This window comes from Streptomyces sp. NPDC002088 (assembly GCF_040296605.1).
GTDB lineage: Bacteria > Actinomycetota > Actinomycetes > Streptomycetales > Streptomycetaceae > Streptomyces.
In genome coordinates this window covers 1-57,046 of the sequence record NZ_JBEOXO010000033.1, presented here as the reverse complement: position 1 = coordinate 57,046, position 57,046 = coordinate 1, and the positions used below count along the sequence as shown (strand labels likewise).

The following is a 57,046-nucleotide window of genomic DNA, read 5'->3' as shown; positions in this document are numbered from 1 at the left end:
GCAGCGGTCCGTCGGCCTGCATCCCGAGCAGCCACTGCTCCTGGAGCTCGGGCGTGCCGTGGTACGGGTCCAGCGCCGACTGGGCCATGATCAGCCGGCCCCCCAGGCCGCGCCGCGATCCGCCCTTGTCCTCGTCCTCCTCGCAGTAACAGTTGTCGACGATGTTCTCGGCCAGCAGCAGCTTGCCCGCGGCCGTGAGGCGTTCCAGGTCGGCCGCCTCCGGGTGCTGGAGTACCACGGCCCGCCCGAACTGGAATCCCGCGAAGTCCCCGTTCCAGGCCTCCGGGAACAGGTCGAGTCCGCGCGCCCACTCCTCCAGCCTGCGGTCGATCTCCGCGGCCTTCTCGGGGTCGGCGGGGGCGACGGGCCGGTACCTGAGGCCCGGGATCGCCCCGCCGCGCCGGGCGGTGAGGGTGCGGGCGAGGTTGGGCGGCCCTGGCAGCGGGAGCGAGGCGGCCGCGGTGGGGGGCGTGCTCATGTCGATCTCCACGCGGTCACTCGGCCGTCCGGCCGATCTGCACGTTCTCCAGGATCCCCACCGCGTCGGGGACGAGGATGGCCATCGAGTAGTAGGCGGTGACGAGGTAGCGGATGATCGCGGCGGTGTCGATGCCCATGAACCGCACGTTCAGCCCCGGCTGGAACTCCTCGGGGATACCGGTCTGGTACAGGCCGATGACCCCCTGGTCGGACTCGCCGGTGCGCAGCGCCACGATGCTGCTGGTGTGCTGCTGGGTGACCGGGAGCTTGTTGCAGGGGAAGATCGGGACGCCCCGCCAGGCCGGGATCTCGTGCCCCTCGACGGTCGCGGTGCCCGGCACCAGGCCGCGCCGGTTGCACTGCCGGAAGAAGGCCGCGATCGCCTTCGGATGGGCGAGGAACAGCTTGGTCCTGCGGCGCATGGACAGCAGCTCGTCCATGTCGTCCGGGGTCGGCGGCCCGGTGAAGGTGCTGATGCGCTGCCCGTAGTCGGCGTTGTGCAACAGCCCGAACTCCCGGTTGTTGACCAGCTCCCACTCCTGGCGCTCGCGGATCTCCTCGACGGTCAGGCGGAGTTGTTCCTCGGTCTGGTTCATCGGGTTGTTGTAGAGGTCGGCGACCCGGGTGTGGACCTTCAGTACGGTCTGGGTGAGCGACAACTCGTACTCGCGCGGGGCGAGGTCGTAGTCCACGAAGCCGCTGTTGAGCGTCGGCTCGCCGACGTGACCGGCCTGGAGGGGGACGTCGGCCTCGCCCTTGCGGTTCATGGGCAGTTTCTGCCGCTCGGCGTACGCCTCCAGGTGCGCGGCGAGGGAGGGCACCCGCCCGGTGAACTCCGTGACGACGTCCCAGGGCAGCGCCAGCAGCACCCCGGCCGTCTCCGCCCGCACCGAGCTCAGCCACAGCGGGTCGCGCTGACCGATGCCTTCGTCCCCCATCTGGTCGCCGCCGCTGACGACGCCGATGACCTCCTCCTCGCCGTACTTGCCGGCCGCGTAGCGGGTGAACCGGCCGTGGACGACCAGGTACGTCTCCGTGACGGGCTGCCCGGCCTCGAAGAGGACCTGGCCGGCCCGCACCTCCCGGACGCGGAAGCGCGTGGCGATCTCCTTGAGGACCCCGTTGTCGGAGTAGCCGCGCAGGGGCGGCAGTTCGGTCAGCGTCTCGGGAATGACCTTGATGTCGTCGGCGCCGTTCTGCTCGAACTGCACCCGACCCCGGCCGACGCGCAGCGTCAGCCGCCGGTTGACCCGGTAGGTGCCGCCCTTGACGTCCACCCACGGCAGCGCCCTCAGCAGCCAGCGCGAGCTGATCGCCTGCATCTGCGGAGCGGACTTCGTGGTCGTGGCGAGCTGGCGCGCCGCCCGGGTGCTGAGGCTGGTGAGCTGCCCGTCGACGGAGGATTCGGGTTGGGGTTCGGGTTCGTCGGTGGCGGGACCGGTGGCGCTTTCCGGTACGGACACATTCCCTCCCGGGAGGTGAACAGGGGTGAGCGGAACGGTCGGTGGTACGCGAGTTGATCGTGTGCGCAGGGACAAGCCAAACAGCCGTGACGGCGGCCGGGTACGGCGCGAAGGGGGCGGCTTCGTTACCCGGAGGTGTAAACCTTCCGAATGAGGCGAAAGGAGCGTCTTGTGCGCTTCTGTGCGCGGGAACGGGTGTGTGGGCGACGGGACTCAGGAGAGGTCGTTGACCAGCACGGCGGCCCCGTCGAAGCGACCCGCCCCGAGGTCCCCCAGCGCCTGCACCGCCTGCGACAGGGGATAGGTGTGCGTCGTCGCGCGTACGCCGTGGCGGGCGGCCAGCGCCAGGAACTCCCGGGCGTCCGCGCGCGTGTTGGAGGTGACGCTGCGCACCTCCTTCTCGTAGAACAGCTCGCTCTCGTAGCGCAGCGGCGGTACGTCGCTCAGATGGATCCCAGCGATCGACAGCACGCCGCCCCGGTCCAGGGCCCGCAGCGCGACCGGGACCAGGTCGCCGGCCGGGGCGAACAGGATGGCGCTGTCCAGCGGCTCCGGCGGCATGGCGTAGGCGTCCCGCGCGGAGGCGGCCCCCAGGTCCAGCGCCAGCCGCCGCGCGGCCGCGCCCCGGGTCAGCACGTGCACGGTGGCCCCCTCCGCCAGCGCGACCTGCGCGCACAGGTGGGCGCTGCCGCCGAAGCCGTAGAGCCCGAGCCGTCCGCCCGGCGGCAGCGCGGCGCGGCGCAGCGCGCGGTAGCCGATGATGCCCGCGCACAGCAGTGGTGCGAGCGCCACGTCGTCGACGTCGCCGGGCAGCCGGTGGGCGAACGCGGCCGGCACGGTCGTGTACTCCGCGTAACCGCCGTCGGCGTCCCAGCCGGTGTACCGCGAGGACGGGCACAGGTTCTCGGCCCCGCGCACGCAGTACGCGCAGGTGCCGTCGGTACGGCGCAGCCACGCCGCCCCCACCCGCTCGCCCATCACGAAGCCGCGCACCGCCGCCCCGAGGCCCGCCACCTCGCCGACCACCTCATGCCCGGGCGTCACCCCCGCCCGGTGCTCCGGCAGATCGCCCTCGGTGACGTGCAGGTCGGTCCGGCACACTCCGCAGACCCGCACCCGCACCAGCAGCTCGTCGTCCCCGGGCACCGGAACCGGCTTCTCCATGAGCCGGAGAGATCCCTCCGCGACCGGCCCCGGCGCGACCACCGACCACGCCCGCATCGTCCCGTCCGCCATACCGCGCCCCGTCCGCCGCAGAGCCGCCCGTGTCCGTCCGTGTCCCGCCTTCCAGTCTGTAACGGAGAGACGCATTCGGCGCGCGATGCGACCGACCCGTGACTAGCGTGAGGAACCGGACAACCCCCACCGATCCGAGAGGGCCGCAGTCATGGCCGTACAACCTGAGGGAACCCCTTGCTGGGCCGACGCGATGTTCAGTGACCTCGAGGGAGCCAAGACTTTCTACGGCGACGTCCTCGGCTGGACCTTCGGCGAGTCGTCGTCGGAGTACGGCAATTACACCCAGGCCTACGCGGACGACAAGGCGGTCGCCGCGGTGGTACCGCCCATGCCCGGCCAGGAAGGCCAGTCGCAGTGGTGCCTGTACTTCGCCTCGCCGGACGCGGCCGCCACCGCGGCGAAGATCCGGGAGAACGGCGGCGAGGTGCTGATGGAGCCGATGCAGGTCGGGGAGTTCGGCACGATGTGCCTGGCCCGCGAGCCCAGCGGCGCCGTCTTCGGCGTGTGGCAGGCCGGTGCCCACGAGGGGTTCGAGGCGACGGCCGTGCCCGGCGCCTACTGCTGGGCCGAGGTCTTCACCCGCGATCCCGAGAAGACGGACGCGTTCTTCCCCGCGGTCTTCCCGTACACGGCGAAGCAGATTCAGGACGAGGCGATCGACTTCCGCATGTTCAACCTCGGAGACCAGACCGTCGTCGGCCGGATGAAGATGACGGACGACTTCCCGCCCGAGGTGCCGTCGTACATCAACGTCTACTTCACCGTCGCCAACTGCGACGACGCGGTCGCGAAGGCGACCAAGCTCGGCGGCGTGCTGCGGTTCGGGCCGATGGACAGCCCGTTCGGCCGGTTCGCGGCGATCAGCGACCCGCAGGGCGCGAACTTCTCGGTGATCGACATCACCACGACGTCGGGGGACATGCCGAACATCAAGGACGTCCCCTGACCCGTGGCCGAGCGTCCCGGCCGACCGTGGCATGATCGTGCGCATGCGTGAACGTGTGGTGGCCGCGTGCGACGGGGCATCGAAGGGGAACCCGGGACCGGCGGGCTGGGCCTGGGTCGTCGCCGACGAGACGGAGACCCCCGCCCGCTGGGAAGCCGGGCCGCTGGGCAGGGCGACCAACAACGTCGCCGAACTCACCGCCCTGGAGCGCCTGTTGGCGGCGACCGACCCCGGTCTGCCGCTCGAGATCCGGATGGACTCGCAGTACGCGATGAAGGCGGTCACCACCTGGCTGCCCGGCTGGAAGCGCAACGGCTGGAAGACGTCCGCCGGCAAGCCCGTCGCCAACCAGGAGCTCGTCGTACGCATCGACGACCTGCTGGAGGGCCGCTCGGTCGAGTTCCGCTACGTGCCCGCCCATCAGGTGGACGGCGACCCGCTCAACGACTTCGCCGACCGCGCCGCCAGCCAGGCCGCGTCCGTCCAGGAGCCCGCGGGCAGCGACCTCGGTTCGCCGGCGCCGCCGCCCTCGCCCGACACCCCGTCGTCCGGTGCGCCGCGCCGCCGGTCCGCCCCGTCGTCCAAGGCGTCCGGTCCGCGCGGCGGCGGCTCCGCGCGGACGATCAAGGCGAAGTTCCCCGGCCGCTGCGTCTGTGGACGCCAGTACGCGGCCGGCGAACCCATCGCCAAGAACGACCAGGGCTGGGGCCACCCGGAGTGCCGTACGGCTGCCGCCGGCTGACCGGCGGGACGGGGTCGTATCACGGCGCCGCGCCGGCCCCCGTCTCCTGACCGGCGGACCGGCGGGCCCTGTGTTCTGCGGCTCTTGCAGACCTCGTCGAACGGCACAGGTGGTCGGGGCTGTCCGGTCGTAACAAGCCGCCACAGGTCGGACACGCTGTTGGGTGAATTCCGATTCACCGCTATGGTGAATTGCTATTCACCTCCTGGCTTTTTCGCGTCGGCTGCTGGAGTTCCCATGGCGTCGCCCTCCCCGATACCCGATCCGTCCGCCGTGACCGGCGGGCCCAGGCCCCGGCGGGAACGGTTCACCGTCTCGGTGCTGGCCTTCGGCGGAACCCTCATGGCAGTCATGCAGACCGTCGTCGTGCCGCTGCTGCCGGACCTGCCCCGGCTGACGGGCGCCTCGCCGGGTGCGGTCTCCTGGATGGTCACGGCGACACTCCTGTCGGGTGCCGTACTCACCCCGGTGCTCGGCCGGGCCGGCGACATGTACGGCAAACGACGGGTACTGCTCGCGGCCCTCGGCCTGATGACCGTCGGCTCCGTGACCTGTGCCCTGACCTCCGACATCCGCATCCTCATCGCCGCACGTGCCCTGCAGGGCGCCGCGTCCGCCGTCGTACCGCTGTCGATCAGCATCCTGCGGGACGAACTGCCCCCGGAACGCCGGGGTTCCGCGGTGGCGCTGATGAGCTCCACCGTCGGCATCGGCGCCGCCCTCGGGCTGCCGGCCGCGGCCCTGGTCGTGCAGTACGCCGACTGGCACGTCATGTTCTGGGTGACGGCCGCCCTGGGCGCGAGCGGCGTCGCGCTGATCTGGTGGGCGGTACCGGAGTCGCCGGTCCGTTCGCCCGGCCGGTTCGACGTCACCGGGGCGCTGGGGCTGGCCGCAGGCCTCATCTGCCTGCTGCTGGGCGTGTCCCAGGGCGGGCAGTGGGGATGGGGCAGCGCGCGGATCACGGGGATCTTCCTCGCCGCGGCCGTGGTCCTCGGCCTGTGGTGGCGGCAGCAACTGCGCGCCCGGCAACCCCTGGTCGACCTGCGGCTGGTGACCAGGCCGAAGGTCGGACTCTCCCATGTGGCCGCCCTGCTGACCGGGTTCGCCTTCTACGCCAACTCCCTGGTGACCGCGCAGCTGGTGCAGGCGCCCGAGGCCACCGGATACGGTCTCGGCCTCACCATCGTCCAGACCGGACTGTGCCTGCTGCCGGGCGGGATCACCATGCTGTTGTTCTCGTCGGTCTCGGCGCGTATCTCCGCGGCCCGCGGACCGCGCGTCACGCTGTCCGTCGGGGCCGCTGTCATCGCGGCCGGCTATGCGGTGCGCATCGCGGACAGCCACCACCTGTGGATGATCATCGTGGGGGCCACGGTCGTGGCGATCGGTACGACCCTCGCGTACTCCGCGCTGCCCTCCCTGATCCTGCACGCCGTGCCGGCCGAGCAGACCGCCTCCGCCAACGGCGTCAACGTCCTGATGCGCACCATCGGCCAGGCCGTCTCCAGCGCCGCCGTCGCCGCGGTGCTGGTCCACCACACCAGCCCGGTCGGCGGGGTTCCGGTGCCGACGCTGCACGGGTACCTGATGGCGTTCGTGATCGCCGGCGCGGTCGCCCTGGCGGCGAGCGCGGTCGCGCTGACCATCCCCGGCGACTCCTCGTCCGACGGAATCCGGCGCCCCCGCGGACGCACCCGGTCCGCGCGGGACAGCGCTATGAAGGGGGTATGAGTGCCGTGAGCACCAGTCCCTCCGGTCTGTCCGCCCCTGCCCGCCGGGACGCCGAGGCCACCAAGGCGGCCATCCTGCGCGCGGCCCGGCACCTGCTGGCCCGGCACGCCCACGCCGACATCACGCTCAAGGCGGTCGCCGAACGCGCCGGCGTGAGCCCGCCGCTGATCCTGAAGTACTTCGGCAACAAGGACGCCCTCTTCGCCCGTGTCATGTCCTTCGACACCGACACCGACGCCCTGCTGGACGCCCCCGTACCCGGACTCGGCCGCCACATGGTCCGCCACGTCCTGGAGAGCCAGGTCGAGCGCGGCGCCGACCCTGTACTGCGGATCGCCTTCGCGCCCCTGCAGGGCGAGCACGGCGACGTCCTGCGCGCCAACTTCCGCACCCAGGTCACGGACCGCCTGGCCGCCCGCCTCGACGGCCCCGACGCGGGCCTGCGCGCCGAATTCGCCCTCGCCGCCCTGCTCGGCCTCGGCGTGATGTTCGGCATCGCCCGGGGCGCCGAACTGCGGGCCACCGGGATCGATGCCATCGTCGACCGCTACGGCCCGACGGTACAGGTCCACCTCACGCCCTAAGGTCCGTCGGGGAACAGCCGGTCGTGCAGCGGACCGGTGAACACCCGGTGCGGGTCGAGTCGTTGGAGGGCGGTGGCCGCCTCGTCCCACGCGGCGCCGAAGGAGCCGGGCACACTCGTCCCCAGGACCTCCGGGTCGCTCCAGGCGGCCTCGGTCGTGTACCCCCAGCCCTTGGACCATTCGACCCGCGTGAGGGCGTGGCCGCCGTCGTAGGTCGTGAGCAGGAACCCCTCCAGCTCGCGGTAGAAGGCGTCCGCGTACGGCGTGCCCGGCAGGGTCAGGACGTCCAGCCAGACCGCCGTGTCCCACTCGGGGTGGTCGTCGTCGGGCCGCAGCGCGGACAGCAGTGGCGCACGGGCGCCCGGCAGTTCGGCGTCCGCGGGGTCGTCCAGGCCGGTGATCCGGATCTCGACCGAGCCGTTGGCCGGGAAACGGCCGAGGGCGGCGTACGCGGTGAGGCGCTCACGATAGAAGTCGGTGAACTCGGCGACGACCTGCTGCACTTGGGAGCGGCTGGTGAGGACGGCGTAGCCGTTGGCGTGCACCCGCAGCGTCGTCGGCTTGATGTAGAGCAGCGTGTTCTTCGACGGGCCCCAGATGTCGGCGGAGAGCGTCGTCGTGAGCCCGAGCGCGGCCGCGTCGAGCTGAGCGTTGCCGAGCACCGGCGCCAGGTACCAGGCCGCGTCCGAGAGGATCCGCCCGGCGAGGTCCGCCACGAGGGTCGGCAGGTTGTCGGAGAACGGGTAGTTGTACGGCGACGTCACATGGCGCGAGGTCAGCGGCCGGGTCGGGGCGACGCTCCACACCTTCAGCCAGGGGAACTCGGTGAAGGCGAACCAGATCGCCTCGACCCGCCCGGCGGATTCGAGGAAGCTCGCCAGGGTCCGCCCGTCCTCGCCGGGCGCCGCGAAGAGCTCGGCGGCCGGGATGTCCGTGCGGCTGACACACCGCAGGTTGGAGTTCGCGCCCACCCGCAGCACCACCTCGGTGACCAGGGAGCGCCCGAGATGGGTGAGGAGTGCGGCGCAGTCCGCCTCGTCGCGGGTGAAGGTCCGCGACACGTAGGCGCCGCTGTCCTCGTCCCACACCACGGCGGTCAGGGACAGCACCAGATTGCTGAGCGAGCCGTACGTGTGCCCGGGCAGCCGCTCCTCGCCCTGTGCCGGTACGGCGGTGCCGTGGGCGTCGATGGCCAGGGCGCCGCCCAGGGTGAGGTCACCGGGTGCGGGCGCGGCGGTCAGACCGAGACCGTGCTCCTCCAGGAAGGTGAGAAGGGCCTCCAGGGTGACACCCGTGCCCGCGCGCACGGTGGAGTCGGATTCGAGGGTCAGGCCGGTGAGGTGCGGGGCGGTGTCGACGAGGAGGACGGGCGCGTCGGACTGCGTCCCCTCGGCGATCGTCAGCGGGGACCAGCCGTGCGCGGCGCCTCGCGCCCGCGCCGTCCAGCCGTGCCCCCAGGCCCAGTTGACCACGTCGGTCACCTGATCGGGGCCGGTCGGCGCGCAGGCCCACAAGCCGACGGCGGTGATCTCGCCGTCCCAGTTCCGATACGCCGTCCGGTAAAGGTCGACGTCTGCCGGGAAGTCGGGCAGTTCCGCCGCGGCGACGGCCGGATCGGCCGCGACGAGGACGGGGACGGCGGCCAGGGCGGCCGCAGTGCGCAGGAACCCTCGACGGGTCCAGAACGGGTCCTCGGACCGGAAGTTGCTTACTGAACGATCAGTCACGCGCTCACGCTAGGGGCGGGTTGACAGAGATCGCTTTCCCGTAGAGTCGATTCACTCTTCCGAGTGAAAGATTCACAGGTAAGGGGCCGGAGGAACCCGTTCCGCGCCGGGGCGTGACGGATGACAGACTGACGGCATGGACGAGCGAGAATTCGGTAGGTCGGGCCAGCACGCATCCGTCGTCGGCCTCGGCACATGGCAGCTGGGCGCCGACTGGGGCGACGTGGACGACAAGGAAGCCCTCGCGGTGCTGGAGGCGGCGGCCGAGGCGGGGGTGACCTTCTTCGACACCGCGGACGTCTACGGCGACGGACGCAGCGAGCAGACCATCGCCGCGTTCCTGAGCGGCAGGCCGGACCTGCATGTGCTGGTCGCCACCAAGATGGGCCGCCGGGTCGACCAGATCCCCGAGAACTACGTCCTGGACAACTTCCGGGCCTGGAACGACCGTTCCCGGCGCAACCTCGGCGTCGACCGCATCGACCTGGTGCAGCTGCACTGTCCGCCGACGCCCGTCTACTCCTCCGACGAGGTGTTCGACGCCCTCGACACGCTGGTCGAGGAGGAGCGCATCGCCGCGTACGGCGTCAGCGTGGAGACCTGCGAGGAGGCGCTGACCGCGATCGCCCGGCCGAACGTGGCGAGCGTGCAGATCATCCTCAACCCGTTCCGTATGAAGCCGCTGCGCGAGGTGCTCCCGGCGGCCCGTGCGGCGGGCGTCGGCATCATCGCCCGCGTACCGCTCGCCTCCGGCCTGCTGTCCGGCAAGTACACCAAGGACACGGTCTTCCCCGAGAACGACCACCGCACCTACAACCGGCACGGCGAGTCCTTCGACCAGGGCGAGACCTTCTCCGGCGTCGACTTCGCGACGGGCGTCGAGGCCGCCGCCGAGTTCGCCGCCCTCGCCCCCGAGGGCTACACCCCGGCCCAGCTGGCGCTGCGCTGGATCGTCCGGCAGCCCGGCGTGACCACCGTGATCCCCGGCGCCCGCTCACCGGAACAGGCTCGTGCCAACGCGGCCGCCGCCAAGCTCCCCGAACTGCCGGAGACGACACTCACCGCGATCCGGGACCTCTACGACCACCGGATCAAGGAGCAGGTGGAAGGCCGCTGGTAGTCCCGCAGGCTGGTGGTCCTGCGGCTGCGGACAGCTGGGGCGGGGTGTGAAGGCCGACGCCGGCACGCCCCGCCTTTCCGCTGCCGCCGCTCAGATGCGCCCGCCGGTCAACCGGGTCACAGGGCCGTACGTCTGCCGCTGCGACCGCCGCCCCGCTCGACCGGAGCGCAAACGCACCGCGCCACAGGCGGGCACCTCACCGTCACCGCCGCGATCGAGGGTCGCCCACGGGGAACACGGTGTAGGACGGGAAAGGCTGCGGCTGACGCAGGGAGGCATCGTGACGGTCGGCGGAGGCGGGGCGGACAGGCGCACAGGGCGGAACGAGTCCGAGGAGGAGCGGGCGGACCGCATGTGGGGGGATCTGATCCAGGAGGTGCGGGTGGCCCAGACGGGCGTCCAGATCCTGTTCGGCTTCCTGCTCACCGTCGTGTTCACTCCGAAGTACGCCGAGCTGGAGCACGCGGACCAGGTCATCTACATCGTGACCGTCGTCCTGGGTGCCGCCGCGACCGGCGCCCTGGTCGGGCCGGTGTCCTTGCACCGCCTCGTCTCCGGTCGCCGGATCAAGCCCCAGATGGTGCGGTGGGCCTCCCGGCTGACGTTCGTCGGCCTGATCCTGCTGCTCGCCACCATGACCGCAGCGCTGTTGCTGATCCTGCGGGTGGCGACCCACGACGGCTTCGTGCCCTACCTGGTCGCGGCCGTCGTCCTGTGGTATCTGCTGTGCTGGTTCGCACTCCCGCTGTGGGCGCGGCACCGGCATACGTCCCGTTCGGACGCGGCGCGGTGAGCCGCACACACCGTCAGCGGCGCCGGCCGGCGGCTGTCGCGCAGCGGCGGGGTACGGCCGAGCTGCCGTACCGGCACGGCCCTGCATTCGTCATCCCCCCGCCAGGACCTGGGTAAGAGGGCCTTCCGAGGAGAACGGACGCAGAGCCCTCCAGTACCCGCGCCGTGCGCGGAATGCTCAGCCCTGCGGGTGATTCTCGCGAGACCCGCGCAGCGCGGCGATGCACGTGCCGATGGCCGTCTGGAGCTCTTCGAGCTGCTGGACCATGTCGTCCTCGTAGAACTCCTGGGCGTCGTCGAAGGTCAGCTCCTCGAAGACCTTCGTCGCCTTCTGGAGGCTGCTGTAGAACTTCGTCCGGCGTTCCTGGACGCGCAGTTCGGGGTCCGCCTCCACGGCCTCGACGACGAGGGACTTCATGGTGTCGTAGGCCTCGGTCGCCCACTCGACGGTGCCCTCGTCGTCCTCCAGCTCGTCGATGAGCGACAGGTGCCGTTCGGCCTCCTGGCGCAGCTGGACGGGCGCGTCGACGGTCTGCCCGGCCGGCGTCTTGATCTGCCCGGACTCGGCGATCTGGCGCACGTACCCGATGCGGTCGGCCGACCGGCTCTCGGAGGCCACCGCCTTCTTGAGGTCGTCGGTGCGTACGACGTCACGGGCCAGCTCGGTCTGGAGCTCCGGGTCCTCCCGGACGCGGTCGAGCAGCGCCTGCCGGGCCGCCCGGGCGGTGGAGGGGTCGGCGAGGATCGCGGCGCGCAGGGCGGTGGGGTTCTCGGCCACCTCCAGTGCCTTCGTCGGGCGGATGCCCTCGGCCTCGGCGGCCTCGGCGATGGCGGTGCCGCGCTCGGACGTGGCGCTGGAGCGGGAGACGTAGTAGCTCAGCCACACGTCGGCGTCCGGCAGCTCCACCTCCTGGCCCGGTGCCAGTGCCTCGAAGTGCGGGACGATGCCGTCGTCGGCGGCCCGGTCCCAGGCCTTGTAGTAGCGCATGACCCGTTCGGCCGAGCACCCCGCCAGTTCGGCGAACTCTTTCGCCGACACCTTGGGTGTCTCGTCCGCGCTCTGCCCGCCGGGCCGCACGCTCCGCGCCACCATCAGGCCGAAGGCCCAGCCGCCGGTCCGCGCATAGACGCCGAACTCGCGCGCGTCCCGCGCGACGAGGTCGGACAGGGGTGCGGGGGAGGTCTCGGGCGGGACGATCGCTAGGGTCACAGGTGACTCTCCTGGCATGGGAGCGTGGCTGGTCGGGCTGCACATGTGCAGACAGGCAAGCCTATATCGACCCATTGACGATACTTTCCCGCGCTCAGCCGAAGGAGTCGCGCAGCGCGGGCAGCAGCGTCTTCTCCGACCAGTCGAGGTAGGCCGGCTGCGACTCGCCCCCGATCTGCACCAGGGCGATCTCGGTGAACCCGGCCTCCGCGTACGGGCGTACGGCCTCGACGAAGTCCGCGGGGTCGTCGCCGCACGGGATCGAGGCGGCCACGTCGTCGGGCGTCACGAACCGGGTGGCCGACTCGAAGGAGTCCGGATGCGGCAGCTCGGCGTTGACTTTCCAGCCGCCGCCGAACCAGCGGAACTGCGTGTGTGCGCGCTTCAGGGCCGTGTTCCGGTCGGTGTCGTGGCAGACGGGCAGCTGCCCCACGCGGGGCTTGCCCTCGCCGCCGTGCCGGTCGAAGGCGTCCAGCAGCCTCTGCTTCGGCTCCGTGGCGATCACCAGGTCGGCGAGCCGGCCCGCGAGGGCGCAGGACTGCTCACCGGAGACCGCGATCCCGAGGGGCGGCGGCTGGTCGGGCAGGTCCCACAACCGGGCCGACTCCACGTCGTAGTGCGTGCCGCGATGGTTCACGTGGCCGCCCTTGAAGAGCGCGCGGATGATCTCCACCGCTTCCTCGAGCATCTCGTGCCGCACGTCGACCGACGGCCAGCCGCTGCCCACCACATGCTCGTTGAGGTTCTCGCCCGAGCCGAGACCCAGCCGGAACCGGCCCTGCGACAGCAACTGCATCGTCGCCGCCTTCTGCGCCACCACCGCCGGGTGGTAGCGGAAGGTCGGACAGGTCACGTACGTCATCAGTGGAATGCGCGAGGTCGCCTGCGCGGCGGCGCCCAGTACGCTCCACGCGTACGGTGAGTGACCCTGCGCCCGCAGCCACGGAAAGTAGTGGTCCGAGGTCACGGAGAAGTCGAAGCCCGCTTCCTCGGCCCGCACCAGGTGGTCCACCAGCTCACGGGGGCCGGCCTGCTCGGTCATCATCGTGTATCCGATGTGCACCATGTGCGCCGAGTCCCCGGCCGAGGTGGAAGGAAACGGGACCCCCTCCGGTGTGGGAAAACCCGTCGAACAGGGCCGGACACCGGGAGAGGATGCCGGTATGAGCGTTCGCCCGCTGCCCACGAGCACCCCCGCCGACCAGGGCGTCGACGCATCCGGCGTCCACGCCTTCCTCGACGCCCTGGAAGGCGCCCCGGACATCGAGCCGCACAGCCTGATGATCATGAGGCACGGCCGGCTGGTCGCCTCCGGCTGGTGGGCGCCGTACACCCCCGAGCGCCCCCATCTCCTCTACTCGCTCAGCAAGAGCTTCACCGCGACGGCCGCCGGGTTCGCCGTCGCCGAGGGGCTGATCGGTCTCGACGACCCGGTGATCTCGTACTTCCCGGAGTTCGAGGCGGACATCACGGATCCGCGCAGCCGCGCGATGCGCGTGCGACACGTGGCGTCCATGTCCAGCGGGCACGTCGCCGAGACCATCCACGAGTCCCTCGCCCTCGACTCCGCGGAGCCCGTACGGGGGTTCCTGCTGCTGCCACCGGACCGTGACCCGGGCACGGTCTTCGCCTACAACCAGCCCACCACGTACACGCTGGCCGCGATCCTCCAGCGGGTGACCGGACAGCCCCTCACCGAGTACCTGCGGCCCCGGCTGCTGGACCCGCTGGGCATCGGTGCCGCGTCGTGGCTGCGGGACCGGGCAGGCCGCGAACTCGGCTACAGCGGACTGCACGCCACCACCGACACCATCGCCCGGCTCGGCCAGCTGTATCTGTGCGGCGGCGTCTGGGAGGGCGAGCGGCTGCTGTCGCGGGAGTGGGTCGAGCTGGCCACGCGGGAGCACATCCCGACCGCGGGCGGCACGGCGGAGGCGGACCGACAGGACTGGGAGCAGGGCTACGGGTTCCAGTTCTGGCGGTCCCGGCACGGGTACCGCGGGGACGGGGCGTACGGCCAGTTCTGCCTGGTGCTGCCCGAGTACGACGCCGTGATCGCGACGACCGCGGCGACCGAGCAGATGCAGGCGCTGCTCAACCTGGTCTGGGAGCACCTGCTGCCCGCCTTCCGCCCCGCACCCCTGCCCGGCCGTGAGCAGGCGGACACGGCCCTGGCACAGCGGCTGGGGCGGCTCGCGCTGCCGCCGGCCGCGGGCAAGAACGCCCCGCCCGAGCGGGCCGAGGCCTGGTCCGGCACCGAGTTCACCCCGTCCGGCGGTGTGTGCGCCGCCCAGCCGGGTCTGACCCGCGTCGCCGTCACGGCGGGCGCCGGCGGCTGGACGCTGTCGCTCACCGAGGACGGCGAGCGACTCGAACTCGGGCTCGGATCGGGCGGGTGGAACGTCGCCGAGGAGCCGCTGCCCACCGCCGTCAGCGGCGGGTGGGCCGACGCGCGGACCTTGAAGGTGCACCTGGCGTTCCTGGAGACACCGCACCGCCTGGTCCTGACCTGCTCACTCGACGACCGCACGTTCACGGCACGCTGGCGCACGGAACCACTGCACGGCGGGCGGCTGTGCTCCTTGCGGGCGCCGCGTGGCCCGGCCTGACCCTGGCCAGGACGTCCGCGGGAAGCCGTCCACCGGCGGGCTCAGTCCGACCCGGGTCGGAACGTCCGCAGGAAGATGTCGAGTGCCTGCTCGTTCGCGGCCTTGTCCCAGTCGGCGGCGGGCGTCGTCCAGCGCAGCGAGAAACCGCGGTGCCCGCCGAGGAGGAAACCGCGGCCGAAGGTGCGCATCCGGGTACCGTCCACGTCGACGAGCCACTCCATGTCGGCGGCCTTGTAACCCTGGTACGTCGTGGCGCGGATCTCCCCGATCCGCTGGAACCCCGCATCCTGCTCCAGGCCGGGCTCGACGTCGTCCCGCCAGACGGCGACCGGATCCGGGCCGACGCGCTCGCTGTATGTCACCGCGAGCGTGCGCGGGTCGCCTTGCGCGCCGAAGGTGACGCGGTACGCCAGGTCGGACGCGCGCGAGGTGTGCAGCCGTTCCCAGCCGTCGGGGAGGGCGACGGAGAAGCCCTCCGGCGCGTCGTAGACGTGGTATCCGGCCGGCAGGGCGGTGGCGGACGCCGAGGAGGACGGCGTGGGCGTGGGCGTCGGCGTCGAAGTGGGTGTCGGTGTCGGCGTGCCCGAGGCTCTTTCGCCGCCGGCGCCGTCCGGCGCCGTGGCGGACGCGGACGCGGCGGGGTGAGGCCGGGCGTCGGCCGCGGAGCTGCCGGTGCCGGGCAGCCGGCCGGTCGCGGCGAGGACGGCGACCGCGACGGTGACGACGGCCAGGCCGGTCCCGGCGGCCATGGTCCGGCCGCTCCACCCCGGGCCGACGTGGCGGACGGTGGCGTACGCGCGGCGCAGCCGGGGCGTGGGCGCGGTCGGCAGGACCGTGTCGGGATCCACGGTGAGGACGCGGGTGAGGGCCTCGCGGACCAGCGGGCGGGTCAGCCGCTCACGGGAGTCCTTGCGCAGCAGCCCCTGCACGGCCTGGGCGAGCGGACCGGCGCGCAGCGGGGTGCGCAGCGGCAGCCGGTCCACACCCTTCAGGGTGGCCTCGGGCCGGTCCCGCTCCCGGAACGGCGGACGTCCCTCGACCATCGTGTAGAGGATCGCGCCCAGCGCCCACAGATCGGCCGCGGGACCGATGCGTTCGTCGCGTGCTTGTTCGGGTGAGGCGTACGACGGCGCCGTGACCCGGGGGGCGAGGGTCGCGCCCGCCAGCCCGAAGCCGGTGACCATGACCGGGCCGCGGTCACGTACGTACACCTGGCCCGGGCTGAGCTCGCCGTGCGTGATGCCCTCGCCGTGCGCGGCCTCCAGCACGTCGAGCAGCTCCAGCCCGATCCGGGCCGCCCGGACGTAGTTGAACGTGCCCTGCTGGGCGAGGAGTTCACCGAGCGGCGTGCCGTCGACCCACTCCGTGACGGTCCACAGGGCGCCCGCCTCCTCGACGGCGTCGACGACCGGCACGACCCGGCCGGGGCACACGCGCCCCAGTGTCTCCGACATGCGCAGGATACGACCGGTGGTCCGGCGCGCGTCCTCCTCGCCGGCGGCGCCGACGTCACCGGCGCCGCCCGGGAACTCGATCTGGGTGAGGAGGCACGGACGCTGGGCCTCCACGTCCTCGCCGTACCAGCAGACGCGGTTCGTTTCGCGGGAGACGACGTCGAGGAGCCGGTATCTCCCGGCCACCAGCTCGTGCGTGAAGACGTGCGCCTTGACCATGGTCATCCCTCGCTGCACCCCCGGGTTCTCACCTTTCCCATGGGTACGGCGGCCGCGACGGGGTCTGTTCAAATCCTCCCCGAATTCGGGGTCATCCCTGTCTTTCATTCAAAGAGCGGCGAGCGTACCTGCGATGAAAAGACGTCAGAACGGCGGTCGGCATCAGGGAGCGCCGCTCCCACCTCGGGCAGGACGCCCGCGCCCGCGCACCCGGAATTCATCCGCGAGCCACTCGTGGCTCGAATGCCGTTACGCCGACGTGGTGGTAACCAGCGGTAAACGAACTTGAATGTGATCTGCCCGGCGCGGGCTTATTCGGCGGCGCGCAATGAACGCGGCGCCGTCGAAGCCCCGTTCCGGCGCAGACCGAACCGCTCCGACCAGGACAACACCTCTGCGGTGCGGCCAGATGGCCGAGACAGCGTGGCTCGTTGCTTCTCAGGCGCCGAAGAGCTGGGTCCAGTACGTGCCCGCCGGGCCGCCGCCCGCGAAGCCGACCCCGATGTGGGTGAAGCCGGGCTTGAGGATGTTGGCGCGATGGCCTGGGCTGTTCATCCAGCCCTCGACCACTTCGGCGGGGGAGCGCTGCCCGCAGGCGATGTTCTCGCCGATCGAGCGCCGGGTGGAGCCAGCCGCGGCGGCCCGGTCCCAGGGCCGGCTGCCTTCGGGCGAGCTGTGGGAGTAGAAGGCACGCGCCACCATGTCCGCACTGTGGGCCCGCGCGGCGGTGTGGAGATGCGGATCGGCGGACAGGGGGCGCAGGCCGGTCCGGGCGCGCTCGGCGTTGGTGAGGGCGATGACCTCGGCCTCCGTGCGGGCCAGCCCGTCGGCGGTGAGCGGTGTCGTCCACAGTGCGGTCCAGTAGGTGTCGCCGCCGCCCGTGACGTACGCCAGGCCGGCGTGAGTGAACGCCGGGTCCTGGAGGGTGCGCCGGGGCTGGTCGGTGCGCAGGCAGTACGCGACGAACTCGGCGGGCGTGCGCGGACCGGATACCAGGTGCTCGCCGACGGTGAGATACGCGTAGCCGGCGGCGGTGACGCGCTGGTGGACGGAGACGCCGTCCCGGCCCTCGGTGCCGAGACGGCCCACCGCGGCCATGGCCGCCGCATGCTCGCGCGCCGCGGAGACCAGCCGGGCGTCGAGGGTGACGGGCGGGGAACCGGCCCCGGCGCGGGCGGTGTTGACCAGGCTCACGAAGCCGTCGGGGTCGGGGGCGGGAGCGTGGCCGCGCGGGTGGAGGGAGGCGACCTCACGGGCGGGCGCACGGCCGGGAACGGGACCCGGCCCGCGTACGGAGGCGGACCCGGCGGTGATCCCGAGGCCCGGCATGGGCCTCGGTGAGGGCACGGAAGCGGGCGCCGTGGGCACAGCGGTGGGCGCCCCGGCCGTGTCGTCGGTGACGTCCACGCCGAAGTCCCGGGCGAGGCCCGCCAGTCCGTCGGCGTACCCCTGTCCGACGGCGCGCAGCTTCCAGCCGGTGCCTCGCCGGTATATCTCCGCGAGCAGCAGAACCGCCTCCCGCTGTGGCCGTGGCGGGGCGAACCGGGCGAGCGTACGGCCGTGCGGATCGGTGACATGGAGTACGGGCACGGGCAGCCGGCCCAGGGGAGTGCCGGGGTCGGCGGGGCTGACGACCACCGTGACCCGGGTGGCCCCGGCGCGCAGTGCGGACGGGGCGACGGTCAGTGTGTCGCCGCTCAGGCGGGCCCCCGGGGCGGTCGGCTGGTTGTAGAAGACGAAGTCGCCGTCGCCCCGGACCCTGCCGCCGTCGTCGGTGATCAGCGCGGACACGTCGAACGGGCCGGGCACCCGGATGGTCAGGGCGCCGCCCGGGAGGGGCACATTGCCTCCGGGGACCAACTCGCTCATCGTGCCGCCCTGGTGTCGTGATGCCGGACCTGTCAGGGTCTCGTCCGGACAACGTGCACGAGGACGGGAGGGTTCCTCGGCACCGGGAGGCGGCTCAGTTCCTGGCGATCCCCGGAGCGACGTCCTCGTGGCGTTCGACGGACACATCGCGGCCGCCCGTGGAGGCAGTTCGCTCCCGCTTGCCGCAGAACGCGGACTCCAGCGTGCTCAGCATCGTGTTCAGCACATCGCCGTTGTTGGAGGTGGTGGCGAGTGCGGTGAGGCTGCGCCGGCCGTCCTTCGACGTGAACGCGAAGCTGTAGTAGCCCTGCACGGTGCCCGTGTGCCCGTACACGGACACCCCGCAGGACAGATCCCGCCGCCGCAGCCCGAGCCCGTACGCCTGCGTGTCGTTGACCGGAACCCACTGTTCCATCTCCGTCAGCCCCGTGGCCGAGGTCAGCCGGCCCCGCAGCAGCGCCGAGTAGAAGGTGTTGAGGTCGCGGGTGCTGGAGATGACCGCGCCCGCGCTCTGCGCCCAGGACACCGTCTGCTCGGTGGCGTCGACCAGCGGGGCGCCGTCCTCGTCGGGGGTGAGGTAGCCGTGGGCGTGGCGGCCGGGGATCAGGGTGCCGGGGTGGACGTAGAAGGTGTCGCGCAGGTTCAGCGGCGTGATGATCCGGTTCTGGTACTCGGTGCCCACGGAGTGTCCGGTCAGCTTCTCGATGAGGAGGCCGGCGACGACGAAGTTGGTGTTGGAGTAGGAGTAGGCGGCACCGGGTTCGTTGGTGGGCGGATGCTGTAGCGAACGGGCCACCAGCTGGCGGTAGGTGAAGACCTTGGTGCGGACCGCCTCGAAGCCCGCGACCGACTCCGCGAACATGTCGTTCGTGTAGTCGTACAGGCCGCTGCGGTGGCTCAGCACATGCCGCACCGTGATCCGGTCGTCGGGCAGCAGCCCCGGCAGATAGCGGTTGACCGGGGCGTCCAGGTTCAGCCTGCCCTCGTCGGCCAGTTGCAGCAGGACGACGGCGGAGAAGGTCTTGGTGATGCTGCCGACACGGAAGCGGTCGGTGTCGGCCAGGGCCCGTCCGGTGACGCGGTCTGCCACGCCCACGGCCGCGAGGCGGACCGTGCCGTGGTCATCGATCCGCGCCATCGCACCCGGCGCGCCCTGCCGCTGCGCTGTGCGCAGGACCCCGAGCAGTCCCGTGAGGTCGGGCTGCGGCAGCGCACCGGCCGTGACCGCGGCGGGGGTCGTCTCCCGGGGCACGGCGTTCGCCGGAGCCCCGAGGAGGGGCAACAGGACCGCCCCCAGTGCCGTACCCGTGCGGACCGTTGCTGTGACCATTGGGTTTCTCTCCTGTTCGTCGGTTGGTCGGTCGGTTGGTCGGTCGGTTGGTCGGTCGAGTGGGCGTCAATGCGAGATGTGTCACACCCGCGCCGGGGCAACCTTCTCGCGTCTCGTCATATCTACGCAGTCGACGCACAGTTGGTCATTCGCCGATCACTGAGCGGGGCGTATGTGCAAAGTAATGCCATGAAAAGCAGGTAAGAGGACCATTCAGGCTTTACATGGACATGACTGATCCATAAGGGTTTCACTCTGGGGCCCTCCCGGCCCTCATGGCGTTCAACGGCGCCATGCGTCAGGGCGGTTGGTCACTCAGCCGTCTGCGAACGAAGGAACCCTCCGTAGTGCGTAGACCCCATATACGCAGCCTGGCGGTGGCCGTCGCTGTGACGACGGCCGCCACGGGGCTCGCGGGCACTGCCTTCGCGGGCCCGGCCTCGGGGACGGCAGCGGGCGCTGCCTCGACCTCGGCCGCGTCCGTCGTGGGGGCGGCCACTGCCGCCGCCTTCGCCCACGCCTCCGCGACCGGCGTCACCCCGGGCGACGAACTGCACGCCCAGGACGTGCTGATCGACCCGGAAGGCGCGCGTCACGTCCGGTTTGCCCGGACCCATCGGGGCATGCCGGTCCTCGGCGGCGACCTGGTCGTCCACCTCACCCAGCGGCTGAAGTACGCGGGCGTCACCCGCGCCGCCGACCACACGGTCCGGCCCGCCGCCGGCAAGGCCAAGCTGACGGCACGGCAGGCCGAGACGAAGGCCGCCGCCGTCGCCAAGGGCGATGCGGGCACTGCCGAACTCGTGGTCGACGCCCGCGACGGCTCCTCGGCGCTCGCCTACCAGGTGCGTGTGAGCGACAGCGACACCACCGAGGGCGGCGGCTCCCGTACGGTCGTCATCGACGCCCTCACCGGCAAGGTGCGCAGCAACACGCCCGACAGCGACGAGTTCCTGTCGCCCCAGCTGCTCGACACCCTGAGCGAGCGCGGCGAGACGCTCAACCCGGCCGTCGGCACCGCACCGCAGACCGCCTCCCTCGCCGCTACCTCCGCCACCTCGGCGACCTCCGCGACCGGAGCCGCCGCCCGCTATCCGGCGACCGCCTTCGGCACCGGCACCTCCCTCTTCGTCGGCAAGGTCCCGCTGATCACCACCCGCACGGCGAGCACCACGTACGTGCTGAAGGACCCGTCCCGCTGGAACACCGAGACGCGGGACGCCAAGGGCCAGGAACTGGAGAACTTCGCGCAGGGCAAGCAGTTCACCACCACCAACAACAAGTGGGGCAACGGCGCCGTCTCCAGCCGCGCCAGCGCCGCCGTCGACGCCCAGTACGGCATCGCCAAGACCCTGGACTTCTACAAGAAGACCTTCGGCCGCAAGGGCATCGAGAACAACAGCAAGGGCGCCCGCGCCATGGTCCACTTCGGCGACCAGGTCGGCAACGCGTTCTGGGACCCGTACTGCGACTGCATGCTGTACGGCGACGGCGACGGGACGCTGTTCAAGAAGCCGCTCGTCGTCCTCGACGTCACCGGCCACGAACTCACCCACGGCGTCGTCGACGCGACCGCCGGCCTGGAGCCCACCCGCGTGGACGCGCAGGGCAATCAGTACGGCGAGCCAGGCTCCCTGAACGAGTCCCTTGCGGACATCTTCGGCTCCAACGTCGAGTTCAGCGCGAACAACCCGAACAACCCGCCGAACTACCTCGTGGGCGAGAAGCTGGGCCTCTCCCAGAAGTTCCTGCGTCGCCTCGACAAGCCCTCCCTCGACACGCTGGAGGGCACGATCGACTACTGGTCCGCGTCGACGTACGACACCGAGGTCCACGCCGGCTCCGGTGTCTCCTCGCACGCGTACTACCTCCTCGCCGAGGGCAGCGGCAAGAAGACGATCGGCACTGTCACCTACGACTCGCCGACCTACGACGGCCTTCCGGTGACGGGCATCGGCCGCACCAAGGCCACGGCGATCTTCTACCGCGCCCTGACCCGCTACATGGTCTCCACGACCGACTTCCACGACGCGCGCGTCGCGACGCTGAAGGCGGCGGAGGACCTCTACGGGGCGGACAGCACGGAGTACAAGGCGGTGGACCGCGCCTGGGCCGCCGTCAACGTCACCGCCGCCAACACGCCGGCCGCGCGCAACTGACGCGAGGCCGACCCGGACGGTCCGGGTGCCCCGCCGGCGGGCGGGGCACCCTCCGTGAGCGTGCGAGGTGTATCCGCGTGGCGGTTCACCCCCTCCCGGAGGGGCGTGCGGCTCAGCCGGAAGCGCTCGGGTCCGGTGCGATCAGCCCCTCCCGGTACGCGATCGCCACCGCCTCCGTACGGCTCGCGGCGCCCAGCTTGGCGAGGATGTTGGAGACATGGACGCTCGCCGTCTTGCCGGTGATGAACAGCTCCTCGCCGATCTGGCGGTTGCTGCGGCCGAGCGCGAGAAGGCGCAGCACGTCCTGCTCCCGCGCGGTCAGCGGTGGCACACGCTCCTCGCCGGGCGCGGTGTCCGTGAGCCGGCCCCGGCGGGTCAGCGCGTCGATCCGCTCCAGCAGCGGTACCGCTCCCAGCGCGACAGCCGTGGGACGGGCCGCGCGCAGCTGCCCCGCCGCTTCCCCGCGCCGCTCCACGGCCAGCAGGGCCTCGGCGTACCGCAGCCGGCACCGGGCCTGCTCGTAGGTGTCGCCGTACCCGAACGCGGCGACCACCTTCTCCCAGGCCGCCGGGTCCGGTCCCGACTCCACCGAAGCCCACTCCGCCTCGGCGCGGGCCAGCCACGCCTGCCCCTCCGGACCCTGCGGACGGCCCTCCTCGTCCCGCTCCGCGGAGGCGCGCGCCTGCTCCACCAACTCGGCCGCGGTGTCCGTCCAGCGGCACAGCTCGCGCACGTTCCCCGCGCGGCGCAGCTCGGCGGTCCGGTCGGCGATCGCCGCGAGACAGAGGGCGGCGAGCCGGACCGCGACGTCGGGCCGCCGCCCCGAGTCGTCGCCGAGCGCCGTGAGCGCCGCCCGCATCCGCTCCACGGCCGCTTCCGGGTCGCCGCGCAGTGCGGCGCTGTCGGTCAGGACGATGCCGGCGACGAGCGTGCCCATCCAGTTGAACGGGCCGTCCATCAGGGCGTGCGCCCGCTCGGCGGTCCCGAAGTCGCCCCGGGCCACCGCCACGTACAGCGCGGGCCCCGCCGCGAAGGCGCCCGTGGCGGGCAGCACGGCCTCGGCGTCGGCCGCCGCACGCAGGCACTCGTCCCAGCGGCCGAGCGTGTACATCGCCAGCAGCTGGAGGTAGCGCATCCCCAGCGGATAGGACGAGGACAGCAGCCCGGACCGGCGGGCCCGCTCCAGGGCCTCGGCCAGCAGCGGCAGACACGCCTCCAGGTCGCCGGACTCGAAACGGCTGATGGACTGGTTGAACAGCGCGCGCATCTCCACGGGACCGTGCCCGGCGGACCGGGCCAGCTCCCGGGCCCGCCGTAGCCGCTCCTGACCCTCCGCGGACCGCCGGCCGCCTCCTTCGAGATTGGCCAGGGAGATCAGCAGGTCGGCCTGGGCATCGGGCATGCCCAGTTCCTCCGCGACGCGCAGGGCACGGTGGGCGATGCGCAGGGCCGTCTCGTCCGCGCCGAGCTGACGAGCCGCCATCACGTGCGTGGCCGCCGCCCACACCCAGGTCCGGGACGGCGGCTCGGCGGGTATCAGCGCCAGCGCCTCGCTGCTGTAGCGGAAGGCGGCCTGCAGCCGGTCCACGGTGAGCAGGTTTCCGGCAAGGGTGTAGCGGATCCGGGCGGCGAGCGCCGAGTCGGCGTCCTGGCCGACCCAGGCGAGGGCGGCCCGGGTGAGGGAGACCGCCCGATGAGAGTCCCCGGCGTGCGCGGCCGCGGCGGAGGCGCGCAGCGTCAGCGTGACCGGGTCGACTCCGGTGGCGGCCGGCCGTGCCTCGGGCGGCACGGAGGACCACAGATCCAGGGCGGCCTCCAGATGCCGCAGCTCCTCGGCCGGGGCGCCCAGCCGCTGGGCGTGGTCGGCGGCCTCCAGCGAGGCGGCCAGCGCCTCGGGCAGGTCGTGGCTCTCGCGGTAGTGGTGGGCGCGCTCGGCCGCGGTCTCCGCGGTGCGTCCGCGCGCGGCCAGCAGCCGGGCGTAGGCGCCGTGCAGCCGTGCCCGTTCACCGGGCAGCAGATCGGCGTACACCGCCTCGCGGGCAAGCGCGTGCCGGAAGGCGTACGTGTCCCCGTCCCCGGCGACGAGGAGCTGGTGCCCGACGGCCTCGCGCAACGCCGACTCCAGCTCGTCCTCGGGCAGCCCGACCGCGTCGCTCAGCAGGTCGTGCTCGACACGGCGCCCGGCCACCGCGGCGGTGCGCAGCACCAGTTGCGCGGTCTCGGACAGCTGCTCGACGCGGATGAGGAGGACGTCGGCCAGGCCGCTGGGCACGCCGTCGGCCTGCGCGTCGGTCGCCGCGAGCAGCTCCTCCGCGTAGAAGGCGTTGCCCTCGGCGCGCTCCACGATCCCGCGGACCGTGGCGTCGGGCAGCAGACGGTCCTGCCGGGCGCGTACCAGCCGGGCGACCTCCGTGTCGGTCAGGGGCCGCAGCTCCAGTCGCTCGACGGAGGGCAGCCGCACCAGTTCGGCCAGCAGCGGGCGCAGAGGGTGGCGGCGGTGCAGGTCGTCGGCGCGGTACGACGCGAACACCGCGAGGCGGTGGGTGGGCGCACCGCCGGCGGGGCGTTGGAGGAGGCCGCGGCTGAGCAGGAACCGCAGCAGGTCCCGGGAGGACTGGTCGGCCCAGTGCAGGTCCTCCACGACGAGCAGCAGGGGAGCGGTCCTCGCCAGGTCGGCCAGCAGCGCCGCGACCCCCTCGAAGAGCCTCAGCCGCCCGCCCGCGTCCCCGGCGGCGTCCGTCCCCGCGCCCAGCAGCCGGTCCACCACGGGATGCGCGGACAGCACCGCCGCGAACCGCTCGTCGGCGGCCATCGCCCCCAGGATCTCGGTGAACGGCAGATACGGCAGGCCCACGTCACCCAGGTCGACACAGTGACCGGTGAACACGGTCGTCCCGGCCCCGGCCGCCTGCCCGGCGACCTCGTCCAGGACCCGTGTCTTGCCGACCCCGGCGTCCCCGGCGACCAGCACGGCACGGGCGTCACCGGCGCGGGCGCGCTCAAGTACACGGGCGAGGCGGGAGAGTTCCCCCTCCCGGCCGACGAGAGGCGTGGTGAAGACGGTCTGCGGCACGGGTCCATCCTGGCACGCGCCGGTGACAACGCTCGTGCCGCGGCCAGGACGGTGGGCTCAGTTCAGCTTCTCCGCCCAGTTCGCCGGCACCCGCCCCGCCGGCCCCGGAGTGGGCTGGTTTGCGGGGTGGCTCTCCGGCGGCGCGAGCTGAGGCCCGGACTCGTACAACTCGTTCGTCTCGTAGTTCCAGAACCAGTCCTCGCCCGGCTCGAAACTGCGCACCAGGGGATGCCCGGTCGCCTTGAAGTGCGCCGTGGCGTGCTGGGCGGGGGAGGAGTCGCAGCAGCCGACGTGGCCGCACTCCGTGCACCGCCGCAGATGGAACCACCAGCCGCCGGCCGCATCGCACTCGACGCAGCCGGTACCGCTCGGCGGGACGCTCGTGTTGATGCTGGCGTCGCTGCTCATGCCGCCTCCTCTGGGATGCTGTCGGGGTCCGCCGCCGTGAGCGGGAGGAGAACCCGGAACCGGGTGTCGCCCGGTACGGACTCGACCTCGATGCTGCCGTGGTGCTTGTTGACGACGATCCGCCAGGAGATGTCCAGGCCCAGTCCCGTGCCCTCGCCCACCGGCTTGGTCGTGAAGAACGGGTCGAAGATGCGGCCGCGGATCTCCGGCGGTACCCCGGTCCCCGTGTCCTGGAACTCCACCACCAACTGGTCGTTCTTCAACGCGGTCCGGACAGTCAACGTCCCCTCGCCGCCGGCGCTGTTGACGGCGGAGACCGCGTTGTCGATCAGGTTGGTCCACACCTGGTTGAGCTCCGCCGGGTACGCCGGGATCCGCGGAAGCGTACGGTCGAACTCCTTCACGACCTTGATCCGCTCCCCGATCTTCCCCGAGAGCATCAGGAGGGTGCTGTCGAGGAGTTCGTGCACGTCGGCGACCTGGTAGGGGGCGCGGTCGAGCTGTGAGTACTGCTTGGCGGCGTCCACGAGGTGCGAGATGCGGGTGGTGGAGTCCTCGATCTCGTCCATCAACAGTTCGGTCTCGACGGTGTAGTTGAGCCAGCCCACCGCGCCCGGCAGGATCTCCTCGTCCACGGCCGCCGCGACCTGGTCCAGCCAGTCGACGTCGAGGCCGGCCTGCACGAAGGTGGGCGCGAGCCGCCAGCCGTCCGGGATGCCGTGGTCGTCGAGCCAGTCGGTGACCACGTCCTCCCGGTCCGAGGCCTCCAGCGGGCTCAACGTGGGTGCCTTGGCGACGCGTTCGGCGGTGCGCTCCTGGACCTCGATGAGGTTCGCCAGCGCCTCGCGCGGATACGGACCCGACGAGATCACGCTGAGCTTGTGCCGCATCTTCGCCACCCGCTCGCGCAGCGTCGCCGTGGCCCGTACCGCCGCTGCGGCGGGGTTGTTGAGCTCGTGCGTGAGTCCGGCGGACAACGAGCCCAGCGCCAGCAGCCGTTCGCGCTGCCCGACGGCCCGCTGCATGCTCTTCGACCCGAAGAACAGCCCCTCCAGCAGATGGACCGCCATGGGGAACCACTCCTGCATGATGCTCGCGAACGTCTCCGCGGACAGCACGAAGAACCGCGTCGGCTCCGTGACACGCATCGAGTTGATGTAGACCTGCCGCACCCGGTCGCCGAGATAGGCCTGCATGGCCCCCGAGTACACCCCGCGCTGTGAGGTCCGGCCGACCTCCACGTCGTCGCCGGCGACCCGGTGGGACAGCACGACCGTGCCCTCGATCATCACGTAGAAGCAGGTGGCGGGCTCGCCCTCGGTGTACACGGGACCGGGCTCGAACCTCTCCACCCGCCCCGTGCTGCACAACCGGCCGAGCTGCTCCGGGGTGAGCTTCTCGAACAGGAACAGCGAACCTATCTCCTGCGGGCAGCACGGCATCACCTGACCGCTCATGACTGCTCCAGGTACCGGTGGACGAGCATCACGGCCATGGCTCCCTCTCCGACAGCGGACGCGACGCGTTTCGCGGACTCGGCGCGCGCGTCGCCCGCTACGAACACGCCGGGAATGTTGGTCTCCAGGTGGTACGGCGGCCGGTCCAGCTCCCAGTCCGCCGGTGGCCGCCCGTCCGGGGTGAGGTCGGGGCCCGCCAGGATGAACCCGTGCTCGTCCCGCAGCACCGTGCCGTCCAGCCAGCCGGTCAGCGGCGCCGCGCCGATGAACACGAACATCCACTGCGCGTCGACCAGTTCGGTCCGGCCGGTGTCCATGTCGCGCAGCGTGAGCTGCTCCAGGTGGTCGGAGCCGTGCGCGGACTCGACGACGGTACGCGCGCGTACCGAGATGTTCGGTGCCTCGCTGATCTGCTGGATCAGGTAGTACGACATCGACGCGGACAGGTCGGAGCCGCGCACCAGCAGAGTCACCGACTTGGCGCCCCGCGCCAGGTACATGGCCGCCTGCCCGGCCGAATTGGCGCCGCCGACGATGTACACGTCGTGCCCCTGGCAGGATGCCGCCTCGGTCAGCGCCGACCCGTAGAACACCCCGCACCCGGTCAGGTCGTTGCAACCCGGCGCCTCCAGCTGCCGGTACGACACGCCGGTCGCCAGGATCACACTGTGCGCGGCGACCGCCGACCCGTCCGAGAACCGCACCGTCCGCGCGGCACCGTTGACCTCCAGCCCCGTCACCTCGCGCGCGGTGAGGATCTCGGCGCCGAACTTCGCCGCCTGCCGCCGGGCCCGCTCGGTGAGCTGCGCGCCCGACACGCCGTCCGGGAAGCCGAGGTAGTTCTCGATCCGCGAGCTCTGCCCGGCCTGCCCGCCGGTCGCCGACCGCTCCACGAGCACGGTCCGCAGCCCCTCCGAGGCCCCGTACACCGCGGCACCCAGCCCCGCGGGCCCACCGCCGATCACGACGAGGTCGTAGAAGTCGGCCGCCGGTGTCGTCGCCAGCCCCACCCGCGCGGCCAGCTCGGGCGCCTCCGGCTCGACCAGCGGCACCCCGTCCGGGGTGATCACCAGTGGCAGTCGCTGACCGTCCTGCCCGGCCGCCGCCAGCAGCCGCTGCCCCTCGGGCTCCTCGGCCGAGTACCAGCGGTACGGCACCTGGTTGCGGGCCAGGAACTCCCGCACGTCGGACGAGCGCGCCGACCAGCGGTGGCCGACCACCTTGGTGCTGGGCACCGGCCGGAAGTCGCTGCAGCGCCACGCCTCCAGCAGATCGTCCAGCACCGGATAGAGCTTCTCCTCCGGCGGATCCCACGGTTTGAGCAGATAGTGGTCGAGATCGACGATGTTGATCGCGTCGATCGCGGCGCCGGTGTCCGCGTACGCGGTCAGCAGTATTCGCCGCGCGCCCGGATACACGTCCAGGGCCTGTTCCAGGAACTCGATGCCGTTCATCTGCGGCATGCGGTAGTCGGCCAGGATCACGGCCACGAGGTCGCCGCGCAGCTTCAGCTCGCGCAGCGCGTCCAGCGCGGACTCGCCGGACTCCGCGCGCACGATCCGGTACGACTCGCCGTAGCGCCGCCTGAGGTCCCGGGCGACGGCACGGGAGACTCCCGGGTCGTCGTCCACGGTCAAGATGACGGTCCGCGCTGCCTCGGCGGCCTGTGCCATACGTCTCCCACCCCGAGTGGTCGGATGTGCGGCACGGCGCCTCCGTCGCCGCCGCGCCGACTCCCGCCCATCGTATGTTCGATCGTCCCGCTTCGCTCGGGTATGCGGCACAGGCCGGCCGGACGCCGTCAGGGCCGACGCTCACCCAGGACGCAGAACTCGTTGCCCTCCGGGTCCGTGAGCGACACCCACGGCTGTTCGCCCTGGCCCACGTCCGCGTGCCGGGCGCCCAGGGACAGCAGGCGTTCCACCTCGGCGCGCTGGTCCTCGGGGCGGAAGTCGAGGTGCAGCCGGTTCTTGACGGACTTGGCCTCCGGGACCGGCACGAACAGTAACCCCGGCAGGCGCTCGGGCGTCGGGCGGATCTCGTACTCGTCGGGGGAGTCGTTCACCACCGCCCAGCCCAGCGCCTCGGCCCACCAGCGCCCCAGGGCCTCCGGATCGGCCGCGTCCACGATCACCTGTTCCCATTCCAAGGTCATGGAGGCGAGCGTAGTGAAGACTGGGGCTCACGGACCCCGAACGCGACACAGGGAGGCAACGCGCATGACGCGCCCCATCACGGCAGGCGTCGACGGAACGGACGAGAGCCTGGCCGCACTCGCCTGGGCGGCCAGGGAGGCCGTCCGCAGAGGGCTGGCGCTGCGCGTGGTGCACGCCTGGCGGTTCCAGTCGGCCGTGCCGGCCGAGGTGGCCGACCGGGACACGCAGGCGCGCTGGGTGCGGGACGCGGTGGCCGCCGCCGTCCGGACGGTCGCCGAGCGGCACCCGGACCTGGAGCTGTCCACCGACGTTCTGGAAGGCCCCGCGGCCGACACGCTCGTCGCCGCGGCGGCGGACGCCGAGCTGCTGGTGCTGGGCTCGCGCGGGCACGCGGCCGTCGTGGGCTTCCTGCTGGGCTCCGTCGGACAGCAGGTCATCGCCGAGGCCGTACGGCCCGTGGTCCTGGTGCGGGCCGGGGACCAGGCCGCCGCCGAGGCGGGCGGCCGCGAGATCGTCGTGGGGCAGGAGGGCAGCCCGGACGACAGTGCCGAAGCCCTGCGGTTCGCCTTCGAGACGGCGGCGGCCCGTGGTGCCACCGTGCGCGCCGTACGAGCCTGGACGCTGCCGCCGGTGTTCGCCTACAGCCCGGGCTCGCTGAAGCTCCTCGACGACGCCGGGGGCCTGGAGCCGTACGAGAAGCAGGCGCTCGGCGAGGCCCTCGAACCGTGGCGGGCGCGTTTCCCCGGCGTGCCGGTGGTCGAGCACGTGGAGATGGGCAGCGCGGGGCAGGTGCTGCTGTCGGTGACCGGGCGGGCCCAGCTGATGGTGGTCGGACGCCGGGGCCGCCGTACGGCCGTGGGCGCCCGCATCGGCTCGGTCGCGCACGGGGTGCTGCACCACGCGGAGTGCCCGGTCGCCGTCGTCCCGCACGGCTGAGTCACTCGGGCGTCGTCGGCTCCAGTGTCTCGCGCGCCTTGGGGAGGATCTTCTTGATGTAGTCCTCCACGGCCGTGTCCAGACCGATGTCGTGCTGGGCGCGCTCGGACAGGTACCAGCGGTGTTCGAGCAGCTCGTGGTAGATCTCGGCCGGGTCCATCGAGCCGCGCAGGTCGAGTGGTACGGCGCGCACGGTGGGCCGGAACACGTCCCGCACCCACCGGTGGGCGAGCACCTCCGGGCGGGCGGTGAGGGGGTCGCCCGGCGCGTAGTCGTCCTGGGTCGCCATCCAGCTCTCCAGGTCGTTGAGCAGCCGCCGGGCCTGGTTCTCCTCGGTGTCCAGGCCGGTCAGGCGCAGCAGCTGGCGCTGGTGGTGGCCCGCGTCGACGACCTTGGGCACGAAGGTGACCGTGTCGCCGTTGGAGGAGTGCTCGATCTGCATCTCGGCCACGTCGAAACCGAGGTCGTTCAGCCGGCGTATCCGGCGTTCTATGTAGTGGTACTTGCCCGCCGGGTAGACGGAGGTGCGGGTCAGCTCCTGCCACAGGCGCCCGTAGCGGGCGCAGATCTCCATGCCGAACTCGATCGGATCCACGGAGGGGTGCAGCGCCCCGGACGCCTCCAGGTCGAGCAGCTCGCCGCTGATGTTGACCCGGGCGAGGTCGAGGTCGTAGTCGCGCTGCCCGGGGCTCAGCTGCGGGTGCAGGTCGCCGGTCTCCGCGTCCACCAGGTACGCGGCGTAGGCGCCCGCGTCGCGCCGGAAGAGCGTGTTGGACAGGGAGCAGTCGCCCCAGGCGAACCCGGCCAGGTGCAGACGCACCAGCAGCACCGCGAGGGCGTCCATGAGCCGGTGCATGGTCGCCGGGCGCATGGTCGTCTCGAACATCGACCGGTACGGCATCGAGCCGCCGAGGTGCCGGGTGACCAGCACCGGCTCCAGCGGGGCGCCCGCGGCGTCGGCGCGGCCGGTGACCACGGCCAGCGGGTCCACGGCGGGGATGCCCAGCCGGTCGAGGTCGCGCAGCAGCTCGTACTCGCGCAGCGCGGGTCGTTCCGCGAGCTCCTTGACGGCGATCACCTCGTCGCCGGCGCGCGCGTAGCGCACGACGTGGCGGGAGATGCCGCGCGGCAGTGGGACGAGGTACTCCTCCGGCCACTCCTCCAGGGGCACGTCCCAGGGGAGTTCGAGCAGGAGCGCGGGGTGCTCCGGATTGGTGGCGCTGATCTGCAAAGCCATGGCCCGAGCTTAGGCGGGCCGCCGCGTCGCCTGCCCGAGCTGTCCACTTCCTGGCCTGCTAGGCCGCCCGCTCCCGGGCCTGCTGCGCCGCCGCCTTCACCGACCCCTGGTGCACGGGCCCGTGCCCGGGCAGCAGTACGTCGGCGGCCAGGGTTTCGATCACGTTGAGGGACGCCACGGCCCGGGCGCGCTCGTGGTGGAACATGTCCGGCAGCAGCTGCGGCCCCGTGGCACGCGAGGTGGCGTGGCCGCTGACCAGGGCGTCACCGGATACGACGATTCCGGCGTCCGGCAGATGGAAGACGGTGTGCCCGACCGTGTGGCCGGGGGTGTGCACGGGGACGGGCCGGCCGGGCAGGTCCAGCGGGCCCGTGCCCGGGAACGGCTCGGGCGCGGTGACGGGGTGCTGCTCGGTGCCGCCGGAGCGCAGGACGTGCACCATCCAGGGCAGGACGCCCGGCCGCCACGCGTTCCTCAGCACCTCTCCTACGGTCACCTGCTGGAGGAACTCCCGGCGCGCGTGCGGCACTTCGGCCTCGTGCAGGTACACCGGCGTGCCGTGGGTGGCGCGCAGGTACTCGGCGGAGCCCAGGTGGTCGTTGTGCGCGTGGGTGATCAGCACGGCCGCGACCGCCTCCGGCGAACTCCCCACCGCCGCAAGGGACTCCATGACCAGCTGCCGGTCGCCGGGGTAGCCCGTGTCGATCAGGGTGACGGCGTCCCCCTCGGTGAGGATCACCCAGTTGGTGTTGCTGCCGTGCACCAGGTAGGTGCCGTCCGCGACGTGCTGCACATCTGCCCGCATGATCGTCCCGCGTGGTGAGGTCCGTGCCCGATGGGGACAGCAAAGCAGATCACGACGGTGCCCTGCCTGGCGGGGCGGCCCGCATCCCGAACAGGAACCGCGTCAGCCGCGTCCGGCGGACCCCGTACTCGTACAGCACGAGGATCACCGCCAGCGAGCCGGTCACGATCACCGCGTACTTGACCACGATCGGCGCGGGCCATCCGACCACGCCGTAGGCGAACGCGACCACGACCGGCTGGTGCAGCACGTACAGCGGCAGCGCGGCCACGGCGAGGTATGCCGTCACCCGTCGGCGGCTGACGCCTGCCTCCTGGGGTTCGGGTGAGCTGCCTTCGCCTGGGCGACCTTCGCGTGCCCGGTCCAGCAGCCCGAGGATGGCCAGCACCCAGCACCAGCCCGCCGCGCCGAACAGCGCCCGGGTGATCAGCGTGAACGGGGTCCACGCGGTGAACGGGTCGTCCTGCGTGACGAACCCCGGCGCGGTGCCCGCGAACAGCAGGAGTCCCAGCACGCCGACCGGCACGGCGAGGCGGCGCGTGGCGGCGCGGATCCGGTCGTCGTCGGCGAGGGCGTGGCCGTAGAGGAAGAACAGCAGGTACGCCCAGCGGTTCCAGCCCGCGAAGTTCTCCTCCATGCCCAGCAGCGAGTCGATCGCCGCGAGGGGCAGGGCGGGCAGCAGGAGCAGGGCGGGGTGGCGGGCCACGAGGGGGCCGGAGCGCTCCGCGGCGGCCGCGAGGGGTGCGGCGACCGGCGCGAGGAGCAGGCAGAAGGTGAGCAGCAGGACGACGAACCAGAGGTGCCCGGTCTCGAAGTAGCGGCCGGCGAGGACGAAGGGGAAGTCGCCGAGGTCGAGGTGCACGGTGAGAAAGCGGGGCCAGAAGTGCCAGTACGACTCGTGATAGCCGGGGTCGGCGGCCCGCAGCCGCAGCCACTGGGGGAGCGGGTCGAGGGCGAGCGTGGCGAAGACCAGGGGAACGCCCAGGCGCAGCAGGCGCTCGCGGGCGAACCCGCCCGCACCTCGGCGGCGGATCGAGTGCCGCGCGCCGAGCCCGGCGACGAGGAACAGCATGGGCATCGCCCACACCACGCCGAACCCGGCGAGCACGGTGATGGCGTCGGTCGTGTCCGCGTTCTTGACGTAGTAGTCGTCGTCCGGGGAGAAGACCAGGGCCGCGTGGAAGAAGACCAGGCCCACCACGACGAGGGTGCGCAGGGAATCCAGTTCGCCACGCCGTCCCCGCACAGGCATCGCCGGGCCTCCCCCCTGTCCGGCCCAGTGTGGGGGAAGGGGTGCGGGGAGGACAGGGTTCCGTCCGGTCGGTCCCCGCGACCGGGCGTGCGCCTCACTGCACCCCGTGCGGGCGGAACTGCACGCTGATGCGCGGTCCCGCGGCGCGCGCGGTCTTGGGTACGCAGTGCTCCCAGGTGCGCTGGCACGAGCCGCCCATCACGATCAGGTCGCCGTGCCCCAGCGGGCGCCGTACCGTGTCGCCTCCCCCGTGCAGCGGACGCAGCAGCAGGTCGCGGGGTGCGCCCACCGAGAGGATCGCGACCATTGTGTCCTCGCGCGCGCCTCGCCCGATCCGGTCGCCGTGCCAGGCGACGCTGTCCCGGCCGTCGCGGTAGTAGCACAGCCCGGCCGTGGTGAACGGCTCGCCCAGCTCGGCGGCGTAGTGCGCCGAGAGCAGCTCGCGGGCCTCGGTGAGGACCGGGTGAGGCAGCGGGGCGTCGGCGTCGTAGAACGCGAGCAGCCGGGGCACGTCCACGACCTGGTCGTACATCTTCCGTCGCTCGGCACGCCACGGGACCTCGGCCGCCAGTTGTTCGAACAGGGCGTCGGCTCCGGTGAGCCATCCGGGCAGTACGTCGATCCAGGCGCCGTGCCCGAGCTCCGTCCGGCGCATCCCGTCGAGCCTGCCGAGCCGGAGCTCGTCGGTCTGGTCGAAGAGCGAGCCCTGGAGGTGCATGGTCATGGGTCCAGCGTACGCCTTAATCGAATATATGTTCCCATCGATTTTCCCCTGGTTTCCCCTGGTTTCCTCTGGCTTCCCCTGGTGGATTTCGCTGCCACGCACTCAGCATCTTTCGATGCGTTGGTGTATCGGATACATTCGCGTATCGAACGGGGGGTCCGGGATGGCAGCGGCAGCACAGACGACCGGGCGCGTCACCAAGCGCCGCGTCCGCACGCGCGCCAACCTGCTCGACGCCGCCTTCGCGGTGTTCGCAGCCAAGGGCTTCGGGCGGGTCTCGATCGAGGAGGTCTGCGAGGCCGCCGGCTACAGCAGGGGCGCCTTCTACTCGAACTTCGACAGCCTCGACGAGCTGTTCTTCGCCCTCTACCGGCAGCGCGCCGACCTCATCGCCGACCAGGTCGCCGGGGCGCTCGCCCTTGACGGCCCCGACCTCGACGTAGCCGCCGCCGTGGACCGCGTCACCGAGGTGCTCCTCCTCGACCTGGACTGGCTCCTGGTGAAGACGGACTTCCTGGTGCACGCCGCCCGCGACCCGGTCGTGGCGCGGACGCTGCTGGACCACCGGGCCCGGCTGCGGCAGGCCGTCGCCGACCGGCTGGCCCGGGCCCGGGGGCACACCGAACTGCCCGCCGTGCTCGGCGACGTCGACGGCGCCGCCCACGCGGTGGTCGCCGCGTACGACGGAGTCACCACCCAACTGCTGCTGGACAAGGACGTCGAGCGCGCCCGCGCCTGGCTCAAGCAACTGCTCACCGCGCTGCTCACCGACGGCAGCGACAAGCCCGCCGCACACAGCGGCGGATGAGGAAGGAAACGGTCGCCATGGACGCGGACGTCATCGTCGTCGGAGCGGGCCTCGCGGGCCTGGTCGCGGCGCACGAACTCACCAGCCGGGGCAGGCGCGTCGCCCTGGTGGACCAGGAGAACGCCGCCAACCTCGGCGGCCAGGCGTTCTGGTCCTTCGGCGGGCTGTTCCTCGTGGACTCCCCGGAGCAGCGCCGCCTGGGCATCAAGGACTCCTTCGCCCTCGCCTGGAACGACTGGCAGGGCAGCGCGCAGTTCGACCGCTCCGAGGACGAGGACTCCTGGGCGGTGCGCTGGGCGCGCGCCTACGTCGAGTTCGCCGCGGGGGAGAAGCGCTCCTGGCTGGAGGGCCACGGCATCAAGCTGCTGCCCACGGTCGGCTGGGCGGAGCGCGGCGACCTGCGCTCCGACGGACACGGCAACTCCGTACCCCGCTTCCACATCGCCTGGGGAACGGGCACCGGCGTCGTGGAGCCCTTCGCCCGCTACGCCAAGCAGGCCGAGAGCGACGGGCTGCTCACCTTCTACCACCGCCACCAGGTCGACGAGCTCGTCGTCGAGGACGGCGCCGCACGCGGGGTGCGGGGGACCGTCCTGGCCGACGACGACTCGCCCCGCGGTGTGGCCTCCAACCGGGACCCGATCGGGGACTTCCACCTGACCGCCCAGGCCGTCATCGTCACCAGCGGCGGCATCGGCGCCAATCACGACATCGTGCGCCGCTACTGGCCCGAGCGGCTGGGCACGCCCCCGGCCGAGATGGTCACCGGCGTACCGGCGTACGTCGACGGGCGCATGCTCGACATCAGCGCCGGCGCGGGCGTGCGGCTGGTCAACCGCGACCGCATGTGGCACTACACCGAGGGCCTGCAGAACTGGAACCCGGTCTGGCCCGGCCACGGCATCCGGATCCTGCCCGGCCCGTCCTCGCTGTGGTTCGACGCCCTCGGCCGCCGGCTGCCCGACCCGTGCCTGCCCGGCTACGACACCCTCGGCACCCTCAAGCACCTGCGTACCACCGAGGACATCGCCGGCCACGACCACTCCTGGTTCATCCTCACCCAGAAGATCATCGAGAAGGAGTTCGCGCTGTCGGGCTCCGAGCAGAACCCCGACATCACCGCCAAGGACCGCAAGGCGTTCCTGCGGGACCGGGTGCTCGGCAAGGGCGCGCCCGGGCCGGTCACGGACTTCGTGCGGCACGGCGCCGACTTCGTGGTGGCCGACACGCTCGAGCAGCTCGTCGAGAAGATGAACGGGCTGACCGAGAAGCCGCTGCTCGACGCGGCCGAGGTGCGCCGTCAGATCGAGGCCCGCGACCTCCAGGTCGCCAACCCCTACAGCAAGGACTCCCAGATCCAGGGCATCCGCAACGCCCGCCGCTACATCGGCGACCGCCTCGGCCGCGTCGCCACCCCGCACCGCGTGCTCGACCCGGCGGCCGGACCGCTGATCGGCGTCAAGCTGCACATCCTCACCCGCAAGACCCTGGGCGGCATCCAGACCGACCTCGACTCCCGCGCCCTGGGCGCCGACGGCAGCGCGATCGAGGGTCTGTACGCGGCCGGCGAGGTCGCCGGATTCGGCGGCGGCGGCGTCCACGGCTACAACGCCCTGGAGGGCACCTTCCTCGGCGGCTGCCTCTTCTCGGGGCGGGCGGCGGGGCGCGCGGCGGCGAAGCAGACGGCCTGACCCGACCCGACGGCCCGTCTCCTCAGGCCTCGAGGAGACGGGCCAGGACGGTCGCGTGACTCCGGTCGGGGGACTTCGAGGCGGTCAGCAGCGTGACGGGCCCCTTGCCGGCCGACTCGCGTACCCGATCGAGGAGTTCGGCCGCTTCGGGCGCGGCGAGCTCCGCCTCGTAACGGCGCGCGAAGTCCTCGTACGCCCCCTCGCCCGCGTGGTACCAGCGGCGCAGCTCGGCGGACGGGGTGAGGCCCTTGGGCCACTCGTCCACCCGTGCCGCGTCCTTGGACAGGCCGCGCGGCCACAGCCGGTCGACCAGGACGCGCACGCCGTCGTCGGGTTCCGGCGGTTCGTAGACGCGGCGCACACGCACGCTCATGCTCGGGGCCTTCCACGGGGGCAGCAGTGGTGCTGCCGAGCGTAATACGGGCGCATCGGGTGACGCCGCGTGACTTGACCTGAACGAGGGGGTTTACCGGGCGGATGGCCCCCTAGTCTGAGGGGGTTTGATCATCGCCACCCCCAAGGAGCGCATGTGAGGCACATCCGGCAGCAGTCCACCAGACGCAGTGCCCTCCTCGGCCGCGGAGCCGTCGTCGCTACCGTCCCCGTCGCCGTCGCGGCCCTGCTCGCGACCGCCGGGCCCGCGGCGGCGGGCACCACGGGCGCGTCCGGTGCCGGAGACCCGTACTTCAAGCTCGCCGGGAACGGCGGCTACCACGTCAGCCACTACGGCCTGACGCTCGCCTACGACACGGCGAGCCGCCACCTCGACGGCACGGCCGTCCTCACCGCCCGCGCCACCGAGTCACTGACCCGCTTCGACCTCGACTTCGAGGGCCTGAAGGTCACCGGCCTCACCGTCGACCAGGTGAAGGCGGACTTCAGCCGCAGCGGACAGGAACTCGTCGTCACTCCGCGCCATGCCCTGCGCAAGGGGCAGGAGTTCCGCGTCACCGTCACCTACAGCGGCACCCCCGGACCCGTCACCGACCCGGACGGCTCCCTCGACGGATGGATCCCCACCGACGACGGAGCCTTCGTCGCCGGTGAGCCGCAGGGCGCCATGACCTGGTTCCCGGCAAACAACCACCCCAGGGACAAGGCCTCCTACGACTTCACGATCACCGTCCCCGAGAACCGGACCGCGGTCGCCAACGGCGTCTACCTCGGCAAGCGGACCGCCCACGGGAAGACCACGTACCGCTGGCGCCAGTCCGAGCCCATGGCCGCCTACCTGGCCACGGCGACCGTGGGGAAGTTCAAGGTCGAGCAATACACGACCCGCGACGGCATCAAGGTCTACAACGCCGTCGACCCGCGCGAGGCGACCGACACCGCACGCGTGCTGAAGAAGCTGCCGTGCGTGCTGGAGTGGGAGAGCAAGGTCTTCGGCCCGTACCCGTTCCGCGCCGCCGGTGCCATCGTCGACCACGCCCCGGACGTCGGCTACGCCCTGGAGACCCAGACACGGCCCGTGTACGACTCCGCGCCCAGCACGAGCACCCTCGTCCACGAGAGCGCCCACCAGTGGTTCGGCGACTCGGTCTCCCTCACCAGCTGGAAGGACATCTGGCTCAACGAGGGCTTCGCCACCTACGCCGAATGGCTCTACAGCGAGCAGCACGGCGGCGACAGCGCGCAGGAGACGTTCGACGACCTCTACTCCCGCGGGGCGAGCGACGACCTGTGGGACTTCCCGCCGGCCGACCCCGGCAGCGGCGCGAACATCTTCGACACACCCGTCTACGCCCGCGGTGCCATGGCCCTGCACGAGCTGCGCACCGCCGTCGGGGACCCGACGTTCTACCGGATCCTGCGCGCCTGGGTCACCGAGCACCGCGCCGGACACGGTACGACCGCGCAGTTTGAGCGCCTGGCGGAGCGGGAGTCCGGAAAGAACCTGGACAAACTGTTCCAGACCTGGCTCTACAGCGAGGGCAAGCCGAACAAGCCGTAGATCCTGACGAGTTCCTCACACGCGTCGGCCATGGTCGACGCGTGATCACTCACACCACCCCTCGGGTCGCCCTGGTTGCCGCCGCATCCCTACTGGTCACCGGATGCGGCGGCGGCGCGGTCGCCGCGGGCGCCGCGCCCGCCGTGACCTCGGCACCGGCGTCGCCCACCCCGTGCCGCGCGGGCGGCCAACCGGGATCTGACCAGCGCTCTGCGTCCTCACAAGTGTCGATCACGGCCCTTCGCGGCCCGGCCGGGCGACCCTTTCCCTGAGAACAACGGTGTTGCGTGGTGCGGGAGTCAGTGTTCCCGGATCCCCCACGGCGAGCCGTACGCGGTGAGCAGGTCCAGGAACGGGCGGGCCGGGAAGGCCTCCGGACCGAGGACGCCGGCGCCGGTCCAGGCGCCCGTGGCGAGGAGTTCGAGGGCCACGACGGGGTTGACGGCGGTCTGCCACACCACCGCCTGGCAGCCGTACTCCGCCATCGACCACTGGTTGTCGACCACGTGGTACAGGTACAGCTCGCGCGGCGCGCCGCCCTTCACGCCCCGAACCCAGGTGCCCGCGCAGGTCTTGCCGTGCATGCGCTCGCCCAGTGTCGCCGGGTCGGGCAGACAGGCGGCGACGACGTCCCGCGGCGAGACCGCGACCGGCCCGTCGGCGCCCGGTACCGTCACCGGGTCGGTGCGGTCGAGGCCCAGCAGGTGCAGGGTCTTGAGGGTGCGGATGAAGTCCTCGCCCAGGCCGTACTTGAAGGTCACGCGGCGGGCGTCGACCCAGCGCGGTACCAGCAGCACCTCCTCGTGCTCCACGTTCACGCATTCGACGGGGCCGATGCCCTCGGGGAAGTCGAACACCTCGGGCTCGCTGAAGGGCGCGGTGGTGAACCAGCCGCGATCGGCCTCGTAGACCACCGGCGGGTTCAGGCACTCCTCGATGGTGGTCCAGATACTGAAGGACGGCGCGAAGTCGTGGCCGTCGACGGTGAGGTTCGCGCCGTCGCGGATGCCGATCTCCTCGATCTCGTCGAAGAGTTCGTCGGCGGCGTACCGCGCGAACACGTCCGACAGGCCCGGCTCCACCCCCATGCCGACGAGGGCCAGCGCGCCCGCCTTCTCCCAGTCGGCCGCCTGCGCGAACTGTGCGTCGCCCAGCTTGACCCCGCACTTCTCGTACGGCTGTTCCGCATGCGGCCGGGACAGTGACATCGCCATGTCGACATAGGTGGCGCCGGTGCTCAGGGCCGCCCGGAAGAGGGGCTCGACGAAGCGCGGGTCGGTGGCGTTGAGGAGTACGTCGCAGGCGTGCCGGCGCAGCAGGCGGGCCACCGCCTCCTCGTCGCCGGCGTCGACGCGCTCGGCGCGGAACCGCGTCGCGTCGCCGCCGAGGGCCGCGACCGCGGCCTCGGCCCGCGCCGGGTCGTAGTCGGCCACCACCATCGCGTCGAAGAACGACCGCCGGGCCGCGATCCGGGTGATCGCGGTACCCACACCACCGGCTCCCACGAGCAGCACACGCATGACGAGAACTCCTTCTCGAGTGAACGAAAGACGTGGGGCCCCGGTCGAGATACAACGCCGCCCTCCGTCGTAAGGTCAATGGCGTTGGCATAAGCATGCAGGCGAGGAGAGGAGACGGTGATGCCCAAACCGGTGGTGCCCGAGGAGAAGCGGCGCCGACGCCGGCCCACCCGGAGCGGCACCGTGCTGTCCGAGCGGCTGATCGTCGACACGGCGCTGCGGATGCTGAGCGAGCACGGCAGCGCCGGACTCACCGCCCGCCGGATCGGCCTGGCCCTGGACTGCGACCCGAGCACGCTGTACCGGTACTTCCGGGGTATGGACGACCTGACCCTGGCCATCGGCGACGCCCTCATCGGACGGGCCCTGCGCGGCTGGCGGCCGTCGGGGGAGTGGCGGACCGACCTGCGCACCATCGGGCTGCGCATCCACGCCGCGTACGTCGCCCACCCGCAGGCGGCCCTGCTCACCGCGAGCCGGGTCACGGGCCGCACCCACGAACTGGCCGCCGATGAGGCCGTCCTGGACGTCCTGCGCACCGCCGGTTTCCCGCTGCCGGACACGGTCCGCATCTACCACGCCTTCATCGACCAGACCCTCGCCTTCGCCGCCCTCGACGCGGCCTCGCTGGCCCTGCCCCGCGCCGCGCTGCGCGCTGACGAGGACAAGTGGCGCTCGACCTACGCCCACCTGCCGGCCACCACGCACCCCCGCATCGCGGAGGCGGCACCCCTGCTGGCGACCCGCATGGTCACCAGCGCCTATCCGACGGCGCTGGAGATGCTGCTGGACAGCGCGGCGGCCCGGCTGGCGGCGGCCTGATCCGAAGGGCAGGCCTCAGGTGCCCAGCGCCTCGGCCGCCGGCACTACATCGCCGCAAGCTGAGACTGCGAACTCCGATGCCACAGCCGGTGCTGCGATAGTGATCCCCGGACCCGAAAGATGTAACGAGCAACCAGGAAGCACGTGGACACGAGCGAGAGCAGTACCGATGCACAGACAGCGGCCCCGGCTCCGGCGCCGCCCCGGCGCGGCTGGCGCCGCTGGGCCATGGACACCCGCCCCCTGCGCCGCCCGGCCTACCGTCGGCTGTGGTCGTCGACGATCGTCACGGCCGTCGGCAGCCAGCTCACCGCCGTCGCCGTGCCCAAGCAGATCTACGACATCACCGGCTCCTCGGCCTGGGTCGGATTCGCGAGCCTCGCCGGTCTGCTGCCCCTGATCGTGTTCGCGCTGTGGGGCGGCGCGGTCGCCGACACCGTGGACCGCCGCAAGCTGCTCCTGATCACCAACTGCGGCATAGCCGTCACCTCGCTCCTGTTCTGGGTACAGGCGGCCGTCGGACTCGACTCCGTGGCCGCGCTGATGATCCTGCTCGCCGTGCAACAGGCGTTCTGGGGTCTGAACGCGCCGGCCCGCAACGCCTCGATCGCCCGGCTGGTCCCCGAGGACGAGCTGCCCGCCGCGAACGCCCTCGGCTCCACCGTCATGCAGACCGGGCAGGTGGTCGGACCGCTGCTGGCCGGCGTCCTCATCCCTGTCATCGGCCTGCCCGAGCTGTATCTCATCGACGCGGTGGCGCTGTGCGTCACGGTGTGGGCGGTCTACCGGCTGCCTTCGCTCCCGCCGCTCGCGGCGGCAGCGCGACGCGCGGGCGTTCGCGAGATCGCGGCCGGTTTCCGCTACATCTCCGCGCACAAGGTGCTGCTGCTGTCCTTCCTCGCCGACATCATCGCGATGGTCTTCGGCATGCCGCGCGCCCTGTTCCCGCAGCTCGCCGCGCAGACCTACGCCCCTTACGGCGAGGGGCTCGCGCTCGGTCTGCTGTTCGCGGCGATCCCCGTCGGCGCGGTGGCCGGCGGGCTGTTCTCCGGCACGTTCTCCCGGGCACGCCGGCACGGCTGGATGGTGATCGGCGCGGTCGTCGCCTGGGGCGCCGCCATCGCCGGCTTCGGACTGAGCCGCAACCTGTGGCTCGCGGTGGTGTTCCTGGCTGTCGCCGGGGTCGCCGACATGGTCTCCATGGTGTTCCGCGGGGCGATCCTGCTGTCCGCCGTCACCGACGAGATGCGCGGCCGGATGCAGGGCGTCTTCACGGTCGTGGTCGCGGGCGGCCCGCGCATCGCCGACGTGTTGCACGGCACGGCCGGCTCCGCCTTCGGCCCCCGCGCGGCCGTCGCGGGTGGCGGCCTCCTGGTCGTGGCCATCATGCTGGGGCTGGCGGCCGCGGTGCCCGCCCTGCGTCGCTACCGCATCTGAAGCCCCGCCTTCAGCCCCTACGGGACGCTGCGCCGGTGCAGCGTGTACTGCTCCATCAGCTTGCCCCGGGTCATCTCCAGCCGGTGGGCGAGGATCTCGGCGACGGTCCGCACCAGGACCAGCCCGAGCTGCGGATCCTCCTCGCTCAGGTCCCGCACGGGCTGCGCGTCGAACTCGTAGGCGCGTACCTGGCTGAAGGCCTCCGCGCCGAAGTCCCACACGTACGGCGGGAACAGCCAGGACCAGCCGAGCAGGTCGCCCGCCCCGAGACTGGCCACGGTCACCCGCCGCGCGGACGTGACCTGCTGGTCGAGGGAGACGGCACCGGAGCGGATCACCCAGAAGCGGTCGGCGGTGCCCCCCGACTCGAAGATGCGGGTGTCCTCGGGGAAGGAGACCTCCCGCGCGAGCGACATCAGGCGCTGGCGCTGGGGCTGGGGCAGGGCGGTCAGGAGTTTTGTCGCTTTGGTCATGACGCGGGGCTCCTCGCCGGCGAAGTGGAGGGAGGTCGGCCGCGCGGCGGTGTGCCACCGCTCGCGGTGTTTCCCCTATGCCCCATTTCAGCCGCTGCCGACGTCTCGGGCACCTCGGCGGGACGTGCACCGGAGGTGATCCGTCGGCACGCGGGTGGGGGTGGTAGGAGCAGTTACCCAGGTCCCTCGCCGTTCAACCGGCCGAGGAGCGGTGGCCGCGGTCCGGGCAGTGAAAAGCCCTGGCTGGACGGGGGAGGCCAGCCAGGGCCGTAACGCGGTGGTGTACAGAGGACGGTACGGTCGACTCCGTCACCACGTATGAGTGAACGCTAAACCATTCAGGGGGAATTCGCGTAACTCAAACCCGGTTGCGTGACCTGTTTCACTCGTTTCCCTTCCTGGTACCGGTTCCCCTTGGCGTCCGCCGCGACGACCTGCGCACCGGAGCGCCGCGCCGGTACGGCGGTGGCCGGAGGCCGACGGGCGCCTTCCGGCCGACGGCCGTGCGGCAGCGGTGCGCCGTGGACGTCAGGCCTCCTCGCGGTGCCTGCCGGGGGTGAGGATCTCGTCCATCACCCTGATCACCGCCTCGTAGGCCAGCGTCCGTACGGCCGCCTCGCGCGCTCCGTCCGGATCGGTCGCACTCATGTCCCCGCTCCGCGCCCGCCAGGTCCGCGCCTCCTGCTGGGCGCAGGCCCTGGCTCGGTGCATACGGCGCAACAGCTCGTCCGAGTCCACGACATCCGTCATGTCATCCGACTACCCCCATTGCGCCCGTCGATGACGAAGCTCCCCGTCCGGGAACGGCAGGTTTGACGGACTCCCTTCAGGTGAGGCGAATGGAGGAGGCTTCCTCGATCGCTTGATCATCAGGTCACTTGATCACTCGGTCGGTCGATCACTCGGTCATTCGACCACTCAGGGAGCGCGACGATGCGTGCGAAGCACCCGACCGGACCCGCCACCGAGCCCGCCCGAGGCCCGGACTACTCGCACGGGCCGTCCGGGACGACAGGCCCCGGCGAGGGGGAATCATGCAGCCCGGCCGACGTCCGCAGCGCCGTGCGGCGCGTGGTGGACAGGCAGTGCCGGGCCGCGGGCTCGCCGTGCGACGAGACCGCCCTCGCCGACGCGCTCCTCGTCGCCTCGGAACTGACCACCAACGCCATCCTGCACGGCGGCGGCGTGACGGGGTTCGACGTCGGTGTGGAAGGGCGGGGTGTGCGCGTTTCCGTTTGTGACCGCAGTGAGCGACTGCCGGTGGTCACTCCCTCCGCAGGCGTCCGGGGGCGCTGCCGGACCGGGGGCCGCGGCTGGCCGATCGTGTGCAGGCTGTCGTGGGACGTGCGCGTTTCGGAGCTGCCGAGGGGCGGTAAGCGGATCACCGCCGTGGTGCCCGTCTTCTGAGCACTGTTTCCGGTGAGCGCTCGTGCGTTCCGTGAGTCTTCCGGGCGCTTTTCCCATGAGGTCGAGTTTGCCCCCGAGGAGGCAGGGCAGACGGAGGTTCGTGCTTCGGACCGGAGGCGCGCCGGCGGGAGCGGTATGTCCGTCCCGGCGCCTTCGGGCCGTCCGAGCGGAGCCGTTCCCGCGGCAAGTCCCTGAAACCACCTGTTCAGGAGCGAGAATCCGCATGCTCATCGACATGTCGACAAGCCGCCCCGGCGTGCCCGCTCGCCCCACCACGCAGGCCGGGCGCCCGCACGACGATGCCCCCGACACGGCAGCCCTGTTCACCCGTCTGACCGAACTGAAGGAGGGACCGGAGCGGGACGCCGTCCGCGACGAACTCGTCGCGGAGTGGCTGCCCATGGCCCACCGGATCGCCGGCCGGTTCCGTGACCGTGGCGAATCCCTGGAAGACCTGAGGCAGGTGGCGGCGCTGGGGCTGGTCAAGGCGGTCGACCGTTTCGACCCGTCCCGCGGTGCCTTCGAGAGCTATGCCGTGCCCACCGTCACCGGCGAGGTCAAGCGTCACTTCCGCGACCGGATGTGGGCACTGCGCGTGCCCCGCCGGGTGCAGGAGCTGCGCAACAAGGTGCGGGTCGCCCGCCGCGAACTCACCCAGCACCCGGGTACCCCCGAACCCGCGGTCGCCGACATCGCCGCCCACACCGGGCTCACGGAGGACGAGGTGAGTGCGGGCCTGGAGGCACTCGAGAGCTTCAGCACCCTGTCGCTGGACGCCGAACTCTCCTCCGGCGACGACGGCTACAGCCTCGCGGACACGCTGGGTGCGCCGGACACCGCGTACGACGTCGTGGTCGACCGCGAGGCCGCCAAGGAAGGCCTGCGCCACCTGCCCGAACGCGAGCGCGCCATCCTCTACATGCGCTTCTTCGAGGACATGACGCAAAGCCGGATCGCCGACCGGCTGGGCATCTCGCAGATGCACGTCTCCCGCCTCATCAGCCGCAGTTGCGCCCGCGTGCGCGACGAGGTGCTGGAGCAGCGCGAGTGAAGAGGCTGGACGACACACTCCGCTCCTTCGCCGACACCCCCGTGGGCCCGGCGCTGCCGGCATGTGTCGCGACCGGCCGGGTCGGGGTCTGATGCCCGGCAGCCCGGCAGCCCGTCGGTCATCGCTCGGGTGTCGCCACCGGAACGCCCAGGGGGCGCGCCAGGCCCATCACTGCCTCGTCCAGGCGTTGTACGTGGCGCAGCACCCGGTCGGTGATCCGGCCGTACCGGGGGGTGACGTCGGGCCCCAGCAGGGACGCGATGCTCGGGCCGGTCTCCACCTGGACCTCGGGGGCGCCCTCCTCGTTCGCGACGCGCGCGGCGATCGCCGCGATGTTGTGCATCACGCGCTGCCCCGCCCGCCGCAGCCGCGGGTCCGCCGCGATCGACGGGTGGGTGGGCAGCAGCTCGGCGGCCGCCGCCAGGGTGCGCGCGTGATAGGCGCACGTCTCCAGCAGCGCCACCACGTACTGGGCGGTGTTCCGCCGAGCCCGCAGCGGCGTGATCGGATGCGTCAGCGGCTGGGTGGCGGCGCGCAGCTCGGCCAGCGCCTGGTCGAGTTCGCGCGCCTTGTCCAGCAGGTCGCCATCGGCCCCGCCGCTGAGCTGCCCGACCGCCGCGTCCGTGACCTCGGCGAGCCGGTCCAGCACGGTGACGAGAAGCTCGTCCGTACGGCGGGCCGTGCGCACCGGCAGGACCACCGCCGCCGCGATCACCCCGCAGGCCGCCCCGAGCGCCGTCTCCTCCACCCGCAGCACGAGGACCGACATGCTGTAGGTGTGCAGCAGGGTGTAGAGCACCCCCAGCGCCGCCGTCACGAAGAACGAACTCAGCGTGTACGACAGCGGAGCCGTGTAGAACATCGCGAAGACGCAGACCAGCACCAGCGCGAACGCCGTCCAGGTGTGGTGGCCGACCAGTCCCGCGAGCCCGATGCCGGCCACCACGCCCAGCACGGTCCCCATGAGCCGGCGGTACCCCTTGACCAGGATCTCGCCGGTGGACGCCGTGTTGATGAACACGATCCAGCAGGTCAGCACCGCCCAGTACCAGCGCTGGCTGGAGAGAAACTCCCCGCCCACGATGGCCAGCGCCGACCCCACGGCGACCTGTACGGCCGCCCGAGTGGTGGGCCGGTCCAGCCCGGTCGGTTTGGCCGCCTCCTCCGGCTCGCCCTCCTCGGCACCGGCGATGGCGGCATCCTCCGCGTCCAGTTCCTCGCGGGAGCGGGTCGTCGAGGGGGTGTCGTCGGACTCGTCCTGCGGCCCGTCGAGGGCGATCCGCAGCCCGAGCACCGCCCGCGCCGCCTCGCCGATGCCTCGGAAGACGTCCTTGACGGCGGGTGAGGCGGGCGGCAGGTTCTCCTCGTCCCGGTAGCCGAGGAGCCGGTTGCGCACATGCGCCAGCCCGGTGCCCTGTTCTCCGGAGACCGGGCGCAGGACGATCACGCGCAGCACCTCCAGATCCCGGCGCAGCAGGTCCGTGGCCTCCTCCCGCACCGGCAGATGGCCGCCCGACGGGACGGGCGCGCCGGGCAGGTGCAGCGTGAGCGTGTCCGCGCGCTCGGTGCTGCGCGCGGTCAGCAGCAGGAGCCCCAGCCGCTCGGCGGCGACCTCGGCGTCGGCGATACGTCGTTGCAGCAGCCGCGCCACCGACGCGTCGGACGTGCCGTCCTCCAGCCGGCCCTGGATCATCATCGCGGTCTCGTGCAGGCGCGCGGTGCCGCTGCGCACATGCTCCAGAGCCTTCTCGATCTCGTCGGGACCGGCGTCGAGCAGCTCGAGCTGCGCGGACACCAGCTGCGCGAGCCGGGCTCGGAACGCCTGGCGCAGCCGGTCCAGCACGCCCTCGGGGGTCTCGGGCACGAGCACGAACCGCACCACGGCACTGGAGAGGAACGCGACAGCGATGGTGCCGTACAGCCCGGGCAGGGCCGGGACCGTGGCGCCGACGAACAGAGACAGGAAGTAGATCTGGAAGCCGATCAGCCCCAGCGCCGTCCCGCGGTCGCCGAACCGGCGGCCGTAGACGGCACAGAAGATGAGCACGACGAAGAAGAGGTCGCCCACCACGACCCGGGAGTTCAGCAGCGCGCCCAGCGTCACCGAGGCCAGGGCCACCGGCAGGCCCACCGCCAGGGTGACGGCCTGCCGGTCGCGCTGCTTCTCCCGGATGGCGAACGTGGCGACCATCGCCGCGATCGCCCCCGCCACGAGATGGGGCACGTCGGCATGCAGCAGGGCGAGCACAGCGAGGGTGAGGGCGATGGCGCCCACCGTCCGCAGCCCGGCGGCGTACCGCAGCAGCCCGGGATCGGACGCCGCGACGTGGTCCCGCAGCCGGGTCCGGACCGACCGTTCGCCTGCCCTCACGCCCGCCGTACTCTCTCCCGGCTCACGGCACTCGGACGCGCCGCGTGCCGTGTCACTGCTCGGGTGAATCCGTCCTGGCCAGGTGCGCGCGCACCTGTTCGGGCGTCATGTACCTGTTGGTGTGCTCGAAGTCCTTCAGCTTGGCCGGCCTGCGGGCCTGGAATCCGGTGCGTACGAAATCGTCGCCGGCGATCGCGTTGAGCGTCCAGTTGGTCAGTACGCGCGTCTTGGCGACGTTGGTGCGCAGCGCCGACCAGTGGTAGCCGCGTGCCACGATCTGGGCCGGTACGCCGCGCAGCTCGATACCCAGCGGCTTGGAGACGGCGTCCTTGCCGCCGAGGTCGACGACCAGGCCGAGGTCCTTGTGGACGTACGGGCGCTGCGGCTGGTTGCGGAGCGTCGCGATGACGTTGTCGGCGACGCGTTTGCCCTGCCGCATGGCGTGCTGGGCGGTCGGCGGGCAGATCGCGTTCTCGTCGCCCTTGGCCCTGTCGGGGACGGCGGCGGCGTCGCCGAGTGCGAACACCCCGTCGTGGCCGGGCAGGTTCATCTTCGCGTCGACCGCGAGCCGTCCCCGGACGGTCTCCGCGCCGAGCGTGCCGATGAGCGGGCTGGCGACCACCCCGGCGGTCCAGATCAGGGTGTGGGTGGGCACCACCCGGCCGTCCGTGAAGCTGACCTCCTCGGGACCGGCCTTCTCGATGGAGACGCCCAGCGAGATCTCGATCCCGCGCCGGCCCAGGATCTCCTGGGCGCTGCGGCCGAGCTTGTCGCCGAGTTCGGGCATCAGCTTCGGGGCGATGTCGATCAGATGCCACTTGATCAGGGACGGGTCCAGCCTCGGGTAACGCTTGACGGCACTGTGCGTGAGGCGTTGCAGGCAGGCGGCGGTCTCGGTGCCCGCGTACCCGCCACCGACCACCACGAACTGCAGCCGTGAGGCGCGCTCCGCCGGGTCGTCGCTGGCGTCGGCGAGGTCCAGCTGGGTGATCACGTGGTCGCGGATATAGGCGGCCTCCGCGAGCGTCTTCATGCCGAACGCGTGATCGGTGAGCCCGGGGATGTCGAAGGTGCGGGTGACGCTGCCCGGGGCCAGCACGATGTAGTCGTAGGGCTCGTCGACGATCTTGTCGGTGATGGTGCGGATGACGCAGACCTTGGCCTTGAGGTCCACGCCGATGGCGCCGCCCGGAATGATCCGGGTGCGGTACTTCTCGCTGCGCCGCAGGGAGACCGCGATCGACTGGGGCGTCAGCACACCCGAGGCGACCTGGGGCAGCAGCGGCAGGTACAGCTGGTAGGCGGACGGTGTCACCAGGGTGATGTCGGCCTCGCCGGGGGAGAGCTTCCGCTCCAGGCGTCGTACGCACGCCACTCCCGCGAAGCCCGCACCCACCACCAGGATCCTGGGTCGTGTCACGATGGTTCATCCCTTCTGCGGCTCCAGGCGGTCTGCCGCGACGTCATTCGCGTGCCCGCCGGTCGCTGCTTCGCACCTCTCGATCCCACCGCGCCCGAGCTCCTCCCGCCAGCCGGGTGCGGCATGCAGACGAATGAACGAATCCTCAGTCTGCCTGTTCGAGCGCCGAAGCGCGTGGGGAGCACCGAAGTACGGGCGATCTACGCGTGTTCCGGTCCGGCCGGCCCGGGCCGCATGCGCCCCGTACCCGGTGTGCGGGGCGCGGTCGGCCCTCCTGGTCCGGTGCGCCCGCCGGCTGTCCGTCGACGAGGGCGAGGGCGTCGTCGACGCTCTCGGAGACGGGCACGGTGATGCTGACACCGGTGAGGTCCAGGATCCGCCGTACCGCCGGGGCGGGGGAGACGATGTGCAGCCTCCCCGACACGTCGCGGGCCTCCTGGTACACCCGCACGACGATGTTCATGCCGGACGAGTCCATGAACGGGACCGCCGAGAACCACCCCCTGAACGGTCCGTCAGGCGACCTCGGGGCCCAGCAGCCCGGTGCGCAGCCGCCGCACCATGCGGCTGATCAGGCGGGACACGTGCATCTGAGAGATGCCGAGCTCCTTGCCGATGTCCGCCTGCGTGCGCTCCTCGACGAAACGCATATGGATGATCAGCCGCTCCCGCTCGCCGAGTTCGGCGATGAGGGGCGCCAAGGAGTGGAAGTCCTCCACCAGTTCGAGCGCTGGTTCCTCCTCGCCGATGAAGTCGGCCAGCACGGACTCGCCCTCCGCGCCTCCGTCGGAGGTGAGGGCCGCGTCGAGGGAGGAGGAGGTGTAGCAGTTCGACGCCTTGCGCGCCTCGATGACCTCCTCCTCGGACAGTGACATGAGCTGCGACAACTCCCGCGTGGTCGGCATACGGCCCAGCCGGGTCTGGAGCTCCTCGGTGGCCTTGGCCAGTTCGACCCGGGCCTCCTGCAGCCGTCGGGGGACATGGACGGCCCAGCTCGTGTCACGGAAGAAGCGCTTGATCTCGCCGACGATGTAGGGCACGGCGAACGAGGTGAACTCGACCTCGCGGGACAGCTCGAACCGGTCGATGGCCTTGATCAGACCGATCGTCCCGACCTGGACGACATCCTCCATCGAGTCCCCGCGGCTGCGGAAGCGGGAGGCCGCGTAGCGCACCAGGGACAGGTTCATCTCGATCAGCGTGTTGCGCACGTACTGGTGCTCGGGCGTGCCCTCCTCCAGCACCGCCAGGCGGTCGAAGAACCGGCGCGAGAGCTCGCGTGCGTCCTTCGGGCTGACCTGCGAGGGAGTGTCGATGAGCGGAAGCTCTCCCCGGAGATCGTCCGTGACCGTCTGCTCCACTGCCGTCACGGCATCCATGCCGCCCACTCCGTTCGTCGTGGCTGTTGCTGACGGCATCCGCCTGCCCCGAGTTCCGCATCTCATGTCCGGCGCGCGGAAATAGAGGGATGTCCGTCTCAAATGCCTGGCCTGGAAACGCTGTTGGAGACGGGGCGGTTGTCGTACCGCGACCATCCAGTCGTCGTCACCGGGAGCCGTACGACGGTCAGTTGCGCATACGCCCCCCCAGCCGGTGCCGCACGAACACCGACAAGCGCGGAACCACCACACGCGCCCGCCTCGACCTCCGCTGACACCACGGCTCCCGCGCGCGATGGTCCCACGCCCGAATGCGCGTGCGGGGAAAGGGTATTTGGTGCTGTGGGACAGGCGGGTGCCGACCGTCCGCCCGCACGGGCACGAAACGCCCGGGAGGAAGAGGAAGGAGCAGTGTGGCCACAGGCAGAATCTGGTCGTACGCACCGGACAGCGGTCACGTCGAGGGGCAGGACCTGACGGGCTACGCCGTCGTCGCGACCGACGGCACGATCGGACACGTGGACCGGCAGGCCGAACCCCATGGCATGCGGCACCTGGTCGTCGACACCGGTGTCTGGCTGTTCGGCAGGAGTGCCGTCGTACCGGCGGGCATCGTCGCCGGCATCGACCCTCAGGCCCGTAAGGTCTCGCTGGCCTGCACCGGAGGCGAGGTCAAGGCGGCTCCCCGGTTCCGGATCGACAGCGAGACGAGGGATCCGCGGTACCTGGCGACCGTCGGCGAGCACTACGAGCGGCTCGCCACGCCCAGGACCGCGACGGACTGAGCCCGGTGGGCCCGCCCGGAGGCGGGTCCGGGTCGGCGCACCGTCCCCGCGCACGTACGCGCGTGCCCGACTCACCAGGGGAGGAAGACGTGAATGTCCTTGCCCCGGTCGGTGGCCACCACGCTGACCTGGGTGCACAGTGCGTGGACCAGGTGCCAGCCGATTCCGCCACCACCGGTGCTGGGGTGGAAGGGACGGGGCGCGGGCGGTGTGGTGCTGGTGTCGTGCAACGTGACGTGCACGCCGTCGAACGTCCGGCGCAGGCGCAGTTCGAAGGGGCCCGGCGCGTACTGGACGGCGTTGGCGGCCAGTTCCGTGACGATCAGCACGATGTCGTGCCAGCACTCCGCGGCCGCGGGTGGTGAGACACCGGCCAGCTCACGGAGGAAGTCCTCCGCGGCCAGGCGCGCACTCGTCACGTCCGCAGGCACACCCACGAAGCCGACGGTGCGGCTCGCGATGTCCTGGGAAGCCACTGTTCCGTCCCCACGCGGATCGGTTGCCATGTCGCCTCTCCCGGCCCTGGTGCCAGCAGGGCTGTCGTCCCTTCCCATACGTCCCTCGCTCCGTCACCCCTGCGAGTTCCCGGGGGTGCGCCGGGTACGCGTCCGAGGCGGCAGGCGGATGGGTGATCCCTTCTGGGTCGTCGTCGGAACACGGCGGGACGCCCCCTGGCCACGGAGCGTACGTGGCCCGACAATCCGTCGGAAGCGGTCGGCGTGACGAGGGGGAGGGGTTCGACATGACCGGGACATCCGCAATGGCCGGGGCATCGGTACTGCACGGTCGGATCGCGGTGGTGACGGGGGCGGCCCGTGGCCTGGGCGCGGCCGTGGCCCGTGCCCTGGCCACAAGAGGAGCACGGGTGGCCCTGCTCGGCCTGGAGGAGGAACTGGCCCGGGTGGCCGCCTCGCTGCCGGCCGGGTCCGCCGTGTACCGGCAGGTCGACGTCACCGACGACGGTGGCATGGCCGCCGCGGCCGAGTGGGTCGGGCATCGGCTCGGCACACCGTCCGTGGTGGTGGCGAACGCGGGAGTGGCGGAGGCGGGACCGTTCCAGCGGTGCGATCCGCAGCTGTGGCGGCGCATCGTGGAGGTCAACCTGATCGGCGGCGCGATCACCGCGCGGGCCTTCCTCCCGGCGCTGCTGGACACCCGGGGCTACCACCTGCAGATCGCCTCGTCCGCCGCCCTGGCCCCGGCCCCGCTGCTGTCCGCATACTGCGCCTCGAAGAGCGGCGTGGAGGCGTTCGCGCACGTCCTGCGCGCCGAGGTCGGCCCGCGCGGCGTCGGCGTGGGGATCGCCTATCTGAGCTGGGCGGAGACGGGCATGACCGAGGAGGCGGACGCCCACGGCGCCCTGCGCCGGATCAAGGCGGGCATGCCCTGGCCCGCCTCCAGGCTCTGCCCGGTCGACCTGTCGCCGACCGGCTGGTCAGCGGCATCGAGCGGCGGTCCACGCACGTGTACGGCCAGGCGTGGCTGCGCGCGGTGGCGGCCGTACGGCCCCTGCTGCCGGGGCTGGTGGCGTTGCAGAGCCGGCTGGGCGGTGCCGACGGCCGCCTGGAGGACATCGAGGCCACCGGGCTGCTGGGGGCGGGTGGCCGGGCGGCGACGCGTCCCGCGGGGAGCCGTACTTCCGGGCAGTGAGGTTCCGCGCTCGGCGCGGCTGTGTCCGCGGTTCGGGGGAACTCGGATGCGTGGGCGGCGCCTCGATGGGCCGCGGCCGGCGGCGCTGAGGCAACCGGCCCCTACCGGAACACGTTGTCCGAGTCGTCCCAGCCGAGCACCTCCTCCGGCGTGCTCGGCCGTGGCAGGCGCGAGCGTGCCTGGTACATCGCGTCGATCTCGAACGCGTAGTGCCGCACGATCGCGTCCCGGCGCAGCTTCAGCGACGGCGTCAGCAACCCGTTGGCCTGGTCGAACGGTTCCGGGAGCACCCGGAACACCCGGATGGACTCGGCGCGGGACACCGCGCTGTTGGCCGCGGCCACGGCGCGCCCGATCTCCTCCTGCAGCGCGTTCTCCTCGCGGGCCTCCCGGTTCGGCAGGTCGCTCTGCAGGGTCAGCGCCGCCCGCCAGTGCGCCAGGAACTCCGGGTCCAGCGTGATCAGCGCGCCCACGCAGGGGCGGTCGTCGCCCACGACCACCGCCTGGTGGACGAGCGGATGCATCCGCAGCCGCTGCTCCAGCGGGGCAGGGGCCACGCTGTTGCCGCCGCTGGTGATGATGATGTCCTTCTTGCGGCCGGTGATCGTCAGGTAGCCCTCGGAGTCCAGCTGCCCGAGGTCCCCGGTGGCGAGCCAGCCGCCCCGCAGCGCGGCCCGCGTGGCGGCCTCGTCGTTGACGTACCCCTGGAAGACCGACGGGCCGTGTACGAAGATCTCCCCGTCGTCGGCCACCTGGATGTCGGTGCCGGGCAGCGCCTGCCCGACGGTCCCGGACTTCTCCCGGCCCAGCGGCTGCATGGTGATGCCGCCGCCGGTCTCGGTGAGGCCGTAGCCGTCGTGCACGTAGATGCCGATGCCCTCGTAGAAGAGCGAGAGGTCGCGGTTGAGCGGTGAGCCGCCCGAGGACGCGCGGCTCACCCGGCCGCCCAGTGCGGCACGCAGCCTGCGGTACACCGTCCGCTCGTACAGGGCGTGTTGCAGGCGCAGGTCGAGACCGGGACCCGAACCCCGGCCCACTCGCTGACGCTCGGTGGCCGCCGCGAAGTCCCGTGCCGTCTCGGCGGCCCGCTCGAACAGCGATCCACGGCCCGCCTGTTGGGCCGTACGCAGGAAGTTCTTGTACAGCTTCTCGAAGACCGACGGAACGGCGTAGAAGTACGTGGGCCGGAAGGAGCGCAGCGCGGACGACAGGGAGGCCTCGCTCGGGTCCGGTTCATGGCCCATCAGCAGGCCACCGCGCAGACACAGGCCCTGGATCATGAGGCCGTACACGTGGGAGAACGGCAGGAAGGCGAGGATGGCCGGCTGCTCCCCGGGCGGCGCCGCCGTGTGGCCCCAGCCCTCGAGCAGCGTGTCGCAGGGGCTCGCCAGGCTGCGGTGGCTCAGCGCGCAGCCCATCGGGCGCCCCGATGTGCCCGAGGTGTAGGCGACGACCGCCGTGGAGTCCGGCAGGACGATGCGGCGCAGCGAGTCCACCGTGGTGAGCGGGATGAACTCGCCCCGTTCCACCAGCTGTTCCAGCGCCCCCGCATCCAGCTGCCAGACATGCCGCAGCATCGGCAGCCCCGCGCACACCGAGCCCACCGTCATGACGCTCTGCTCGTCCTCGACGACGACGCCCACGCAGCCCGAGTCGCGCAGCATCCACTCGACCTGGTCGCGTGAGGAGGAGGGATGGATCGGCACCACCTCGGCGCCCACCGCCCACAGCGCATGGCTGAGAACCGTCCACTCGTAACGGGTCCGCGCCATGATCGCCACCCGGGCGCCCGGCGAGATCCCGGACGCGATCAGCCCCTTGGCCAGATCGACCACCGCGTCCCGGACCTCGACGGCGGTCACCTCCTCCCAGGCGGCGGAGGCGGAGGCGTCCCGGCGGCGTGCGAGCAGCGGCAGGGCCGGGTTGCGGGCCGCCGTATCGAAGACGCTGTCGGCGAGCCCGCCGGTCAGGGATGGGGTGGCCGGGGGAGCGAGGGCGAAGTCGCGCATGCGCTGCTCCTGGGGTGTACGGGGAGTGACTCCGCCTATGTGAACTGTTATCGACGGTGGTCGAATCTAGCCCAGGAGAGACCGAATAGTGCCGGGAACTGAGAAGTAATCGAGCCGTGATCATCTCCGTGGGCCGGCCGCGAGGGCACCGCCTCATTCCTGGGTGAGCCGTACGCACTCCACGACGACCTCCCGCAGGCTCCCGGTCCGCTTCATCAGCTCGCGCTGCACTCGCGCCCCGTTGCCCCGCCCCAGCAACTCGGCGCAGGCCGCCCGCGCCCGGTCGAGGTCCCCGCTGTCGGCGAGGGCCTGCGCCACATGCTCCAGCAACGCCTGTACGACTGCCTCGGCGGGCCTGCGCCGTATGGTCCTGGGGTCAAGCAGTTCGCCCGTCAGACCGGAACGCGCCGCCTGCCAGGTGGCCAGCCGGAGCAGGCTCACGCCGTGTTCCACGGGCTCCTGCCCCGCCTGCCACTCGCGGGCGGCGGTCTCCACGAGCCCCCGGGCGAGGGTGGCGACCAGGGCGGCGGTGTCCGCGTGCAGGCAGACGTCCGCGACCCGGATCTCCACCGTCGGGTACCGCTGGGACAGGCGGGCGTCGAAGTAGACCATCGCCCGGTCGAGGATGACGCCGGTGGCCACCATGTCGGCGACGCATCTGTGGTACCGCTCGGCGGAGCCGAAGACCTCGGTCGGCCCGGCCGACGGCCAGCGCCCCCACACCCGGCTGCGGTAGCTGCTGTAACTGGTGTCCCCGCCCTGCCAGAAGGGCGAGTTGGCACTCAGCGCCGTCAGCACCGACAGCCAGGGCCGGACGCGGTCGATGACGGCGACGCCCTCGTCGTCGGACTCCACGGACACGTGGACGTGACAGCCGCAGACGAGCTGCTCCCGGGTGGCGATGCCGTACTGCTCCGCCATCCACTGGTAGCGCCGGCCCATGCCGATGCAAGGGCTGACCGGCAGCGGTGAGGTGGCCAGCGCGGCGACCGCGCAGCCGATCTCCCCGGCGTGCCGGGCCGCCTCCGCACGGCAGCGGACGATCTCCGCGTGGAGGTCCGCCATGTCCGACTGCGGATGGGTGGCGAACTCCAGCATCTGGTCGTGCAGTTCCTTCTCGAAGACGTCCTCGCCCGCGCCGTACCGCGAGGCATGGGCGAGGACGGCGGCGGACAGCGCCTGCGGTTCGCCGGTCTCCGGGGCGACCAGGAGGAGCTCCTCCTCCACTCCGACGGTGCGCACGTTGGGCGGCCCTTCTGTGGGTCTGCTGCGGCTACGACGCACCCGAGTACCCCGATGATCTTCAGTCCAAAGGCGTCAGCCAGACCGTCGCCAGCGGCGGCAGCGTCAGCGTGATCCGGCCGTCCAGCTGTTTGACCGGTTCGGGGTGGGTGACGTCGCCGCCGCCGTAGCGCCCGGCGTCGGTGTTGAGCGTCTCCCGCCAGGTGGCAACGGTGTCCGGGACCCACAGGGCGTAGTCGTGCCGGACGACGGGGGAGAAGTTGGACACGGCCAGCAACGGGCTGCCGTCCGCGGCGAATCGCAGGAACGCGAAGACGTTGTCGTCGGCGGCGTCCCCGACGACCCACTGGAAGCCGGAGGGCTGCGTGTCGCGTTGCCAGAGGGCGGGGGTGCGGTGATAGACGGTGTTGAGGTCGCGGACGAGGTCGCGTACGCCGCGGTGGTCGGCCTCCGCCGAGTAGGCGGGGTCGAGGAGCCACCACTCGGGGCCGTGGGCCGCGGACCATTCGGCGCCCTGGGCGAACTCCTGGCCCATGAAGAGGAGTTGTTTGCCGGGGTGGGCCCACATGAAGCCGAGGTAGGCGCGGTGGTTGGCGCGCTGCTGCCACCAGTCGCCCGGCATCTTCGACACCAGCGCCTGCTTGCCGTGGACCACCTCGTCGTGGGAGATGGGCAGGACGAAGTTCTCGCTGTAGGCGTACACCATCGAGAAGGTCATCTCGTTGTGGTGGTACTTGCGATGGACCGGCTCGTGGCTGATGTACTCCAGCGAGTCGTGCATCCAGCCCATGTTCCACTTCAGCCCGAAACCGAGACCGCCGCTGTCGGTGGGCCGGGTCACCCCGTCCCAGGCGGTGGACTCCTCCGCGATCGTGACGACCCCCGGCACCCGCCGGTACACCGTCGCGTTCATCTCCTGGAGGAACGCCTTCGCGGCCAGGTCCTCCCGACCGCCGAAGACGTTGGGCTCCCACTGGCCGGAGTCCCGGGAGTAGTCGAGGTAGAGCATCGAGGCGACCGCGTCCACCCGCAGCCCGTCGATGTGGAACTCCTCGCACCAGTACACCGCGTTGGCGACCAGGAAGTTGCGCACCTCGACGCGCCCGTAGTCGAACTCGTAGGTCCCCCAGTCCGGGTGCTCCGCGCGCCGCCAGTCCCCGGGTTCGTAGAGCGGGTCCCCGTCGAACCGTGCCAGTGCCCAGTCGTCCTTCGGGAAGTGCGCGGGGACCCAGTCCATGAGGACGCCGATGCCGGCCCGGTGCAGGGCGTCGATCAGGAACTTGAAGTCGTCGGGCGTGCCCAGGC

General features: G+C 71.8%; 46 protein-coding genes and 2 pseudogenes (1 of these 48 cut by a window edge). 18 read left to right on the top strand and 30 right to left on the bottom strand.

Features of this window, described 5'->3' with window-relative positions; all coding sequences use genetic code 11:
* The 3 genes from ABT114_RS42945 to ABT114_RS42935 form a co-directional block, all read right to left on the bottom strand.
* Positions 1–478, bottom strand: the 5' end (the start) of a protein-coding gene (locus tag ABT114_RS42945; protein WP_351150509.1) for a family 2 encapsulin nanocompartment cargo protein terpene cyclase. It extends 578 nt beyond the left edge of the window; the window shows 478 of its 1,056 coding nt (coding positions 1–478); it begins with the start codon at positions 476–478; its stop codon lies off the left edge, out of view.
* Between the two features lie 16 nt (positions 479–494).
* Positions 495–1,943, bottom strand: a complete 1,449-nt coding sequence (locus ABT114_RS42940) for a family 2B encapsulin nanocompartment shell protein (RefSeq protein WP_351150506.1) — start codon at positions 1,941–1,943, stop codon at positions 495–497.
* A 213-nt stretch (positions 1,944–2,156) separates the two neighbouring features.
* A complete protein-coding gene (locus ABT114_RS42935) occupies positions 2,157–3,164 on the bottom strand; it encodes a zinc-binding alcohol dehydrogenase family protein (protein ID WP_351150594.1) in 1,008 nt (335 codons plus the stop codon).
* A gap of 166 nt (positions 3,165–3,330) precedes the next feature.
* Here ABT114_RS42935 and ABT114_RS42930 point away from each other — a divergent pair, with 166 nt between their 5' ends.
* The 4 genes from ABT114_RS42930 to ABT114_RS42915 all read left to right on the top strand — a co-directional run bounded on the left by ABT114_RS42930 (position 3,331) and on the right by ABT114_RS42915 (position 7,185).
* Positions 3,331–4,128: a VOC family protein gene (locus ABT114_RS42930; protein WP_351150503.1), complete on the top strand. Its 798-nt coding sequence runs from the start codon at positions 3,331–3,333 to the stop codon at positions 4,126–4,128.
* 31 nt (positions 4,129–4,159) lie between these two features.
* Positions 4,160–4,870, top strand: coding sequence for a ribonuclease H family protein (locus ABT114_RS42925; protein ID WP_351150500.1), 711 nt, complete (start codon positions 4,160–4,162; stop codon positions 4,868–4,870).
* Positions 4,871–5,107: 237 nt separating this feature from the next.
* Positions 5,108–6,601 (top strand): MFS transporter, encoded by a 1,494-nt coding sequence (locus tag ABT114_RS42920; RefSeq protein WP_351150498.1) that lies wholly within the window; start codon positions 5,108–5,110, stop codon positions 6,599–6,601.
* Positions 6,598–7,185 (top strand): TetR/AcrR family transcriptional regulator, encoded by a 588-nt coding sequence (locus ABT114_RS42915; protein ID WP_351150495.1) that lies wholly within the window; start codon positions 6,598–6,600, stop codon positions 7,183–7,185. Before ABT114_RS42920 ends, ABT114_RS42915 begins: the two co-directional genes overlap by 4 nt.
* Here the strand turns inward: ABT114_RS42915 and ABT114_RS42910 are convergent.
* The gene (locus ABT114_RS42910; RefSeq protein WP_351150492.1) at positions 7,182–8,912 is read right to left on the bottom strand and encodes a cholesterol oxidase substrate-binding domain-containing protein; all 1,731 of its coding nucleotides are present in this window, start codon (positions 8,910–8,912) and stop codon (positions 7,182–7,184) included. The genes ABT114_RS42915 and ABT114_RS42910 overlap by 4 nt on opposite strands.
* A gap of 136 nt (positions 8,913–9,048) precedes the next feature.
* Here ABT114_RS42910 and ABT114_RS42905 point away from each other — a divergent pair, with 136 nt between their 5' ends.
* Positions 9,049–10,032 (top strand): aldo/keto reductase, encoded by a 984-nt coding sequence (locus ABT114_RS42905; protein WP_351150489.1) that lies wholly within the window; start codon positions 9,049–9,051, stop codon positions 10,030–10,032.
* Between the two features lie 352 nt (positions 10,033–10,384).
* Entirely contained in the window at positions 10,385–10,825 is a 441-nt protein-coding gene (locus ABT114_RS42900; RefSeq protein WP_351150592.1) for a DUF6328 family protein, read from the top strand.
* A 177-nt stretch (positions 10,826–11,002) separates the two neighbouring features.
* Here the strand turns inward: ABT114_RS42900 and ABT114_RS42895 are convergent, their stop codons facing one another.
* The gene (locus tag ABT114_RS42895) at positions 11,003–12,052 is read right to left on the bottom strand and encodes a hypothetical protein (protein ID WP_351150486.1); all 1,050 of its coding nucleotides are present in this window, start codon (positions 12,050–12,052) and stop codon (positions 11,003–11,005) included.
* 76 nt (positions 12,053–12,128) lie between these two features.
* Positions 12,129–13,100: an LLM class F420-dependent oxidoreductase gene (locus ABT114_RS42890; RefSeq protein WP_351150483.1), complete on the bottom strand. Its 972-nt coding sequence runs from the start codon at positions 13,098–13,100 to the stop codon at positions 12,129–12,131.
* 97 nt (positions 13,101–13,197) lie between these two features.
* On the opposite strand from ABT114_RS42890, the gene ABT114_RS42885 reads away from it, so the two are divergent.
* Positions 13,198–14,643: a serine hydrolase domain-containing protein gene (locus ABT114_RS42885; protein ID WP_351150480.1), complete on the top strand. Its 1,446-nt coding sequence runs from the start codon at positions 13,198–13,200 to the stop codon at positions 14,641–14,643.
* A gap of 41 nt (positions 14,644–14,684) precedes the next feature.
* Here the strand turns inward: ABT114_RS42885 and ABT114_RS42880 are convergent, their stop codons facing one another.
* The 3 genes from ABT114_RS42880 to ABT114_RS42870 all read right to left on the bottom strand — a co-directional run bounded on the left by ABT114_RS42880 (position 14,685) and on the right by ABT114_RS42870 (position 19,515).
* On the bottom strand, positions 14,685–16,322 hold the full coding sequence (locus tag ABT114_RS42880; protein ID WP_351150477.1) for a serine/threonine protein kinase: 1,638 nt from the start codon (positions 16,320–16,322) through the stop codon (positions 14,685–14,687).
* A gap of 432 nt (positions 16,323–16,754) precedes the next feature.
* Positions 16,755–18,185 carry a CAP domain-containing protein gene (locus ABT114_RS42875; RefSeq protein ID WP_351150474.1) on the bottom strand — a complete coding sequence of 477 codons (1,431 nt, stop codon included), beginning with the start codon at positions 18,183–18,185 and terminating at the stop codon, positions 16,755–16,757.
* A gap of 94 nt (positions 18,186–18,279) precedes the next feature.
* Positions 18,280–19,515 carry a serine hydrolase domain-containing protein gene (locus tag ABT114_RS42870; protein WP_351150471.1) on the bottom strand — a complete coding sequence of 412 codons (1,236 nt, stop codon included), beginning with the start codon at positions 19,513–19,515 and terminating at the stop codon, positions 18,280–18,282.
* A gap of 347 nt (positions 19,516–19,862) precedes the next feature.
* Here ABT114_RS42870 and ABT114_RS42865 point away from each other — a divergent pair, with 347 nt between their 5' ends.
* Positions 19,863–21,674 (top strand): M4 family metallopeptidase, encoded by a 1,812-nt coding sequence (locus ABT114_RS42865; protein ID WP_351150469.1) that lies wholly within the window; start codon positions 19,863–19,865, stop codon positions 21,672–21,674.
* 112 nt (positions 21,675–21,786) lie between these two features.
* On the opposite strand, the gene ABT114_RS42860 is transcribed toward ABT114_RS42865, so the two are convergent.
* The 5 genes from ABT114_RS42860 to ABT114_RS42840 all read right to left on the bottom strand — a co-directional run bounded on the left by ABT114_RS42860 (position 21,787) and on the right by ABT114_RS42840 (position 28,767).
* Positions 21,787–24,747 carry a helix-turn-helix transcriptional regulator gene (locus tag ABT114_RS42860; protein ID WP_351150466.1) on the bottom strand — a complete coding sequence of 987 codons (2,961 nt, stop codon included), beginning with the start codon at positions 24,745–24,747 and terminating at the stop codon, positions 21,787–21,789.
* Between the two features lie 57 nt (positions 24,748–24,804).
* A complete protein-coding gene (locus ABT114_RS42855; protein WP_351150464.1) occupies positions 24,805–25,155 on the bottom strand; it encodes a UBP-type zinc finger domain-containing protein in 351 nt (116 codons plus the stop codon).
* Positions 25,152–26,612, bottom strand: a complete 1,461-nt coding sequence (locus ABT114_RS42850; RefSeq protein WP_351150462.1) for an ATP-binding protein — start codon at positions 26,610–26,612, stop codon at positions 25,152–25,154. The genes ABT114_RS42855 and ABT114_RS42850 overlap by 4 nt, the downstream gene beginning before the upstream one ends.
* Entirely contained in the window at positions 26,609–28,285 is a 1,677-nt protein-coding gene (locus ABT114_RS42845; protein WP_351150460.1) for an NAD(P)/FAD-dependent oxidoreductase, read from the bottom strand. The genes ABT114_RS42850 and ABT114_RS42845 overlap by 4 nt, the downstream gene beginning before the upstream one ends.
* Before the next feature lie 128 nt (positions 28,286–28,413).
* Positions 28,414–28,767, bottom strand: coding sequence for a VOC family protein (locus tag ABT114_RS42840; RefSeq protein ID WP_351150457.1), 354 nt, complete (start codon positions 28,765–28,767; stop codon positions 28,414–28,416).
* Between the two features lie 64 nt (positions 28,768–28,831).
* Here ABT114_RS42840 and ABT114_RS42835 point away from each other — a divergent pair, with 64 nt between their 5' ends.
* On the top strand, positions 28,832–29,704 hold the full coding sequence (locus tag ABT114_RS42835; RefSeq protein WP_351150454.1) for a universal stress protein: 873 nt from the start codon (positions 28,832–28,834) through the stop codon (positions 29,702–29,704).
* Between the two features lies 1 nt (position 29,705).
* Here ABT114_RS42835 and ABT114_RS42830 read toward each other — a convergent pair whose 3' ends face one another.
* From ABT114_RS42830 to ABT114_RS42815, 4 genes are all read right to left on the bottom strand, one after another.
* Positions 29,706–30,941 (bottom strand): DUF4032 domain-containing protein, encoded by a 1,236-nt coding sequence (locus ABT114_RS42830; protein WP_351150452.1) that lies wholly within the window; start codon positions 30,939–30,941, stop codon positions 29,706–29,708.
* A 58-nt stretch (positions 30,942–30,999) separates the two neighbouring features.
* Positions 31,000–31,746 (bottom strand): MBL fold metallo-hydrolase, encoded by a 747-nt coding sequence (locus ABT114_RS42825; protein WP_351150450.1) that lies wholly within the window; start codon positions 31,744–31,746, stop codon positions 31,000–31,002.
* Between the two features lie 49 nt (positions 31,747–31,795).
* Positions 31,796–32,998, bottom strand: coding sequence for an acyltransferase family protein (locus ABT114_RS42820; RefSeq protein ID WP_351150448.1), 1,203 nt, complete (start codon positions 32,996–32,998; stop codon positions 31,796–31,798).
* Between the two features lie 94 nt (positions 32,999–33,092).
* Positions 33,093–33,722: an alpha-ketoglutarate-dependent dioxygenase AlkB gene (locus tag ABT114_RS42815; RefSeq protein WP_351150445.1), complete on the bottom strand. Its 630-nt coding sequence runs from the start codon at positions 33,720–33,722 to the stop codon at positions 33,093–33,095.
* Between the two features lie 163 nt (positions 33,723–33,885).
* On the opposite strand from ABT114_RS42815, the gene ABT114_RS42810 reads away from it, so the two are divergent.
* Positions 33,886–34,530, top strand: a complete 645-nt coding sequence (locus tag ABT114_RS42810) for a TetR/AcrR family transcriptional regulator (protein ID WP_351150443.1) — start codon at positions 33,886–33,888, stop codon at positions 34,528–34,530.
* A gap of 17 nt (positions 34,531–34,547) precedes the next feature.
* The gene (locus ABT114_RS42805) at positions 34,548–36,221 is read left to right on the top strand and encodes an FAD-binding dehydrogenase (RefSeq protein WP_351150589.1); all 1,674 of its coding nucleotides are present in this window, start codon (positions 34,548–34,550) and stop codon (positions 36,219–36,221) included.
* Positions 36,222–36,243: 22 nt separating this feature from the next.
* Here ABT114_RS42805 and ABT114_RS42800 read toward each other — a convergent pair whose 3' ends face one another.
* Positions 36,244–36,594, bottom strand: a complete 351-nt coding sequence (locus ABT114_RS42800; RefSeq protein ID WP_351150440.1) for a DUF488 domain-containing protein — start codon at positions 36,592–36,594, stop codon at positions 36,244–36,246.
* Between the two features lie 165 nt (positions 36,595–36,759).
* Between ABT114_RS42800 and ABT114_RS42795 the strand changes: the two genes are divergently transcribed.
* Entirely contained in the window at positions 36,760–38,175 is a 1,416-nt protein-coding gene (locus tag ABT114_RS42795) for a M1 family metallopeptidase (protein ID WP_502988499.1), read from the top strand.
* Positions 38,176–38,474: 299 nt separating this feature from the next.
* On the opposite strand, the gene ABT114_RS42790 is transcribed toward ABT114_RS42795, so the two are convergent.
* Positions 38,475–39,695, bottom strand: coding sequence for a saccharopine dehydrogenase family protein (locus ABT114_RS42790; protein ID WP_351150435.1), 1,221 nt, complete (start codon positions 39,693–39,695; stop codon positions 38,475–38,477).
* 120 nt (positions 39,696–39,815) lie between these two features.
* Here ABT114_RS42790 and ABT114_RS42785 point away from each other — a divergent pair, with 120 nt between their 5' ends.
* The gene (locus tag ABT114_RS42785; protein WP_351150432.1) at positions 39,816–40,517 is read left to right on the top strand and encodes a TetR/AcrR family transcriptional regulator; all 702 of its coding nucleotides are present in this window, start codon (positions 39,816–39,818) and stop codon (positions 40,515–40,517) included.
* A 144-nt stretch (positions 40,518–40,661) separates the two neighbouring features.
* Entirely contained in the window at positions 40,662–41,954 is a 1,293-nt protein-coding gene (locus ABT114_RS42780; protein ID WP_351150429.1) for an MFS transporter, read from the top strand.
* A gap of 17 nt (positions 41,955–41,971) precedes the next feature.
* Here the strand turns inward: ABT114_RS42780 and ABT114_RS42775 are convergent, their stop codons facing one another.
* Together ABT114_RS42775 and ABT114_RS42770 are read right to left on the bottom strand one after the other, a co-directional pair.
* Positions 41,972–42,427 (bottom strand): cyclic nucleotide-binding domain-containing protein, encoded by a 456-nt coding sequence (locus ABT114_RS42775; protein ID WP_351150427.1) that lies wholly within the window; start codon positions 42,425–42,427, stop codon positions 41,972–41,974.
* A 528-nt stretch (positions 42,428–42,955) separates the two neighbouring features.
* A complete protein-coding gene (locus tag ABT114_RS42770) occupies positions 42,956–43,177 on the bottom strand; it encodes a hypothetical protein (RefSeq protein WP_351150424.1) in 222 nt (73 codons plus the stop codon).
* Positions 43,178–43,360: 183 nt separating this feature from the next.
* On the opposite strand from ABT114_RS42770, the gene ABT114_RS42765 reads away from it, so the two are divergent.
* Both ABT114_RS42765 and ABT114_RS42760 read left to right on the top strand, forming a co-directional pair.
* Positions 43,361–43,834: an ATP-binding protein gene (locus tag ABT114_RS42765; RefSeq protein WP_351150422.1), complete on the top strand. Its 474-nt coding sequence runs from the start codon at positions 43,361–43,363 to the stop codon at positions 43,832–43,834.
* Between the two features lie 223 nt (positions 43,835–44,057).
* Positions 44,058–44,885: a SigB/SigF/SigG family RNA polymerase sigma factor gene (locus tag ABT114_RS42760; RefSeq protein ID WP_351150419.1), complete on the top strand. Its 828-nt coding sequence runs from the start codon at positions 44,058–44,060 to the stop codon at positions 44,883–44,885.
* A 118-nt stretch (positions 44,886–45,003) separates the two neighbouring features.
* Here the strand turns inward: ABT114_RS42760 and ABT114_RS42755 are convergent, their stop codons facing one another.
* The 4 genes and pseudogenes from ABT114_RS42755 to ABT114_RS42740 form a co-directional block, all read right to left on the bottom strand.
* On the bottom strand, positions 45,004–47,256 hold the full coding sequence (locus ABT114_RS42755) for an FUSC family protein (protein ID WP_351150417.1): 2,253 nt from the start codon (positions 47,254–47,256) through the stop codon (positions 45,004–45,006).
* A 52-nt stretch (positions 47,257–47,308) separates the two neighbouring features.
* On the bottom strand, positions 47,309–48,679 hold the full coding sequence (locus ABT114_RS42750) for an NAD(P)/FAD-dependent oxidoreductase (protein WP_351150586.1): 1,371 nt from the start codon (positions 48,677–48,679) through the stop codon (positions 47,309–47,311).
* 283 nt (positions 48,680–48,962) lie between these two features.
* Positions 48,963–49,169, bottom strand: a pseudogene (locus ABT114_RS42745) (STAS domain-containing protein); the annotation flags it as partial.
* A 22-nt stretch (positions 49,170–49,191) separates the two neighbouring features.
* Positions 49,192–50,055, bottom strand: coding sequence for an RNA polymerase sigma factor SigF (locus ABT114_RS42740; RefSeq protein WP_351150414.1), 864 nt, complete (start codon positions 50,053–50,055; stop codon positions 49,192–49,194).
* Between the two features lie 413 nt (positions 50,056–50,468).
* Here ABT114_RS42740 and ABT114_RS42735 point away from each other — a divergent pair, with 413 nt between their 5' ends.
* Complete coding sequence (locus ABT114_RS42735; protein ID WP_351150411.1) at positions 50,469–50,840, top strand: PRC-barrel domain containing protein; 372 nt, start codon at positions 50,469–50,471, stop codon at positions 50,838–50,840.
* Between the two features lie 71 nt (positions 50,841–50,911).
* On the opposite strand, the gene ABT114_RS42730 is transcribed toward ABT114_RS42735, so the two are convergent.
* Positions 50,912–51,346 carry an ATP-binding protein gene (locus ABT114_RS42730; protein WP_351150408.1) on the bottom strand — a complete coding sequence of 145 codons (435 nt, stop codon included), beginning with the start codon at positions 51,344–51,346 and terminating at the stop codon, positions 50,912–50,914.
* A 254-nt stretch (positions 51,347–51,600) separates the two neighbouring features.
* Between ABT114_RS42730 and ABT114_RS42725 the strand changes: the two are divergent.
* Positions 51,601–52,490, top strand: a pseudogene (locus ABT114_RS42725) (short-chain dehydrogenase/reductase).
* A gap of 101 nt (positions 52,491–52,591) precedes the next feature.
* On the opposite strand, the gene ABT114_RS42720 reads toward ABT114_RS42725, so the two are convergent.
* The 3 genes from ABT114_RS42720 to glgB form a co-directional block, all read right to left on the bottom strand.
* Complete coding sequence (locus ABT114_RS42720) at positions 52,592–54,499, bottom strand: AMP-dependent synthetase/ligase (protein ID WP_351150406.1); 1,908 nt, start codon at positions 54,497–54,499, stop codon at positions 52,592–52,594.
* A 153-nt stretch (positions 54,500–54,652) separates the two neighbouring features.
* Positions 54,653–55,741, bottom strand: a complete 1,089-nt coding sequence (locus ABT114_RS42715) for a glutamate--cysteine ligase 2 (RefSeq protein ID WP_351150403.1) — start codon at positions 55,739–55,741, stop codon at positions 54,653–54,655.
* A 61-nt stretch (positions 55,742–55,802) separates the two neighbouring features.
* Positions 55,803–57,046, bottom strand: a 1,244-nt coding sequence (glgB, locus tag ABT114_RS42710) for a 1,4-alpha-glucan branching enzyme (protein ID WP_351150401.1), incomplete at its 5' end; no start/stop codon positions are given.

Excerpts from the sequence above, each read along its gene's own strand:
- ABT114_RS42935 (WP_351150594.1), bottom strand. The coding sequence starts at position 3,164 with ATGCGGGCGTGGTCGGTGGTCGCGCCGGGGCCGGTCGCGGAGGGATCT.
- ABT114_RS42930 (WP_351150503.1), top strand. The coding sequence starts at position 3,331 with ATGGCCGTACAACCTGAGGGAACCCCTTGCTGGGCCGACGCGATGTTC.
- ABT114_RS42925 (WP_351150500.1), top strand. The coding sequence starts at position 4,160 with ATGATCGTGCGCATGCGTGAACGTGTGGTGGCCGCGTGCGACGGGGCA.
- ABT114_RS42920 (WP_351150498.1), top strand. The coding sequence starts at position 5,108 with ATGGCGTCGCCCTCCCCGATACCCGATCCGTCCGCCGTGACCGGCGGG.
- ABT114_RS42915 (WP_351150495.1), top strand. The coding sequence starts at position 6,598 with ATGAGTGCCGTGAGCACCAGTCCCTCCGGTCTGTCCGCCCCTGCCCGC.
- ABT114_RS42905 (WP_351150489.1), top strand. The coding sequence starts at position 9,049 with ATGGACGAGCGAGAATTCGGTAGGTCGGGCCAGCACGCATCCGTCGTC.
- ABT114_RS42900 (WP_351150592.1), top strand. The coding sequence starts at position 10,385 with ATGTGGGGGGATCTGATCCAGGAGGTGCGGGTGGCCCAGACGGGCGTC.
- ABT114_RS42895 (WP_351150486.1), bottom strand. The coding sequence starts at position 12,052 with ATGCCAGGAGAGTCACCTGTGACCCTAGCGATCGTCCCGCCCGAGACC.
- ABT114_RS42890 (WP_351150483.1), bottom strand. The coding sequence starts at position 13,100 with ATGGTGCACATCGGATACACGATGATGACCGAGCAGGCCGGCCCCCGT.
- ABT114_RS42885 (WP_351150480.1), top strand. The coding sequence starts at position 13,198 with ATGAGCGTTCGCCCGCTGCCCACGAGCACCCCCGCCGACCAGGGCGTC.
- ABT114_RS42880 (WP_351150477.1), bottom strand. The coding sequence starts at position 16,322 with ATGACCATGGTCAAGGCGCACGTCTTCACGCACGAGCTGGTGGCCGGG.
- ABT114_RS42875 (WP_351150474.1), bottom strand. The coding sequence starts at position 18,185 with ATGAGCGAGTTGGTCCCCGGAGGCAATGTGCCCCTCCCGGGCGGCGCC.
- ABT114_RS42870 (WP_351150471.1), bottom strand. The coding sequence starts at position 19,515 with ATGGTCACAGCAACGGTCCGCACGGGTACGGCACTGGGGGCGGTCCTG.
- ABT114_RS42855 (WP_351150464.1), bottom strand. The coding sequence starts at position 25,155 with ATGAGCAGCGACGCCAGCATCAACACGAGCGTCCCGCCGAGCGGTACC.
- ABT114_RS42850 (WP_351150462.1), bottom strand. The coding sequence starts at position 26,612 with ATGAGCGGTCAGGTGATGCCGTGCTGCCCGCAGGAGATAGGTTCGCTG.
- ABT114_RS42845 (WP_351150460.1), bottom strand. The coding sequence starts at position 28,285 with ATGGCACAGGCCGCCGAGGCAGCGCGGACCGTCATCTTGACCGTGGAC.
- ABT114_RS42840 (WP_351150457.1), bottom strand. The coding sequence starts at position 28,767 with ATGACCTTGGAATGGGAACAGGTGATCGTGGACGCGGCCGATCCGGAG.
- ABT114_RS42835 (WP_351150454.1), top strand. The coding sequence starts at position 28,832 with ATGACGCGCCCCATCACGGCAGGCGTCGACGGAACGGACGAGAGCCTG.
- ABT114_RS42830 (WP_351150452.1), bottom strand. The coding sequence starts at position 30,941 with ATGGCTTTGCAGATCAGCGCCACCAATCCGGAGCACCCCGCGCTCCTG.
- ABT114_RS42825 (WP_351150450.1), bottom strand. The coding sequence starts at position 31,746 with ATGCGGGCAGATGTGCAGCACGTCGCGGACGGCACCTACCTGGTGCAC.
- ABT114_RS42820 (WP_351150448.1), bottom strand. The coding sequence starts at position 32,998 with ATGCCTGTGCGGGGACGGCGTGGCGAACTGGATTCCCTGCGCACCCTC.
- ABT114_RS42815 (WP_351150445.1), bottom strand. The coding sequence starts at position 33,722 with ATGACCATGCACCTCCAGGGCTCGCTCTTCGACCAGACCGACGAGCTC.
- ABT114_RS42810 (WP_351150443.1), top strand. The coding sequence starts at position 33,886 with ATGGCAGCGGCAGCACAGACGACCGGGCGCGTCACCAAGCGCCGCGTC.
- ABT114_RS42805 (WP_351150589.1), top strand. The coding sequence starts at position 34,548 with ATGGACGCGGACGTCATCGTCGTCGGAGCGGGCCTCGCGGGCCTGGTC.
- ABT114_RS42800 (WP_351150440.1), bottom strand. The coding sequence starts at position 36,594 with ATGAGCGTGCGTGTGCGCCGCGTCTACGAACCGCCGGAACCCGACGAC.
- ABT114_RS42790 (WP_351150435.1), bottom strand. The coding sequence starts at position 39,695 with ATGCGTGTGCTGCTCGTGGGAGCCGGTGGTGTGGGTACCGCGATCACC.
- ABT114_RS42785 (WP_351150432.1), top strand. The coding sequence starts at position 39,816 with ATGCCCAAACCGGTGGTGCCCGAGGAGAAGCGGCGCCGACGCCGGCCC.
- ABT114_RS42775 (WP_351150427.1), bottom strand. The coding sequence starts at position 42,427 with ATGACCAAAGCGACAAAACTCCTGACCGCCCTGCCCCAGCCCCAGCGC.
- ABT114_RS42770 (WP_351150424.1), bottom strand. The coding sequence starts at position 43,177 with ATGACGGATGTCGTGGACTCGGACGAGCTGTTGCGCCGTATGCACCGA.
- ABT114_RS42765 (WP_351150422.1), top strand. The coding sequence starts at position 43,361 with ATGCGTGCGAAGCACCCGACCGGACCCGCCACCGAGCCCGCCCGAGGC.
- ABT114_RS42760 (WP_351150419.1), top strand. The coding sequence starts at position 44,058 with ATGCTCATCGACATGTCGACAAGCCGCCCCGGCGTGCCCGCTCGCCCC.
- ABT114_RS42740 (WP_351150414.1), bottom strand. The coding sequence starts at position 50,055 with ATGGATGCCGTGACGGCAGTGGAGCAGACGGTCACGGACGATCTCCGG.
- ABT114_RS42730 (WP_351150408.1), bottom strand. The coding sequence starts at position 51,346 with ATGGCAACCGATCCGCGTGGGGACGGAACAGTGGCTTCCCAGGACATC.
- ABT114_RS42720 (WP_351150406.1), bottom strand. The coding sequence starts at position 54,499 with ATGCGCGACTTCGCCCTCGCTCCCCCGGCCACCCCATCCCTGACCGGC.